The 57,671-nt window shown below is 44.5% G+C and carries 51 protein-coding genes (1 of these 51 running past the window's edge); 28 read left to right on the plus strand and 23 right to left on the minus strand.

Annotated elements, in window-relative coordinates; all coding sequences use genetic code 11:
* Nucleotides 1-126: 126 nt before the first annotated feature.
* The 6 genes from L1271_RS21260 to L1271_RS21285 form a co-directional block, all read right to left on the minus strand.
* Nucleotides 127-1,080, minus strand: coding sequence for a tyrosine-type recombinase/integrase (locus L1271_RS21260; RefSeq protein WP_235368741.1), 954 nt, complete (start codon nucleotides 1,078-1,080; stop codon nucleotides 127-129).
* A 160-nt stretch (nucleotides 1,081-1,240) separates the two neighbouring features.
* Nucleotides 1,241-1,759: an ester cyclase gene (locus tag L1271_RS21265; protein ID WP_235368742.1), complete on the minus strand. Its 519-nt coding sequence runs from the start codon at nucleotides 1,757-1,759 to the stop codon at nucleotides 1,241-1,243.
* A 3-nt stretch (nucleotides 1,760-1,762) separates the two neighbouring features.
* Nucleotides 1,763-2,710, minus strand: coding sequence for a polysaccharide deacetylase family protein (locus tag L1271_RS21270; protein ID WP_235368743.1), 948 nt, complete (start codon nucleotides 2,708-2,710; stop codon nucleotides 1,763-1,765).
* Between the two features lie 2 nt (nucleotides 2,711-2,712).
* Nucleotides 2,713-3,264, minus strand: a complete 552-nt coding sequence (locus tag L1271_RS21275) for a YbhB/YbcL family Raf kinase inhibitor-like protein (protein WP_039491078.1) — start codon at nucleotides 3,262-3,264, stop codon at nucleotides 2,713-2,715.
* Nucleotides 3,261-4,382 carry an alkene reductase gene (locus L1271_RS21280; RefSeq protein ID WP_235368744.1) on the minus strand — a complete coding sequence of 374 codons (1,122 nt, stop codon included), beginning with the start codon at nucleotides 4,380-4,382 and terminating at the stop codon, nucleotides 3,261-3,263. Before L1271_RS21280 ends, L1271_RS21275 begins: the two co-directional genes overlap by 4 nt.
* Before the next feature lie 13 nt (nucleotides 4,383-4,395).
* On the minus strand, nucleotides 4,396-4,815 hold the full coding sequence (locus L1271_RS21285; protein ID WP_211868286.1) for a VOC family protein: 420 nt from the start codon (nucleotides 4,813-4,815) through the stop codon (nucleotides 4,396-4,398).
* A gap of 112 nt (nucleotides 4,816-4,927) precedes the next feature.
* Here L1271_RS21285 and L1271_RS21290 point away from each other — a divergent pair, with 112 nt between their 5' ends.
* Both L1271_RS21290 and L1271_RS21295 read left to right on the plus strand, forming a co-directional pair.
* Nucleotides 4,928-5,854, plus strand: a complete 927-nt coding sequence (locus tag L1271_RS21290) for a LysR family transcriptional regulator (protein ID WP_235368745.1) — start codon at nucleotides 4,928-4,930, stop codon at nucleotides 5,852-5,854.
* 96 nt (nucleotides 5,855-5,950) lie between these two features.
* Nucleotides 5,951-6,568, plus strand: coding sequence for an HAD family hydrolase (locus tag L1271_RS21295; protein WP_102056387.1), 618 nt, complete (start codon nucleotides 5,951-5,953; stop codon nucleotides 6,566-6,568).
* Nucleotides 6,569-6,614: 46 nt separating this feature from the next.
* On the opposite strand, the gene L1271_RS21300 is transcribed toward L1271_RS21295, so the two are convergent.
* Together L1271_RS21300 and L1271_RS21305 are read right to left on the minus strand one after the other, a co-directional pair.
* Entirely contained in the window at nucleotides 6,615-6,827 is a 213-nt protein-coding gene (locus tag L1271_RS21300) for a hypothetical protein (RefSeq protein WP_010604115.1), read from the minus strand.
* 32 nt (nucleotides 6,828-6,859) lie between these two features.
* Nucleotides 6,860-7,042 (minus strand): hypothetical protein, encoded by a 183-nt coding sequence (locus L1271_RS21305; protein ID WP_010604114.1) that lies wholly within the window; start codon nucleotides 7,040-7,042, stop codon nucleotides 6,860-6,862.
* Between the two features lie 312 nt (nucleotides 7,043-7,354).
* Here L1271_RS21305 and ggt point away from each other — a divergent pair, with 312 nt between their 5' ends.
* Complete coding sequence (gene ggt / locus L1271_RS21310) at nucleotides 7,355-9,097, plus strand: gamma-glutamyltransferase (RefSeq protein WP_235368747.1); 1,743 nt, start codon at nucleotides 7,355-7,357, stop codon at nucleotides 9,095-9,097.
* A gap of 226 nt (nucleotides 9,098-9,323) precedes the next feature.
* Here the strand turns inward: ggt and L1271_RS21315 are convergent, their stop codons facing one another.
* Entirely contained in the window at nucleotides 9,324-9,797 is a 474-nt protein-coding gene (locus L1271_RS21315; RefSeq protein WP_174168474.1) for a hypothetical protein, read from the minus strand.
* Nucleotides 9,798-9,803: 6 nt separating this feature from the next.
* Nucleotides 9,804-10,958 (minus strand): PepSY-associated TM helix domain-containing protein, encoded by a 1,155-nt coding sequence (locus tag L1271_RS21320; RefSeq protein WP_235368748.1) that lies wholly within the window; start codon nucleotides 10,956-10,958, stop codon nucleotides 9,804-9,806.
* A gap of 318 nt (nucleotides 10,959-11,276) precedes the next feature.
* Here L1271_RS21320 and L1271_RS21325 point away from each other — a divergent pair, with 318 nt between their 5' ends.
* The 4 genes from L1271_RS21325 to L1271_RS21340 all read left to right on the plus strand — a co-directional run bounded on the left by L1271_RS21325 (nucleotide 11,277) and on the right by L1271_RS21340 (nucleotide 14,634).
* Nucleotides 11,277-13,412: a TonB-dependent siderophore receptor gene (locus tag L1271_RS21325; protein WP_268831092.1), complete on the plus strand. Its 2,136-nt coding sequence runs from the start codon at nucleotides 11,277-11,279 to the stop codon at nucleotides 13,410-13,412.
* Nucleotides 13,413-13,521: 109 nt separating this feature from the next.
* The gene (locus tag L1271_RS21330) at nucleotides 13,522-13,674 is read left to right on the plus strand and encodes a hypothetical protein (protein ID WP_235368750.1); all 153 of its coding nucleotides are present in this window, start codon (nucleotides 13,522-13,524) and stop codon (nucleotides 13,672-13,674) included.
* On the plus strand, nucleotides 13,667-14,083 hold the full coding sequence (locus L1271_RS21335; RefSeq protein WP_235368752.1) for a hypothetical protein: 417 nt from the start codon (nucleotides 13,667-13,669) through the stop codon (nucleotides 14,081-14,083). Before L1271_RS21330 ends, L1271_RS21335 begins: the two co-directional genes overlap by 8 nt.
* A gap of 14 nt (nucleotides 14,084-14,097) precedes the next feature.
* The gene (locus tag L1271_RS21340) at nucleotides 14,098-14,634 is read left to right on the plus strand and encodes a hypothetical protein (RefSeq protein ID WP_235368753.1); all 537 of its coding nucleotides are present in this window, start codon (nucleotides 14,098-14,100) and stop codon (nucleotides 14,632-14,634) included.
* 30 nt (nucleotides 14,635-14,664) lie between these two features.
* On the opposite strand, the gene L1271_RS21345 is transcribed toward L1271_RS21340, so the two are convergent.
* Nucleotides 14,665-15,243, minus strand: a complete 579-nt coding sequence (locus L1271_RS21345; protein ID WP_235368754.1) for a TetR/AcrR family transcriptional regulator — start codon at nucleotides 15,241-15,243, stop codon at nucleotides 14,665-14,667.
* Between the two features lie 108 nt (nucleotides 15,244-15,351).
* On the opposite strand from L1271_RS21345, the gene L1271_RS21350 reads away from it, so the two are divergent.
* The gene (locus tag L1271_RS21350) at nucleotides 15,352-16,551 is read left to right on the plus strand and encodes an MFS transporter (RefSeq protein WP_235368755.1); all 1,200 of its coding nucleotides are present in this window, start codon (nucleotides 15,352-15,354) and stop codon (nucleotides 16,549-16,551) included.
* A 17-nt stretch (nucleotides 16,552-16,568) separates the two neighbouring features.
* On the opposite strand, the gene L1271_RS21355 is transcribed toward L1271_RS21350, so the two are convergent.
* The 3 genes from L1271_RS21355 to L1271_RS21365 all read right to left on the minus strand — a co-directional run bounded on the left by L1271_RS21355 (nucleotide 16,569) and on the right by L1271_RS21365 (nucleotide 21,743).
* Nucleotides 16,569-18,014 carry a metallophosphoesterase gene (locus L1271_RS21355; RefSeq protein WP_235368756.1) on the minus strand — a complete coding sequence of 482 codons (1,446 nt, stop codon included), beginning with the start codon at nucleotides 18,012-18,014 and terminating at the stop codon, nucleotides 16,569-16,571.
* Nucleotides 18,015-18,103: 89 nt separating this feature from the next.
* A complete protein-coding gene (locus tag L1271_RS21360) occupies nucleotides 18,104-20,092 on the minus strand; it encodes a hypothetical protein (protein ID WP_235368757.1) in 1,989 nt (662 codons plus the stop codon).
* A 49-nt stretch (nucleotides 20,093-20,141) separates the two neighbouring features.
* On the minus strand, nucleotides 20,142-21,743 hold the full coding sequence (locus L1271_RS21365; protein ID WP_235368758.1) for a hypothetical protein: 1,602 nt from the start codon (nucleotides 21,741-21,743) through the stop codon (nucleotides 20,142-20,144).
* A gap of 368 nt (nucleotides 21,744-22,111) precedes the next feature.
* Here L1271_RS21365 and L1271_RS21370 point away from each other — a divergent pair, with 368 nt between their 5' ends.
* Nucleotides 22,112-22,585: a hypothetical protein gene (locus L1271_RS21370; RefSeq protein ID WP_235368759.1), complete on the plus strand. Its 474-nt coding sequence runs from the start codon at nucleotides 22,112-22,114 to the stop codon at nucleotides 22,583-22,585.
* 31 nt (nucleotides 22,586-22,616) lie between these two features.
* Here L1271_RS21370 and L1271_RS21375 read toward each other — a convergent pair whose 3' ends face one another.
* Entirely contained in the window at nucleotides 22,617-24,233 is a 1,617-nt protein-coding gene (locus L1271_RS21375; protein ID WP_235368760.1) for a tetratricopeptide repeat protein, read from the minus strand.
* Nucleotides 24,234-24,546: 313 nt separating this feature from the next.
* Here L1271_RS21375 and L1271_RS24890 point away from each other — a divergent pair, with 313 nt between their 5' ends.
* Complete coding sequence (locus tag L1271_RS24890; protein WP_235368761.1) at nucleotides 24,547-25,215, plus strand: Ig-like domain-containing protein; 669 nt, start codon at nucleotides 24,547-24,549, stop codon at nucleotides 25,213-25,215.
* A 45-nt stretch (nucleotides 25,216-25,260) separates the two neighbouring features.
* On the opposite strand, the gene L1271_RS21385 is transcribed toward L1271_RS24890, so the two are convergent.
* Nucleotides 25,261-26,151, minus strand: coding sequence for a DMT family transporter (locus tag L1271_RS21385; protein ID WP_227387285.1), 891 nt, complete (start codon nucleotides 26,149-26,151; stop codon nucleotides 25,261-25,263).
* A 177-nt stretch (nucleotides 26,152-26,328) separates the two neighbouring features.
* Between L1271_RS21385 and L1271_RS21390 the strand changes: the two genes are divergently transcribed.
* The 17 genes from L1271_RS21390 (at nucleotide 26,329) to L1271_RS21470 (ending at nucleotide 49,366) form a co-directional block, all read left to right on the plus strand.
* A complete protein-coding gene (locus L1271_RS21390; protein WP_102056401.1) occupies nucleotides 26,329-27,276 on the plus strand; it encodes a homoserine O-succinyltransferase in 948 nt (315 codons plus the stop codon).
* Nucleotides 27,266-28,345 carry a homocysteine S-methyltransferase family protein gene (locus tag L1271_RS21395; protein WP_010604097.1) on the plus strand — a complete coding sequence of 360 codons (1,080 nt, stop codon included), beginning with the start codon at nucleotides 27,266-27,268 and terminating at the stop codon, nucleotides 28,343-28,345. Before L1271_RS21390 ends, L1271_RS21395 begins: the two co-directional genes overlap by 11 nt.
* A 9-nt stretch (nucleotides 28,346-28,354) precedes the next feature.
* The gene (gene metH, locus L1271_RS21400; protein ID WP_235368762.1) at nucleotides 28,355-30,982 is read left to right on the plus strand and encodes a methionine synthase; all 2,628 of its coding nucleotides are present in this window, start codon (nucleotides 28,355-28,357) and stop codon (nucleotides 30,980-30,982) included.
* Nucleotides 30,983-31,192: 210 nt separating this feature from the next.
* Nucleotides 31,193-32,077, plus strand: coding sequence for a hypothetical protein (locus L1271_RS21405; RefSeq protein WP_235368763.1), 885 nt, complete (start codon nucleotides 31,193-31,195; stop codon nucleotides 32,075-32,077).
* Nucleotides 32,077-33,945 carry a GGDEF domain-containing protein gene (locus L1271_RS21410; RefSeq protein ID WP_235368764.1) on the plus strand — a complete coding sequence of 623 codons (1,869 nt, stop codon included), beginning with the start codon at nucleotides 32,077-32,079 and terminating at the stop codon, nucleotides 33,943-33,945. Before L1271_RS21405 ends, L1271_RS21410 begins: the two co-directional genes overlap by 1 nt.
* Before the next feature lie 76 nt (nucleotides 33,946-34,021).
* Nucleotides 34,022-36,532 carry an ATP-dependent helicase HrpB gene (gene hrpB / locus L1271_RS21415; RefSeq protein WP_235368765.1) on the plus strand — a complete coding sequence of 837 codons (2,511 nt, stop codon included), beginning with the start codon at nucleotides 34,022-34,024 and terminating at the stop codon, nucleotides 36,530-36,532.
* 76 nt (nucleotides 36,533-36,608) lie between these two features.
* The gene (locus L1271_RS21420; protein ID WP_102056407.1) at nucleotides 36,609-37,412 is read left to right on the plus strand and encodes an MBL fold metallo-hydrolase; all 804 of its coding nucleotides are present in this window, start codon (nucleotides 36,609-36,611) and stop codon (nucleotides 37,410-37,412) included.
* 64 nt (nucleotides 37,413-37,476) lie between these two features.
* Nucleotides 37,477-38,577, plus strand: coding sequence for a hypothetical protein (locus L1271_RS21425; protein ID WP_102056408.1), 1,101 nt, complete (start codon nucleotides 37,477-37,479; stop codon nucleotides 38,575-38,577).
* A gap of 318 nt (nucleotides 38,578-38,895) precedes the next feature.
* Nucleotides 38,896-39,123 (plus strand): DUF1496 domain-containing protein, encoded by a 228-nt coding sequence (locus L1271_RS21430; protein WP_010604090.1) that lies wholly within the window; start codon nucleotides 38,896-38,898, stop codon nucleotides 39,121-39,123.
* Nucleotides 39,124-39,447: 324 nt separating this feature from the next.
* Nucleotides 39,448-40,641 (plus strand): efflux RND transporter periplasmic adaptor subunit, encoded by a 1,194-nt coding sequence (locus L1271_RS21435; RefSeq protein ID WP_010604089.1) that lies wholly within the window; start codon nucleotides 39,448-39,450, stop codon nucleotides 40,639-40,641.
* An 11-nt stretch (nucleotides 40,642-40,652) separates the two neighbouring features.
* Nucleotides 40,653-41,378: an ABC transporter ATP-binding protein gene (locus L1271_RS21440; protein WP_235368766.1), complete on the plus strand. Its 726-nt coding sequence runs from the start codon at nucleotides 40,653-40,655 to the stop codon at nucleotides 41,376-41,378.
* Nucleotides 41,378-43,804 (plus strand): ABC transporter permease, encoded by a 2,427-nt coding sequence (locus L1271_RS21445; RefSeq protein ID WP_235368767.1) that lies wholly within the window; start codon nucleotides 41,378-41,380, stop codon nucleotides 43,802-43,804. Before L1271_RS21440 ends, L1271_RS21445 begins: the two co-directional genes overlap by 1 nt.
* Before the next feature lie 40 nt (nucleotides 43,805-43,844).
* Entirely contained in the window at nucleotides 43,845-45,179 is a 1,335-nt protein-coding gene (locus tag L1271_RS21450; protein WP_235368768.1) for a sigma-54-dependent transcriptional regulator, read from the plus strand.
* Nucleotides 45,172-46,440, plus strand: a complete 1,269-nt coding sequence (locus L1271_RS21455; protein WP_235368769.1) for a sensor histidine kinase — start codon at nucleotides 45,172-45,174, stop codon at nucleotides 46,438-46,440. Before L1271_RS21450 ends, L1271_RS21455 begins: the two co-directional genes overlap by 8 nt.
* A 111-nt stretch (nucleotides 46,441-46,551) precedes the next feature.
* The gene (locus tag L1271_RS21460; protein ID WP_010604084.1) at nucleotides 46,552-47,925 is read left to right on the plus strand and encodes an MATE family efflux transporter; all 1,374 of its coding nucleotides are present in this window, start codon (nucleotides 46,552-46,554) and stop codon (nucleotides 47,923-47,925) included.
* A complete protein-coding gene (locus tag L1271_RS21465; RefSeq protein ID WP_010604083.1) occupies nucleotides 47,909-48,883 on the plus strand; it encodes an AraC family transcriptional regulator in 975 nt (324 codons plus the stop codon). The genes L1271_RS21460 and L1271_RS21465 overlap by 17 nt, the downstream gene beginning before the upstream one ends.
* A gap of 66 nt (nucleotides 48,884-48,949) precedes the next feature.
* The gene (locus tag L1271_RS21470; protein ID WP_235368770.1) at nucleotides 48,950-49,366 is read left to right on the plus strand and encodes a GNAT family N-acetyltransferase; all 417 of its coding nucleotides are present in this window, start codon (nucleotides 48,950-48,952) and stop codon (nucleotides 49,364-49,366) included.
* A gap of 8 nt (nucleotides 49,367-49,374) precedes the next feature.
* Here L1271_RS21470 and L1271_RS21475 read toward each other — a convergent pair whose 3' ends face one another.
* Nucleotides 49,375-49,827 carry a HugZ family pyridoxamine 5'-phosphate oxidase gene (locus L1271_RS21475; protein WP_235368771.1) on the minus strand — a complete coding sequence of 151 codons (453 nt, stop codon included), beginning with the start codon at nucleotides 49,825-49,827 and terminating at the stop codon, nucleotides 49,375-49,377.
* A gap of 197 nt (nucleotides 49,828-50,024) precedes the next feature.
* On the opposite strand from L1271_RS21475, the gene L1271_RS21480 reads away from it, so the two are divergent.
* Nucleotides 50,025-52,049 carry a methyl-accepting chemotaxis protein gene (locus tag L1271_RS21480; RefSeq protein ID WP_235368773.1) on the plus strand — a complete coding sequence of 675 codons (2,025 nt, stop codon included), beginning with the start codon at nucleotides 50,025-50,027 and terminating at the stop codon, nucleotides 52,047-52,049.
* A 15-nt stretch (nucleotides 52,050-52,064) separates the two neighbouring features.
* Here L1271_RS21480 and L1271_RS21485 read toward each other — a convergent pair whose 3' ends face one another.
* The 6 genes from L1271_RS21485 to L1271_RS21510 all read right to left on the minus strand — a co-directional run.
* Entirely contained in the window at nucleotides 52,065-52,454 is a 390-nt protein-coding gene (locus tag L1271_RS21485) for a YbaN family protein (protein ID WP_010604079.1), read from the minus strand.
* Nucleotides 52,451-53,041 carry a biliverdin-producing heme oxygenase gene (locus tag L1271_RS21490; protein ID WP_102056415.1) on the minus strand — a complete coding sequence of 197 codons (591 nt, stop codon included), beginning with the start codon at nucleotides 53,039-53,041 and terminating at the stop codon, nucleotides 52,451-52,453. Before L1271_RS21490 ends, L1271_RS21485 begins: the two co-directional genes overlap by 4 nt.
* Nucleotides 53,042-53,108: 67 nt before the next feature.
* Entirely contained in the window at nucleotides 53,109-55,838 is a 2,730-nt protein-coding gene (locus tag L1271_RS21495; protein ID WP_235368774.1) for a TonB-dependent receptor, read from the minus strand.
* Nucleotides 55,839-55,922: 84 nt separating this feature from the next.
* Nucleotides 55,923-56,888, minus strand: coding sequence for a FecR family protein (locus L1271_RS21500; protein ID WP_010604076.1), 966 nt, complete (start codon nucleotides 56,886-56,888; stop codon nucleotides 55,923-55,925).
* Between the two features lie 10 nt (nucleotides 56,889-56,898).
* Nucleotides 56,899-57,369 carry a sigma-70 family RNA polymerase sigma factor gene (locus L1271_RS21505; protein ID WP_010604075.1) on the minus strand — a complete coding sequence of 157 codons (471 nt, stop codon included), beginning with the start codon at nucleotides 57,367-57,369 and terminating at the stop codon, nucleotides 56,899-56,901.
* 208 nt (nucleotides 57,370-57,577) lie between these two features.
* Nucleotides 57,578-57,671 carry the 3' portion of an iron-containing alcohol dehydrogenase gene (locus tag L1271_RS21510; protein ID WP_010604074.1) on the minus strand. The gene runs 1,109 nt beyond the window's last position, so only the last 94 of its 1,203 coding nucleotides appear in the window; its start codon lies off the right edge, out of view; the stop codon is at nucleotides 57,578-57,580.

A 57,671-nucleotide genomic window follows, 5' to 3' on the forward strand; every position in this document is an offset into this window, starting at 1 on the left:
AAACTTTTCTTGTGGGCCAGGTTCCAAATTTGTCACTATCGCGATTGTTATGTTGTGCTTATTTTTTTCTATCCAATGGTTAGCTTCAAGCGCTACTTTACAATTCATAATTCCTAGTTATCCTTACTAACTAGCAATTCGTTTCCTTACATTGGCTTTAGTGATCTTCTTTTGCAGAGCGTTGTCGGTAACATGGGTATAAATTTCCGTGGTTGAGATACTACTGTGTCCGAGCAACCGTTGAACGAAGCGAATGTCGAGGCCTGATTCAAGTAGTTCGCATGCCGCGCTGTGCCTTAGCATGTGTGGAGTGACTTTAAGTTGGGTGTATGCTTGTTGACTAAGTTTTTTGATTAGTTTGCGTAAAAATTGCGTTGAGGCGGGTTCCCCACGGCTATTAATCAGTAAATGATCGCAATGTGGTGCGCAAATAGCGCGGCTTTCAATATAGTTCTTGAGTAATTTGGCTATTTCTTGGTCTGTGAGATACACAAACCGTTCTCTGGCTCCCTTACCTAAGATTTTAATCTTCTTTTCGTTGATATAGATGTCAGTTAAACAAATTCCAGCAAGCTCAGATACTCGGATCCCTGTGCTAATCATAAGTTCTAACGCGATGAGTGAAGTAAATTCATTTAGCATGCGCTTTTGACTGACGCTATATGTGTTTGATGATTCTACCCATAAGCTTTTACAGTTTTTTCTGGCTTGTTTGAGCAAGCGTTTCAAGTCTGAGTGTGGTACGTTTCTTGGCAATCTTTTAGGTAGCTTGATGTCTAGCTGAAATTTATGAAAAGGATTAAGCTCGATGAATTCCTCTCGCTCAAGCCACTGGAACATAGCCCTTACACACGCCATTTTGCGCTTTATTGATGTGTTTGATAGCTCTGCATCAACCAGAAATTGATGGAACTGTGATAAGTCTACTTTGCTAATATCTTTAATGCTTTTATTTTCATCAAGTGCCTGCATAAACTGCTTTAGGTCAATTTGATATGCTTTCAAGGTGTGATCTGAGAGTTTACGTTTATCTTTACACAGGGAAATGAACTGTTGAGAAAGTTGGTTTATTGATTGCACTGCGATAAATCTACTTTTGCTAATACCTAATTTAGTGACCGTATTAGAACAGATTGTTGATAAAAACTGTATATAATCAATTGATTTAAAGGAATGTAGAATACAAGCGTGTTGTTAAATAGGCTCCAAGTCGGAGCCTCGGTATTATGACAATAATTGTTTATTCGCTAATCTGCATTTGTTCAAAGAGCGTATGGTAGTCTTCTAGATGCCAATTTTTAGTGATTTTCTCACCATCAACGTAGTAAACATCGACAGCTCGGAAATCAATGGCTTGACCTGCTCCTTGGTGCTCACCAAATTGGCCGCTGAAGTGTCCAAAGAAACGTAGTCGTACCGTGACAAATGAACCACTGACTAGTAAGTGTTCGACTTCTGCTTTCAGGTCTGGCACTGCGCGACGAAATCCTGATGAGGCTTCTAGCACGCCTTTCAAGCCTTGCTTTCTACCTCTTGGTAATGTCATATCAGTAAATGCGTTACTTAGTGCCTGTCTCGCAAACTTAGTGTCTCCACTGTGCCAAAAAGCAGCGTATTGCAATGCGGCATTCGCGGATATTTGACATTGTGCTGAGTCACAAATTTGCGCAACCTTTGCTACGGGTAACTCCTCATTGGGTGCCGCTAATGCTAGTGTCGCACTGACACTTAGCGCTAAAATTAAAGCATGTTTAATCATTACCTAGCACCTCAAAAACACACGTTCTGGGTTGGTTGGTACGTCTTGTTGCTTTAGAGTCCATTTGGCTATGTCTATCTTGCGCATAAACTTAACCTTTGGGTGCGATTTAGCGTAACGGATAAAGTCGTCAAGTGCTTTTACGCGAGCCGGGCTGCCTGCGAGCCTGTCGTGTGCACTGATAGACATCATCCGGCGCTGGGATTTTCCTTCTTCATAAAGCACATCAAACTCGTCCTTTAACTCTTGCAAATAGGCTTTTGCTGTCATTGCGGAACTGCCGCCATAGCGCACGATATCGTTATTTCTAAAGGTATAAGGCACCACCACGAAGGGTTTGCCATTGACCGGGGTAAACGAAGGCTCATCCCGAGATAGGTCATCTATATGATAGATAAATCCAAGGGACTGCAAAATAGTTAGAGTTTGCTCAGAATGGCGCATCCAAAATGCATTAAAGCCTTTTGGTCTTTGCCCGGTGATTTTTTCAAGCACATCTGCACTGTGAATATAAGATGCACGTTCTTCTTCGGGTGTCATCGAGTACTGTGGTGTCCAGTTTTGTCCATGACCTGAAATTTCATGCCCTTTTTCTGCCACCATTTTGGCAAGTTTAGGATTAAGCTCTGCAGCTTTTCCTACCATGTGGGACGTCACTTTGATGTTGTGCTTATCCCAAAGCTTAAGCAATCGTGGGATCCCTTCATTCATGCCATACTGATACCAAGTAGGAGCGACAGTGTCGGGGTAGCCCGCTTCTTGCTGAGGAAATGGCCCAGGATCGCTTGGGTCTTGCGCGGTTGCTTCAAACTGCATGGAGATAGAGATCACCAATTGAGCATCATCAGGCCAGTAATGGCCAGACTCTATTTCAGCGCCGTGGGCTGTGCCTGCAAGCAGGGCGGTTGCGGTTAGTAGCGCTCGAATACTTGTGGTCAACGTGGTACGCATGGTTATTCTCCTGCGGCTCTTGGGCCGGCATACACAGAAAGTGTTGCCTGCGCTAAGCTATGCTGGTGGATAAAAAATCCAGTAAGTGGTGCCGTTGCACCAGCTGGCACGGGGAGTGTATCTACATCTAGCGCATGCACGGTAAAGGTGTATTTATGTTTGCGGCCAATAGGCGGGCACGGGCCAAAGTATCCTGGCTTTCCTAAATCCGTATTACCTTCAATGGCTTGGCTTGGTAAAGTTTCTGCAAGCCTAGTCGTGTCTTTGGGCAAGTTATACACTTGCCAGTGCCAAAATCCGCTGCCAGTTGGCGCGTCTTGATCGTAAAACGTCACCGCAAAGCTCTTGGTTTGTTTAGGTGCATTTGACCAAACTAAGGTTGGCCGTGTGCTGTTTCCCTCGCAGCCAAATTGATCCCAGTATTGAAATGGTCGAATAGATTTTTCGGCAACAAGATCTGGGCTTTCTAGTGTAAACTCAGGTGCTGAAATTGCATTGGTTGCACCGAGTAATGCCATGGAGGCTAGGGATAAATTCAGTAATAATGGCTTCATATTGCACCTTTTGCTCTTAATTGTTGAAAATCTGCATAGTCGGTGTAGCCCTGCTCGCTACCACCAAATAAAGGCGCATCAGGGTTGATTGGACTCAAAGGTAATTGATGAGTTAGACGGTATACGAGGTCTGGGTTGGAGATAAACTTGCGACCAAAAGCCACAAAGTCGACTAGGCCTTGTTCAATAAGGGCTTCGGCTTGCTCTGGTTCGTAATTTCCCGCCACAATAATGGCGCCGTGGAATTTTCTTCTTAGTGCTTGCCTAAAACTCTCCGTCACGACCGGCGCATCATCCCAGTCCGCTTCTGCTAAGTGCACATAGGCAATGCCTAAGCGGTTAAAGTGCTCCGCGGCGAGCAAGATAGTATCAATGGCTTGTTCGTCTTGCATGCCACGTTGGGTAATAAAAGGCGCTAATCGGATCCCTACTTTTTCAGGTCCAATTGCTTGGCTAATCGCAGTGATAACTTCAACCGCAAAGCGAATTCGGTTTTCCTTCGAGCCACCATATTGATCATGACGTTGATTAGAGCTGCGGCGTAAAAACTGGTCAATTAAGTAGCCATTACCAGCGTGGATCTCGACGCCATTAAACCCCGCCATCATGGCATTCTCAGCCGCATGGACATAATCTTCGACTATGCTCTGTATTTCTTGGGTTGCCAGTGCACGTGGTGTTGGGCAATCGACCATTTCACCCACTCCTTTTTCATTGACCACCCACACTTGTGCGTCGGGCGCCAATGCTGAGGGGGCGACGGGTTGGCCATCTTCATGAAAAGTGGAGTGAGACATACGACCGACATGCCAAAGCTGACAGAAAATACGGCCACCTTTTTGCTGGACTGCATAGGTGATTTCTTTCCATCCAGCAACCTGCGAAGCAGTATAAATTCCGGGAGTAAATGAATATCCTTTGCCCTGACAAGAGATTTGTGTGGCTTCACTAATGATAAGCCCTGCCGAAGCGCGTTGGGCGTAGTACTTTGCCATCAACTGGTTTGGGATATCTCCCGGTTGTGTTGTTCGAGAGCGGGTCATTGGTGCCATCAAAATGCGGTTTGGTAAGATTAAATTACCGAGTTTTTTCTGCGTAAATAATAATGGATCAGACATAGTATTCTCCTAATTATTGGACAAGTGAGTTGATGTGGCGTGGGAACAGCACTTCAATTTTTAGAGATTCAGGTGCAAAGATAAAAACTTGATGCTCATTGCTAATAGGGACATCTCGTTCCACGTAGCGAACGCCAAAATGCTCTAGTCGGGCGATTAAGCCGGGGTAATCGTCAGCACGAAATGCAATATGATCTATGTTGCTAGTACTCATGCTTGTGTTTTGCGCAGAACCAAGGTATTCAGCCTGTGCTTGGGTATGTGGTGATTGTTCAACCAGATGAATGAAAGGTTGCTGTTGGTCGCCATAGAACCACTTTCCTGGAAATGGAAAAGGTGGACGTAGGCCTTCTTTAAGCCTAAGCACCTGCTCAAAAAAGGTCGCCATTTTTGCCATGTCATGTGCTCTAAACAAAAAGTGATCTAACTGCATGGTGTGTTACCTCCATTGGTGTTAGCGATTTATGCGTTGAGAACAGTCTATTTGTTTATTAATATTTGATAATTGGCTTTTATATAAAATTACTTTTCATAAAAGGTGAATAATGAAAAGCAAAGCAGACGATATGGCGCTTTTTGTTCAAGTGGTGCGCTCTGATGGCTTAGCTGCGGCAGGGCGAGTATTAGGGCTTTCTCCAGCGAGCATGACCGCACGGATCAATGCACTTGAAGCGAACTATAAAACCCGTTTACTTACTCGAAACACCAGAAGTATCAAACTGACAGAAGCGGGAGAGCGGTTTTATCAGGGCTGTGTGCGAGTCATTGAGGAGGTCGCGGCGGCGGAGGCACTACTGCAAGATGCCGATCCCGATTTGAGAGGCACACTCAAAATTGCAGCAAGCTCAGACTTTGGCCGTCAGTACGTGGTTCCCGCCGTTGCGGAGTTTGCCACGCAGCATCCACAGGTGGTGGTTAACTTGAGCTTAGGGGAGGGCTTGGTCAAATTAGTTGAGTCTGGCACTGATATCGCCATTCGTTATGGTAATTTAAATGATAGCAGTTTGATATCTCGGCCTTTGTTAAACAACCGCAGAATGCTGGTGGCTGCCCCAAACTATCTCGAACGGTATGGTACACCAGATTGCTATCAAGCATTACAGCGTCATCGCTGCTTAGTACTGGAAAGAGCAGGACAGGCGCTAAACGATTGGTATTTTATCGACAGAGACACGCAAGCAACCATCATTGAAACCGTGCCTACCTGTTTAGTGAGTTCAGATGGAGAAGTATTGCGAAACTGGGCTATTCAAGGGCTTGGGATCACCATTAAGTCATGGCTGGATGTTCACAAAGATATTAAAGCGGGGCGATTGGTAGAGTTGTTGCCAACTCAAACATTGGGATTTAGTCCAACGGACTCAGATAAAGTCGCGCTGCAAGCTATTTATCCATCTAGGCAGTTTCAACCTCGCCAAGTCAAAGCGTTTCTCACCTTTTTTAGCGAGTATTTACAACAAATACATGATTGATTTTATTTCAATGAAGTCTAACGAATTAGCCGTGCGTAAGTGGTAAAGATATGCATAATAAACGCTCATATTTAAACTAACTAAAGAGGTTCAAGGATGGCAATTGGCAATATTAAACACGTAATTTTTGACGTCGGTAACGTATTTGTGAGGTGGTCACCAGAGGAGATAGTTCGGCTTACCTTTGGCAACCAATGCGACGTTGAGAGTCTAGCTAAGCAGCTGTTCCACAGTGAGATTTGGTTTGCGATTAATCGAGGCGAACTGACAGAAGCAGACACCAAGGACGCTTTTATACGAACCTGTCACTTAACCTCTGAGCAAGCTGACGAACTGTTCTTTTATATCAAAGAATCGCTGATCCCACTTTATGGCACGCTTTCACTGATGCAGCGCCTAAAGGCGGCTGGATATAGTGCTTATGCCCTGACCGATAATGTGCACGAGATTGTGAGCCACCTAAAAGCGCGTCATACTTTCTGGCAACACTTTGACGGAGAAATTATTTCTGCTGAGCTTGGATGCATGAAGCCCGGCAAAGCTATTTTTACTCACTTACTGGAGCGCTACCAACTAGCGGCAGATGACTGTGTTTTTCTTGATGATGTCTTAGCGAATGTTGAAGGTGCAAAGCAGGTCGGATTACATGGCATTCAGTTCTTTAATGCGGCGCAAGCTGAGCGCGAGTTACGTGAGCTAGGATTAGTGTTTTAAGCAGGTCGAGACTCCAAAATAGGCCCAAGTACGGGCCTAAAAAGAATTAATCGCACATATACTGTCTATTTGTGAAAGCACAGTCGTGATCACCGTAACAAGAGATAGCACCTGTACGACAATCGTGGCGGTTAGTTGGTACACAGTCCAAATCAGTCAAACGGTTTACACCACCACCAATTTGGGGGGTTGCTTGTGGTGCAATAGCTTGAGCATTGTTTAAGTTTTTAAGCGGCTTTTTATTCAGTTTAATTTTCATTTTTCATTTCCTTTGGGTGGTAAGAAAGCGTATTAACAGCGAAGAGAGCCACAGTTATAGCAAGAACCAAATGCTTTCGTGTTGCATAACTCGGTTATTTCTCTGTCACAACCCGCGGTTAAATAACCTCCCGCGATGTTTGGTGTTTGGGCTTTTTCCAAGCCTGCTGTATGGTTCAGTTGTTTTATCTTTCTTTTTGTTAGAGTTAATTTCATCTTATTTTCCTTATTGTGAAAGCTTGAATTGTCGTACAAAGTCGTACAAAAAATAAACTGCATTATTGACGGTACCCAATATAAATTATTTGTCAAATATGTTTTTTAAAAGTTAAATTTGTGTTTTTCTTAATTGCTTTATTTCAACCCTGTGTAACTTCAACGCTCGATGACAAGCTGCTTTTTAGCCTGAGTTCAGCAACTGTGGTGTAACGTAAATTTGCACTGTCAGTCGCCCAACGCATCGATATTGTTTGGTCTTTTTAATCATGCAACACTGCAACATGAGAATAATTAAAAAACGGGATGAAGATGCGTAAATTAACAGCCTTGGTGTGGACTTGCTCTGTTTCCTTGTGCGCGGGTGTTGTGTTTGGTAACACGGCGCTAGCTGACGAGTCACCAATATTTAGTTCTAAAGCCACAGCACAGCCAATATGGGCTGAGCATGGCATGGTATCTAGCCAAGAGGCACTTGCCAGTCAGGTTGGGGTGGAGATTTTAAAGCAAGGTGGTAATGCCGTTGATGCGGCTGTTGCAGTAGGTTTTAGTCTGGCCGTGACTTTGCCAAGGGCCGGAAATATCGGCGGTGGTGGCTTTATGCTAGTGCATCTGGCAAAAGAGAATAAAACCATTGCGATTGATTATCGCGAAATGGCGCCGAGCCGTGCGCACAAAGACATCTTTATTGATGAAAACGGCGAGGTAAACCCAAAGCTAAGCCTTCAGCACGGCCTTGCCGTGGGCGTTCCCGGAACTGTTATGGGGATGGAGTTAGCACTCGAAAAATACGGCACCATGACACTTAGCCAAGTTATTCAGCCTGCAATAAAATTGGCGCGTGATGGCATTAAAGTGACCTCTGATTTAGCTAACTCGCTTTCTCATAATTATATTAAAGAACGAATGCTCGATGTACCGGCGTCTAAGGCCGTGTTTTATAAAAAAGATGGTAGCAGCTATAAGCCAAATGAATGGCTGGTGCAGGCTGACTTGGCTCACTCTTTGGAACTTGTTGCCGAAAAAGGCAGTGCAGGCTTTTATCAGGGCGAGACAGCAAAGAAAATTGTTGCTGCGGTAGAAGCAGCAGGTGGCATTATGTCGCTGGATGATTTAAAAGGCTACAAAGCGGTAGAGCGTGAACCAGTAAAAGGTACATATCGCGGCTACGACATCGTTTCTATGCCGCCTCCTTCATCTGGTGGTGTGCATATCATAGAGATGCTCAACATGCTGGAGCAATACCCTATTGGTGAGCTTGGGCATAATAGCGCTGCTACCGTCCATTTAATGGCTGAGGTCATGAAGCGTGCGTATGCTGACCGCAGCGAATATTTGGGCGACCCTGACTTCTACGACGTACCCGTTAAAGCATTGGTGGATAAGCAATATGCAAAGCAGCGTAGTAAACAAATTAATGCAGACAAAGCGACGCCAAGCCGCGAGATTAAGCCCGGTAAATTATTACCTTATGAGAGTAACCAAACCACGCATTATTCTGTGGTAGATAAGTGGGGCAATGCGGTGAGTAACACTTACACGCTCAATTTTAGCTATGGCTCAGGTATTGTCGCGGCTGGCACTGGCATTCTACTTAACAACGAAATGGATGATTTCTCGGCAAAGCCAGGCACACCAAACGGTTTTGGCTTGGTTGGTGGAGAAGCTAACGCCGTTGAAGGCAAGAAGCGCCCGCTGAGCTCAATGACACCTACGATTGTAATGAAAGAAGGTAAACCCTTTTTGGTAACGGGTAGCCCTGGTGGCTCACGTATTATCACCACCACGCTACAAATCATTATGAATGTTATTGATCATGGCTTGAACATCGCTGAAGCAACCGTGGCTCCGCGTATTCACCACCAGTGGTTACCAGATGAAATTCGTATTGAACGTAGCTTAAATGTGGATACTCGACGTCTACTTGAAAACAAAGGACACACACTTTCAGAGCAGAATGCGATGGGCTCAACCCAGTCAATCATGCTTACCGATAAAGGTCTATTTGGCTCCTCAGATCCAAGGCGTGCAGATAGCGCAGCGGTGGGGTACTAATACCAATTGAATTAATTCTCTAATCAATTTGAAGGGTGAAATAGCATATTAGCTTCGTTAAAAATTTCTCATTTAGAACAACTAAATAGCAAAATTTTTGCCTTGCTACTAAAGCTATTTCCCCGCTTCAAGATAGATCATTTACTTAATACAACTGGTATAATATCCTGATTTCCATTGAGTCTTAAGTGCAATTTAAATCGAGTAGGGGCGAGATGCCCCTTTTCTATGCGCTTTCTTTGATTAAATACTCTGGCAGTGGCCAATTCATGACGATGACTTCGCCTTGCCAAGTTTCAATCGTCAGCCAAACCTTGTCGTCTTTTGATAATGTTTTCTTTGCTAAAGCATGTACGTGTTGACCGTGTTTTGTGCCGTGAAGGATCCCGAGCTCATGCTTCATAAGCTGTGCAAGTGGCATCGCGTTGGGGCCGATATTGAGATAGCCTTGGCGCACAGATTCAACGTCACCTTTATTGAACAGTAGTAAGAAGTCTTTGACGTATAAGTTATCGTGGATGTATGGCGGCTTGTCGTCAAAAGGCATTGGTGTAATGCTGTACTCTCCAAGTGTTTGCTCCGCCAATGGAGCGGGAAACTCTGGATGTAATGATTGATAATAAAACCAAGCTGGCAACACCAGCAATAGGGCATTTAACCAATATTTATTGTGTTGTATAAAGCGTTTGACTGCATTCATGGCGATTTACCCTTGCTGTGCTTTTAGTTGTCTTGCATTGCTCCGTTCTTGGCTACGCGCGCGTTTGGTCCGAAGCTGATACATGATAAATCCGGTAACTGACATCCCGGATAAAATACAGCCAAAAATAAACCAGATGACTTTTGTCCAGATCCCTCCAATGGTGCCGTAGTGCAGTGGATCTGTGATGTGCATAACCGTTTGTAAGCCTGTCATTGAATCAGGGTTTGCATGATGAACGACTGTATCATTCCAAGTGTTGTAGGCAATATTAATGCTGTAATCGTCATAGAGTACGTAGTCGTTTGCGCCACTGATTTTAAGCGTATCGCGGTTATGCTCAGGTAGCATGATGTAACTTGGGCGAAAGTCAGTGTACTGTTGTTGGATTTCAGCGAGCGCTAGATCAACACTGGTCTCTACTGCATTCGCGTTTATTGTCGAGTTGGGTATATCCGCAGCATTTAATGTTTCATGATGTTCTAGTTCAACACCAGCATGCCACAGCACCGCTTGCGTTAAATACCACAGTCCGGTGAGGCTCATTACGGTCATAAACCAAAGCGACCATACTCCACTGAGTTTATGGATGTCAGCGGCAAGGGTACGACCTTCTTGTGATTTACGCAGCTTAAACTGAAAAAACGCTAACCAAAACTTTTTGTATACCACCAGGCCTGTGATCAACGCGCCCAATAGGATCAGTGACATAAACGCCACTAAATAGTAACCAACACTGTAGCCATTTTGCCATGGAAATAGCAGCCAGCCATGTAGTGAACGCATAAAGTTAATAAACGTATTGCCGTCATTTATTTCCTGAACAGCCCCTGTGTACTGGTTTACATATGCAAGCGCATAGGGCTTGTCGACGTCGGTAAACATCACCACATAGGTCAAATAGGGCTCTCTCACATTGAGCCCCATGACATCTGCACTTGGGTACTCATCTTTAAACGTGCGTAACACTGAGCCCGCTGACATCTCACTTACCTGACTGGGGTTATATGCCCGAGAATCAGGGTTGGTAAGCCATGTAAGTTCATGGCTGAAAACGGAAATGGTACCTGTGATACAAATAAAGCAAAACAGTAGCCATATTGGCAGTGAAAACCAACCATGCAACTGAAACCAAAACTTGTTGCTTATTTTCTTTGCCATTGTGTGTTCCTAGTTCTTTGAATGACGGCGACAAATGAAAGCTGAGGGAGTATTTGCGCAAAAATGTAAATAAAGTATATCTTTTTAAAAGTGTAAATGGCAATTATATTCATTTGGATGTGCGTTAAATAGCATGTTTTATTCGTTTAGCGGTTTATCTTTCTTGTTTCTTTTATAGGAAAGTTGTTTTAAATTAGTTAGTTACTTATTTTGGGAACGTTCCTTAAATCGGGTTCGAAACTGGTTGTAATTTACCTTAATGTTATTGCTAATGGTTATCATCTGCATTATGATCGTTTCGATTTTTACAATATTAGGATGAACCCAGTGAACACTCTGCCTCTCAAAACGCTCTCATTTGCTGTTATGGCAGCGCTCGGCACGTCAGCATTACAGGTGCAAGCAGCACAGCAAGATAAAGAAGAAATTGAAAAAATAGTTGTGACGGGAAAATACACCGTCAATGAAGTGATAGACACCGCAACTGGCTTAGGGTTATCACTTCTTGAGACGCCGCAATCTGTTAGTGTTATTACCGCTGCACGGATCAAAGAGCAAAAACTCGATACATTAACCGATACTGTGTTAAATGCGATTGGGGTGTCAGCGAAAGAAGTTGATAATGTTCGTAATACGTTGCAGTCACGTGGCTTTGACATTACCAATTATCAAATTGACGGCGTTCCTTTGTCATGGAGTTTGGCAGGTGATTCAGGTGAAACCATCGCGGATGTTGCGATATATGAGCGCGTGGAGTTTGTGCGTGGTGCGACGGGGTTATTAACCGGCGCGGGCGATCCTTCAGCTTCTATTAACCTAGTACGCAAACATGCAAATAGCACCGACCTCACAGGTTTTGCTAGTGTCTCTTTGGGAAGCTGGAACAATAAAGAAGTGATGGTGGACGTTGCCAATGGATTAACTAACGATGGCAGTGTGCGTGGACGAGTGGTCGCGAAGTATGAAGAAGGTGACTCGTATCTAGATCTCTTCTCTGACGAAAGTACCGTGCTTTATGGGGTACTAGAAGCGGATTTAAGCACGCATTCGACGATCCGCGTTGGTGCAAGCTATCAGCGTAACGACCCTACCAGTCCAACTTGGGGGGCATTACCTACTTTCTTTACCGATGGAAGTAAGACAGACTGGGAAGTCGAAAAAACCACAGCTGCAAATTGGACTGAGTGGCAAACTACTGGCACCAATGCTTTTGTGAACTTTAGCCACAACTTTGCAAATGGTTGGGAACTGGTCGCCAATTACAACAAGCTGAAATACGAGCAAGATACAGAGCTGCTGTATTTATTCGGCACATTGGATAAAACAACAGGTGAGGGCTTAGCTTCTTGGCCTTATAAAAGTACAGGTGAAAGTAACCAAGACAGCTTTGATATCCAGCTTAAAGGTTTTTATCAACTCGCCGGTCGTGAGCATGATTTCGTAACTGGCGCGCTCTACAGTGAGCAGAGTGCCGATACACTCACTTTCGCTGCGCTCGATAATGCCTTTTTGCCAGTTGGCAATTTTTACGAGTGGGACGGCAATTTCCCTGAGCCGACGTGGGGCACAGAAACCTCAGTTGCTCAAGATATGGATACCGAGCAAAAAGGGTTTTACGCCGCAACAAGGCTAAATCTTAGCGCTGAACTTAAAGTAATAGCGGGTGGTCGGTTGTCGAGCTGGCAGCGCGAAGGCGAAAGCTATGGCGTCATCACTGATTTTGGCGACAATGGCGTATTTATACCTTACGCTGGTGCCTTGTACGACTTGTCGACAACGCAGCGAGTGTATGCAAGTTACACAGAAATATTCCAGCCGCAAAATGCCCAAGACCGTAATGGTGATTTCCTTGATCCAATCAAAGGAAAATCATACGAAGTGGGGCTAAAAAGTACCTATCTAGACGACACGCTGCAAACAACATTGGCGATTTTCCAAATCGAACAAGATAACCTAGCTCAAGATGATGTTGGATACATAGTTCCTGGTTCGGTAAATACAGTCGCGCAATATGCTGCTGAAGGCACAACCAGTAAAGGCTTCGAATTTGAAGTGGTGGGTCAGTTAACTGACGGTTTTGATGTGCATTTGGGTTATTCACAATACAAAGCAGAAGATGCCAACGGCGTTGAAGTAAATACGGATAACCCAAGAAAGCAATTTAAGTTGTATACGACTTACCAATTTGTGAATGCTTTACCTGAGTTGACGATTGGTGGTGGCGTGAACTGGCAAGATGACACTTATTCAGTAACGGGCAACGATAGGCTAGAGCAAGATGCCTATGCATTGGTTAGCTTGATGGCAAACTACGCACTGGCAGACAATATGGCGCTACAGCTCAACGTAGAAAACCTCTTCGATGAAAAGTACTACAGCCAAATTGGCTTCTTTGATCAGTATCGCTATGGTGCGCCGAGAAATTACAGCTTAAGTTTTAGCTATGATTTTTAGCAGACTGTAAACTAACTAAGCGTGGCTAGTGAGCCACGCTTTTGTTCATTGTTTATTTATTGCAAGAACTGTACGCTTGGAGGCAATACAGTCAAAAAGGAATTTTGCAATGAATTTATCCCCTGCTTTTTTGGTCGCTGGCTTTATAGTAAATATGAGTACAGCGTCCGCCACACCGGACTATCAAAATGTGCTTAACCAGCTACCGCTGCCACCTAATGAACTTACCACTTTACTGCATGACCTAGCACTACATGGCTGAATTAATTAAGGGCTATAACCGATTACACAACAAACGGATAGAATGTGCCAACGTTGCGACTGTGTTGAAAAGGTCGCAATTGGACTCACTCAAAATGGATGTAGAGTACTACACCACTGTGCTTTTTTATGTTGATGGTTTGAACAAAAATCAGTGTGAATCTGCGGAGTTTGGCGCTTTTACAAGGACAGTCGCTATAAATTATGTGATGCATAAGAGCCCGAGGGAGCTTAAGCAGGTGAAAGCAATGAACGTGCTATCTTCTGGGCGTTACGCAAATTTTATTGAGTTTGAGGCTGAGTTTAACGCTTTACCTGAGACCGTTAAAACGGCCGCGCTAAAAGCGGATTTTCTTCGAGATAACTTTAATTTGTTTCAAAGCTTGGAGCAAGTTCACGGACACGAGTGATAAAAGGAATATTTGTGAAACCCCTGCTATTAGTTTTGATATTGTTTGCGTTTGCGCCGCAAACTAACGCTGAAACAATGTCAGTAGATCTTACGCCGACTATTGAATATCCAGTCGAACAACTTGAACCAGTTCAAAAGACGCTGCTTAGTGAGCTGTTAAATAGCGTAACACAACTGGGTGATAGAGAAGCGGCATGCGAAAGTGAGCGTGCTATTACAGAAGAGCAATTGCGCAGTCTTAATATTACCTCGCAGCAGCGAGGTATCGTTTTATCTTATTTTTATATTCACCAAAAAAGGGAATGTGAAGCCGAAGAATATGGCGAATTCGCCAGACTTGTTGCCGCGAATTTAGCGGTGCAAAAGCAGTCAGAAGTCTTAAGGTTCGTGAATACGCTAAACACGGTAAGCTCCAGCGTTTATTTCGATTATGTTGAAACGGAGCTGGAGTTTAACCAGCTACCAGAAAGTGTTCGCAATAAAACCTACCAAGCCGAGTTTTTACAGCATCCGTTTAGTCTTATGCATACGCTAGAGCAGTTCGAATGATTCGGCGCGTTGTTACTGATTAAGTAAAACCTAAGCTAACATAATACGGTTTAATAATTCGTATGCGGTACGTTTTGCATCATCTACGGCTTGATCGGGTACTTGATGATTTGCAATCCAAAGTGCGAGACTCGTTAATCCACCATTGATAAATTGAGCGCTGGTTTTATGCGCTTGAGGACTCTGTTGCGGTGCGATTGCACTTAGTAACTGTGTGATTGATGCCACACACCCTGAAGCTGCTTTTTCGAGTTGTTCAGGCTCTAATACCGACTGCGCATCACGTAATATGATACGCTGTATCTCGGGCTCCGTAGCCATATCCAAGTAAGTTTCTGCACGTTTCAAAAGCGCTTGCTGAGGTGAGGTTTCACTACGTTCAATATCACGGAGTCGGAGATCCATTTCACTATCTAATTGCTGTACTACCGCGTAAAACAACCCTTTTTTGTTGCCAAAGTGATGATACAGCGCTCCTCGAGTGAGTCCTACGTCCGCTGTTAGCTCTTCTAATGCCGTCCCTGCAAATCCTTTACTTGCAAAAAGCACTCTGGCTTGGGCCAATAGCTCGCTGCGGGTTTTCTCCATCATGCTGCTTCTTGTTGTCATTTTGCGATCCTTATTAAAAAACTACGCAATTTATAATTGACATACATTGTGTATGTCAATTATTTTCACATACACATTGTATGTGAAAATAACCTCAAGGAGAGATCAATGTATAATCCTTACTCTGAAATTTTTAAGATAAAAGGAACTAAGCATTTTAGCTGTGCTGGTTTTATTGCTCGTATGCCGCTTTCTATGATGGCGATTGGGTTAATCACCATGCTTTCGCAACTCTATGACTCATATTGGATTGCAGGTTCCATTGCTGCGCTATTTACCTTTACCATGGCATTTGCTGCGCCGCAGTTGTCGCGACTGATTGATAGGGTAGGGCAACGCAAGGTTGTGATCCCTGCGGCCTTGTTTAGTGCAGTATCTGCGCTGGCATTGTTGCTATTAAGTCACTTGCAAGCGCCACTTTGGAGCCTCTATGTTTTAGCCATGTGTGCGGGCATTATGCCAAGTGTTCCGGCTTTAGTTCGGGCCAGGTGGAGTGCGATACAATCAGATCAAGGCTTACTTAATACGGCATATTCTTTTGAGTCGGTACTGGATGAAATTACCTTTGTGATAGGACCTCCACTTGCGATTGCATTGAGCAGCTTGCTCTTTCCTCAAGCCGGTCCGTTGCTAGCGGTTATTTTGTTTGTGATAGGCAGTATTTGGTTAGTGTCGCAAAAGGACACTGAGCCAAAAATAGAACAAAGTGAAAATCAGACCCGAACTTCCGCACTGGCTAACTCCACGGTTAAGTTGCTTAGTTTGGTGTTATTGGCGCTCGGTGTAATAGTTGGTGCTATCGATGTATTAAGTATCGCTTTTGCTCAGTTGCAAGGGATGCCAATTGCGGCCAGCTTAGTATTGTCGATGTACGCGCTTGGTTCTTGTATCGCTGGGTTTGGATTTGGGGCCGTTAAGTGGCGTGTGTCTATGCCAGTACTGCTTGTACGTTTTGCGATATTTACATTGATCGCGAGCGTACTATTACTCAGTGTTAACCACGTTTATGGCTTGGCAGTAGTGATGTTTATTTCGGGACTCGCGTTTGCTCCAACCATGATCATTGCCATGGGGCTTGTTGAGCAAAGCGTACCAAAACGCTTACTCACTGAAGCCTTAACTTGGCTAATTACCGGGCTTGGTGTGGGGATTGCAGGTGGGGCTGCGTTGACCGGATGGGTCGTTGAACACTTTACTGTGGATCTTGGATTTGGGGTTGCAGTGGTCGCTGCTGCTACTGTGGTGCTACTCGCCTGGTATCAAAAACACGATGATACAAGGCGAGCAACTCAAGTTGTCAGTGATTAGGATGTATAAAGTCGCGCTTACTTCGCGCGACATACCGCTTGTTTATCTGTAGTTTTGCTGTTGCAGGTTAAAAAAACGGCACTACTTTCATCCAAAAACTCTCCTTGCCACGCGCCATCTTTGCCAAGCTTAATGGATAAAAAGCCGAACTTACCTTGTTCGTTAACGATTGCGTTTTGGCTATCAAGTGCATAATCAAATTCGCTAAAGGCATTGGTATCACTGAGGCTGACGCCGCTATTGCCGACAACGATTTGCGCAGGACGCGCGGTACTGGCAGCAAAGGTGGAAGACTGATATATATGCATATGTCCAGCGAGTGATAAAGTGACGTGTTCAGGCAACTTACCTTGTCTGGTGTTCTTCAGCGCGGTTTGCAACATCACGTTTAGTGTGTCTTTGGTTGTCGGGTCTTCAACGCCCCAGATGGGTCTGTGGCTCATAATCCACATGGGTTTGGCTTTGAGTAGTTCGCTTCTGACATTAAGTCGTTGATATTGCTGTTGGTAGACTTTTGTTAGGCCATTGTCTGCACTGGCATCACAGGCATTGGCGCTATCCATTACCCAAACACTGAGCGGTTTTAAGTTGATGGTATAGGAGTTTTGCACAATGATATGGGCACTTGCAGATTGCGGCGGTTGATTATAATCCCCTTGAGATGGACATTGCTGTTGCTCAACGGCATCAGGAAGATTGGCTCCCGGGCCAAAAAAGTAAAACCAGCCAATTCCTGCGCGGCTACAAAGTTCATGATTGCCTCGTGCAAAAATCCATGGTGCGGTTGCTGAAAGATCCGTTGTTGCGGCAAAAAAGTCGGCTTGCCAGTTGCTCCATGTATCTGGTCTTGGGCTATTTATCGCGTTTTGACTGTAGTAGGTATCGTTGAGACCGCAGCTAGTACCACCATATCCACCATCGCCTGCGTCATAAGCATAGGTATCACCGGAAATCGCACCTCCGGTACCTCGATAGTTGAAATCCCCCATATGGAGCAACAATTGTGGTTGTTGCTTTGCCCCTTGCTCTGCGAGGGTTTTAAACGGCTCGGCAGCAGTGTTGTTTTCGCAAACTGATGACTTACAGCCAGTGTCGCCAAAAACCGCAATTTTATTCGGATCGAATGTCACGGGCGCTAACGAGAATTGACTATCACTGACGGTATAAGCCGTGTTTGGGGAGATTTTCGCTTCGCATACAGAGACTGGAAAATGTGTTTGGTTCGGACGCATTGCTCGCAACTGCATCGGCATGGATTTTTTACCAAAGAGCAAGCTTGGGCATTGGTTGGCGTCGCTGAGCACGTCGTCAACAACGACGCGCGCGTAGATATTTGGGGCTTCTGTAGTAGAAGGCGCGAACATTGAGTAAGCGCCTAATACTTTGGTATTCGCTTGTTGGACTGCAAACGTGCTGCTACAAGCAATTAAATTGAGCGTCGCAATAGCGATGATGATGCGCATGACTTCATTCCTTTTTGAACAGTTGAATGAAGTTTAATGCATTGTTAACAATTTGCGAGTTTCGAATACGAATATCTTGCTTCTGCTGGTTATTGGTGGCTACAGCGGTAGAAGCCGGTGACTGTGTCTTGGCTAAAGCGTGTGCCGTTAACATAGGTGTCTTGGTTGATTTTACCAAACTGCGCTAGGTTAAATTGCAATCGTGCAAGCATTTCAGCACTCGAGGCCTGTTCAAAGGTTTCTGTTACCGGTGGATCGCCAACAAAGTTGGTATACCAAGGAAACCAAGAATTATCCTGCCCACTGACTGTTTGGTTCGGATAATAATTCCCTCCTTGCCAACGGTCGAAGGTAAGATCTTCGAGGCTAAATAGGCCAAAACCTGGCTGTGTCATACAAGCATCAGCCGCCTGATACTCAGGGTAACCTGAGCTGGCAGCAAAATGATTACAAACATTATGTGGCAAATTACTGCTATTCGCTGCTTGATATTCCACCTTTCTAAACATCACAGGATGTGCGGGGCTTCCTGATGGGTAGACGATATTTGCCGCGACAGGTGAACCCCAGCGATAATGGTACATGGCCACAGCCAATCCTAAATCTTCCTTACTGGTGGCAACATTATCTGGATGAGTCCACACTCCACCCGGATCGGTTGGCGTTGCCCCATTTTTAAAAATAATCCCATATTGATTGTTTTCTAATTGATTCATTAGATTTGGCGTTGTGTTGTCAACTACCGTCGTTGGGATCATTGTGCTTGCGGCATTGGGAGTATAGGTGAGTGTTGGGTTATTTAATGCCTTCCAGCATAGCAGGCCATAACCATAGCCACTGGCTATCATCGGGCAGCCGGACATTGCAGATGCCGATTGATTGCTTTCATACGCATGTGTTGTTGAACGTGCCGCAACTTCGCCGGAGCTAACTAATATTCCCCAAGCATTGCGAGTAATGCGAATATCAGCAAACTCGGTGTCAGGAATAAATACCGTTGTGGCCGAAATAACCTGTAGCCCTAAATCTAGTTCTAGTAGAGAGGTGGCAACGAGGGCGTCTTCATGAAGCTTTGGATACTGCGTCATAATCGTTTGCTGCGATGGTTTAATCACAGCGTCTCTTGGTGATAACCCTAATAAATATAAGCGATCATTATCAAGATAGCTTGCCAGTAAGCGTGATAGCTCAAGTTGCGCGATTGGACGCTTGGCTTGTATATTTGAGTTGTTATCCGTGAGGGTGAGGTCGGTATTTTGAAGCAGCAACCAGTGCTTATCACTTAGACCCACAACCTGAGTTTGGTTAAGTATGTGACGAGATACGCTATCAGCTTGGCGAGTAACAATTAAACTATCGTCATTCAACGAATAGCTAGACTGTGTGGTGTCATTGTGGTGATGACGCAGCGCCGGTGGCTGATATTGTCCGATTAAGGTGGTAAGTTCAATGCGAATGGCGTCGCGAGTACTTTGAATAAGCCAATTTCCGGTTTCATTTCGAACAAAAGTAGCCGGACTATATTGGCCAGATTTATCCACGCTAAATGCTTGCCAAGTGGTATTACAGGCTTTGGCGCAGGAGGGGAAACTTCGAGTAAGGGATGACTTATCATTTGCCAGAGATTCGTCATAGTTATCATTAAATACAAAGGGTAACTCAGCTTTACCCGACGCGAGTTGTAACGTGAACAGTAAGCGCCGTTGATTGCCGCTGGCATAGAGTCTGTTTTCTTTTAGATAACCGAGCTGGAGTTGAGAGTAACTCTCTAACTTTTTCATGTTTCCAGCTTCACCTTGATAGCTGGGCTCATACGTCTCGCTATTGAATGGTGCAGTTTGCTCTAATTGGGGAAATTGCAGCGTTTGTTTGCAGGCATCTTCTGCGCATGTTTGTAAGGTGATCCTTTGGTTCTGATACTGAAAAGAATACCAAGGTGAAAGGGCTTGATAACCTTGTTGTCCTGCGTGAAATAATAGCGGTAGGGTTGATGTATCGTAGTGCTCTGACTCTGCTGAGGCGTTAACACTCAAAGACAAAGCCCAGCAGGTAAGCGTGGTGGCGATGAACTTATTCATAATCTTTCCTTATTGGAGTAGGGCAGCGCATGGCCACCCTTAGCAAAACCTAGTGAATGATGCCTTGGCGTTGGCCTGCATTAACGGGTTTGTTGAGCTGCACAGAGAGCCAGTTTTCAACGTCACTACGTAACGACGCGTCGCTATCAGGACCGGATTGTGACGAATAGAACCATAACCCTGTTGGTGCTGGAGCATTGACATTGCTGCCGCAGGTAAAGTGATTTGCCGCATACATCACCGCGCCTGAGCTACCATATTCGTAATGACTGTCCGAATAACCACCGTAGCCTCTGGCTTGCACCCGACCTTTTGAATCAAGGGTAAAGTGATACACCTCATTGGGTTGCAACAAGAAAGGGCTGACATCGGACGAATCGAAGCGCGCGCGCATTGTGGTGGTAACACTGGCTTGATTACCCGAACGCGTGATCATGCCTGCCAAGTTGGTGATAAGCGCATCGGCCAATTGACCGTCAAGCAAGCTGCCAGGGTTGCCATTAACGATTGCAGAAGTAATGCCAAGTGCGGCTTTGACGACTCCTATGGTGGAGCTTAAATTCCATGTGGTGTTGTATCCCATGGCTGCGCCACCGGCTTTATTGAACAAGATGACTTCAGGTGCAGCTCCTGGCAAATCGACCGCAAACTTTGCGCCGTCAGTTGCATGTGAGTTGGTACCTTTTGACCAGATTTTTTTAGCTTGCCCGGTTACATGGTAGCGAGCTGAATAAGTGCCTCTGACTTCTAAATTGCCCGAACAGGCATTACTTTGATTACATGCAAATCCCCCGGTGTCTGCACACAACATTTTGACGTGGAACTCTGTCGAGTTATGGGCTGAGGTGTTGTCGAAACTGAGCGCTTTATTTTTTGACCAACGTTTACCCTTAGCGGAGTGAAAGGCGCCGTAGGCTGAGGTATTGACATAAGCATGGTGCTTAGAAAAACCACTACCATCGTTGGTCGATGTGCTCCAAGGCGTTTGGGTTGATGGGTAGTTAGTGACCACTTGGCCTGTGCTGGTTGAAGGGGTCACCATCTGACATGAACATTGTGACTTAGGTCCGAAGATGGGTTTTTTAGTCAGCAATTCTTTTAATTCGGCAAGAATACCTGACGGTAGCGTCCTATCGTATTCAAGTACCGAGAGCCCTTTACGTTTAGGAGCTGCGTATTCCTTATGCCAAGTGCTGTAAAGCTGCGGTGCATTTCGCTCTAAATGTTGGCTGAGTGTTGGCACTTTTTGCTGTTGTGTCCATTTTTCGAATACCGTCGGTTTAAATTGAATAAGATATCGAGTAAAGAAAAAGTTATCTTCAGGCGTTTGCTCGGTAAAAGCATTTTCCCATGCTGATAACACGTTTTGATCTAAAGCTTTTGCTTGGCTTAGCATCTCTCCATCTCGATAGTCGCGGATCAAGCTATCGACATAGCGGTCTAATTCATATTCTTCGTCGTTGTCGGAGATATATTCAAGCAAGGAAACACGGTCTTGAGACCAGTTTGAAATGGCTTGCCACGCTTCTGGGCTTACTTGAGAGGGGGCCATTTCTCCATATTCTTCTGCGGCTTGTAGCGAAATACTACCCAGTAACAACGTGCTGGTAACTAGGCTGACTAATTTTGGGGTGAAATTTCTCTGTTTCATTTTTCTATTCCTTCATCGTTGTGCTGAGTCAACATGCCTCATGCATTGTTAACTTGCCTTGTGATGTTGGAAACTTTTTCAGCGATTGAATAGGAGGTTGTAGGGCCAGTTAGGGTCAACTTGGGTAAAACCTTTGATATTAAACGGACGCATTGGGTTAGGTAAGTTTTGATATCAAGCTGTGGTAAATAAAAACTTAAATATCAAAGGTCTGCTTATATTTTTACCCGAATTTACCCAATTGCCCCGTAACTTTTGCTGCAATCAATATTCGCTTGAGGCAGGATTTTGCTATCGCCGTTATTGGAGTCTCAGCGTGAGTACATTCGCAATCGAGTAACGGTGTCATAACCAATAAGGAGACAGTTATGAGACGAGTAATAGTAGTATTGGGAGCAACTTTGATTGTGAGCTTTGTACAAGCCCATAGCCCAGAAATGATAGCGCAGCTCGAAGTTGCTGATGGGGCGAAATGTCCAAAGCGGCAAACGATTTTGCTAGGTAAAATGACATTAACTGCTGGAACCTTTAAATATTTACATAGTGAAGGAAGTAACGTTTGTACCAGTCCTAAGCAGAGTATTCCTGGTCGTATTATACCACGACTAGATTGTGGCCAGTTTGATGATTGGCGACTTGCTTATGATATGGGTAATAAAATGTGTCAATCTCTACATCATAATATGAAAGGCTTTAGTAATAGCCTAAAGCCTGATATGACAGTGTATCCACGCTTTGAAGGACCTTTTGAATTCAAAGGAGACCATCATCACCAAGAGTATGATGCCGGTATGGGCGTGACTTTAGCATGCTATTTATGTGAGACCGCGACGGATAACTAGAGAAGGGGCAAAAGCCCCTTTGTTGTATACATCAAGTAGCGTTGGAGCACGCTATGATTTGCTCCAGTTGTGCAACTTTTTGAGAAAGGGGCGCAGTATCGAAATTAGCGTCTTGGCATTGAGTGAGTACATATTGTGCCGTGGTAACAATATTTCGAATACGCGGCTTTTTGGGCAGCGTTTTGATATTAAGATAGCGTTCAAGAGTGCGCACTCGTAAGCGACCATCATCGATATTCACTTTCCACACTTTGCTTTCTTCCGCTAATTCGACACGAGTTTTGCCACTACTTTGCTCCCAAAGCGTCAAAGTGAGTGTCATTACCTCAACCATTAACTGTCTAGCGGCCTGTTCATCAATGCTCGTATGTTTACTGTGCACGCCATGAGTATCGGCGCGGGCGGTATTGCGAATAAAGCAGTAAGTAACCAAAACACCTGCTAAAAATGTGATAAACCCGACGAGTACATGAGACAACATGCTTGTCTCTGTTTGGCGCTTAGGCGCGGTCAAGACGTTAGCGCTTTGAAGGCGAAATTGATAAAGGTTTTCACTTTGTACACGACTAGTTTTAAGCATGTCATTATAACGCTGTGCGGTCTCTACCGCTTCTTTATAAGCGTGTGTTTGTAGTTGGGACTGCAATAAGGCAATGTAAAATAATTCGGTAAGCTGACTATTTTGCTGATTATGTGCTTCAAGCCCCTGTTTAAGTAACGTTTGTGCAGTTAGGTTATCGCCCTCAAGCTGCTTGAGTTTGGCTTCAATAAGCAGTGCTCGCTGATCCACTTTACCGTGTTGAATTAGTTGCCGAGTGCGTTTGAATGAAGCAAGTTGCTGTTGTGCCTGAGCGATATGATTTTGAGCAATGGCAATTTCGGCCAATAATAAATAGGCTCGAGACAATTGGGTATAGGCGCCACTTTGTGTCAAAGGTTGAAGTAAATCTTCAATGATTTCAGTTGCTTTGTTGTAGTCGCGCTTTTTGTAGAAGACTTCCGCTATGCTTAGCAAGGTGTGGTTCGCTTTGACCTGGTCGCCGGCTTGTTGGTGGAGCGCATGGGCTTGACGAAATGAGAGAATGGCATCATCCAACTGATTAATATCCCTCGACACATTCCCTAAATTATTAAGTGTGATCGCTTGTCTCTGCAGGTCATTTGTTGCTTTCGCTATTTGGTAGCTTTCTAAAAATAAAGTAAGGGCGGTATCTAGATCTCCGAGTGCCTGATAAGCATTAGCTAAATCGTTTGCCGATTTACCCAGGAGTTCGTTTTGTTGCAACTTAGCCGCAAGCGTTTGCGCTTCGTGGAAGCTCTCCAGCGCTTGAATATAATTGCGCTGGCGGTAACGATTAATACCACTTTGTCTTAACACCTGAAAGCGCTGAAGTGTGGTTAACTTCCATGCCATCAACTCATCCAGTATTTGATTGCTGAGCTTTATGTCACCCGCTCGACGATACAAGCTCACAAGCTCAAGATGTGCATCAAAAGCTTGAGCACCGTTGGGTTCAAGCGTTTCAAGATGTTGCTTACAAGACAAAATTTGGCTTGTGAGGTTAGCATTATTAGCACTTGGGCATTCTGAACCATGCGCCGGTAACACAACGAGCAGTAATGCGAAAAACAAAGCAAGCAAAGGCATAAATATTAGTCTAGATACATTGTTTTTACATATTAATATAGTGGTAACAAAAAGTCGTGTCTGCCTTTAATAAATCTTAGGTAGACTACTTTTTGTATTTTGTCGCTGCCTAGCTGCTGTCGCTTAACTTTGCCAGTACGATCAAGTCTCGATTTGTTAATATTGTTAGTTTAATGTGTTTTTGGTATGGTCTTGTTGCTAATTAAGGCCCAGCTGAAGAAGCTGGAAATCAATCCATAAGGAAATAAAAATGAAGTTAAATACAATGTGACTAAAGTCACTTAGCGTCGGTGTCGCGTTATTTGCACCATTAGTGAGTGCCGCTCCCCAGCTTGATAAAGCCATATTTGAGTACAATGCTGGATTAAACATCCAAGAGGAATTTAATATCTTTGCCGATGGCAACGTGACTGATCCAAATTATCCAAATAGTGAGCTACGTATTCAATTGGATAGTAGCAAAAGCTACGATCAAATTGGCTTTTATGACAAAGTTTACACTACATACGGTCAGGCGGTTGCATACAACACATTAGACAGACGTTGGGTTAAATTTAAGGGTAAGGTGCTTTATTTCTCAGGCGAAGACAACGGTAACCAAAAGATAGATACGATTTCTTTTCGCGTTGTTAATCCTGCTGGAGAAACATCGGAGTGGGGAGAGATCAGAGTTAGCTTAGACCAAGCGTTTGGTGGTAATTACGATGTGTATCCGAGTGATGACTTGGCACAAACCGTTGCTGGTCAACCTGTTGATGTGTACGTTAAAGATAACGATAGTGGCGTACCATATTATTATGGTGTTGAGATTTTTAGCTCACCAGCTAATGGTACAGTATCTGTTAACAGTGACTACTCCATTACTTACACACCAAAAGCTGGGTTCATTGGCCAGGATTCGTTCCAATATCGCATTAAGGGTAACAACCTTTATGATATTACAAGCGCGCCGGCGACAGTTTCTGTTTCGGTAGCAAATTAACCCCAAACTCAGGCCAATACGCACACATATTAAGTGTGATATTGGCTATCCCTTTAGCAATAAAAATACTCCAGCCAAAGCAATTAGGCCTCCAAACATCATAGACTTAGTAATAGCTTCTCTGCGCAGTAGTCCAATTGTCATCACCATGAGCGGTGCCGTTGCAAAGATGGTTTGTGCGATAGCGGGATCAGTATGATTAACGGAAATCAACTGTAGCCACAGTCCAATAAAGGTGCCAAAAAACACTGCAACGAATAACCAGTTTTTACCGTCGATTTGTTTAAGTGTGAGTGCTTTAAACAGGCTTTGTGATTTCAAATAAACAACAATAAAGGCCACAAATAGGGTGCCGGATCCCAAGCGGATAAGTGCCGCCCACAAACTACTAATGCTTTCGTTATTTAGCGCACCTTTGGAAAGCACCATACCTGCAGCTTGGCAAATGGCAGCCGTGAGTGCAAAGCAGACTCCCAAGAGATAATGTTTTTTGTCTAATACTGGCTGGCTTCTACTTGGCTTAATCGCCAGCATCACACCAACGGTTGTCACTGCAATGCCGAGCCAAGCGGATGCGCTGAGATAAACACCAAGGAGCACAATGTTTAAGATCCCCGCGATGGCAGGTGCAAGACTTTCAATAACCAAAGTGCGAGCAGGACCTATATTTCTAAGTGCGGCAAAGTAGGCACTGTCACCAATCGCTATGCCCAGTACCCCACTTGCTATCAGCCAGCCCCAGCTCGAGGGTAAGGTCGGGTACATTGCATCACCTGCGATGAGCAAACACAAGATCATCAAAGCTGAAGCGATGACGCCTTTGCTGACGTTCAACTCAAATGGACTAAGGTGATGGCTAAATCGTTTGTACAGTATGGTTGAGCCAGCCCATACCCCAGCCGCTGCAATCGCTGCTGCTTCGCCAATACCAATCATAAATCTCAAGTTTCTTGTGTTTATTAATATGGTGGCAAGTATACATAAATTGAAATAATCAGTGAGAGGTAAGGAATCAAATTATTACCACTAATGTTTAGACGTCCATACATCTAGAGGTTGAAATTTTCTAGTTTTTGTCCATAATAATGCCATTCGATTAGTCTGGAGCAGCGCATGCCAATCACCGTCACCGACGAACTCCCAGCCATTGCCCAATTGCGTCATGAAAATGTGTTCGTGATGCCACAAAGTCGTGCATCAACTCAAGAGATCCGCCCAATGCGGCTCGCGATATTAAACTTGATGCCGAATAAGGTGGAGACTGAGGTGCAATTTATCCGATTACTGGCAAATACCCCTTTGCAGGTGAATGTTGATTTGTTGCGACTAGACACCCACCGCAGCTCTGAAAACTCAGAACAACATCTAGATATGTTTTATCGCTATTTTTCGGATGTGAAAGATCAAAACTATGATGCTTTGATCGTCACTGGCGCGCCGCTGGCGCATCTTGAATATGACGATGTGGTGTATTGGCAGGAATTGCAAGCATTTTTTGATTGGGCTGAGCACCATGTTACTTCAACCCTGTTTTCCTGTTGGGCCGCACATGCTGGCTTGTATCACCATTATGGGTTAAAGCGAGCGCTCAAAAATGACAAACTTTGCGGCGTATTCAAACACCACTGTTACTTTGACCACGGGGCGCTCACTCGTGGTTTTGATGATGAGTTTTTGGTGCCACACTCACGCTACGGCCACATCGACATCGATAAAATTAATGCGTGTAAAGACCTAGTGGTATTAGCAGGCTCTGAAAAAGTGGGCGCTTACTTAATTAAAAATCACTCAGGCAGCCAAGTCTATATTACCGGTCACCCTGAATACGACGCCGATACGCTACAAAAAGAATACCATCGTGATTGTGAAAAAATGGCCAACGCACCGCAGCCTGAGAACTATTTTCCTGAGAATGACACCAGCAAACGTCCATCTAAGACATGGCAAAGCCATGCATTCTTGTTATTCTCAAATTGGTTAAACTACTATGTTTACCAAACCACACCTTATGATATTAACTTAGTTAGCCAAGATGTAAGGACTAACAATTATGCCGAATAATGTAGCCGTAAACGGTGAGCAAATAGCAGAGCAGCTTAAGCAAGCAATGCAGCAACGTATTCTGATCTTAGATGGTGCAATGGGAACCATGATCCAAAAGCACAAATTAGAAGAACAAGACTATCGTGGTGAGCGCTTTAAAGATTGGCATGTCCTTATCAAAGGCAACAACGATCTGCTAAGTTTGACGCAGCCTGAGATAATCAAACAGATCCATCGCGATTATCTAGCTGCTGGCGCAGATATCATTGAAACCAATACTTTTAACGCCACCACCATCTCGATGGAAGATTATGACATGGCAAGCCTAAGCCGCGAGATTAATCTTGAATCGGCGAAGCTTGCACGTGCGGTATGTGATGAATTTACCGCCAAAGATCCCAGCAAGCCTCGCTATGTGGCAGGTGTACTTGGCCCAACGTCAAAAACCTGTTCGATTTCTCCAGATGTAAACGACCCTGGTTTTCGCAATATCACTTTTGACAAGTTGGTTGCAGCCTATGTCGAATCAACGCTTGCCCTTATTGAAGGCGGTGCGCACCTTATTTTGATTGAAACGATTTTTGATACGCTCAACGCCAAAGCCGCGTCTTACGGTGTAGAAGAAGCGTTCGAGCAAGCGGGCGTCACTCTGCCTGTTATGATCTCGGGCACAATTACCGACGCTTCCGGTCGCACGCTTTCAGGGCAAACCACCGAGGCGTTTTATAACTCCATTCGTCATATTAAGCCAATCTCTATTGGCCTCAACTGCGCGCTAGGCCCAGATTTATTAAGACAGTATGTAGAAGAGCTGTCACGGGTTTGTGAGACCTTTACCTCTGTACATCCAAACGCAGGGCTTCCTAACGAGTTTGGTGAATACGACCTAGAAGCCGATGACATGGCAAAAGAGATTATCGATTGGGGCAATGAAGGGTTTATCAATATTGTTGGCGGCTGCTGTGGCACCACGCCCGAACATATTCGCGCCTTCGCGAGAGGCCTTGAGCAAACCCAGCCGCGTAGCTTGCCTAACATCGAAGTGCGGATGCGTTTGGCAGGTCTTGAAGCCTGTAACTTAAATTAGGAATTCACCATGACACAAACAGCAGTATTTACCAATGTCGGTGAACGTACCAATGTAACGGGATCGGCAAAATTTAAGCGCTTAATTTTAGAAGAAGATTACGAAACCGCGCTGGATGTTGCCAGAGAGCAGGTTGAAAGCGGCGCGCAAGTGATCGATATCAACATGGATGAAGCCATGTTGGACTCAAAAGCTGCGATGGTGAAGTTTCTTAATCTGATAGCGTCAGAGCCGGATATTTCTAAAGTCCCCATCATGGTCGACTCGTCTAAATGGGAAGTCATTGAAGCGGGTCTGAAATGTATTCAAGGTAAAGCCATTGTAAACTCAATCTCCTTAAAAGAGGGTGAGGCACCATTTATCCACCAAGCCAAAATCATCAAGCGCTTTGGTGCTGCTGTGGTGGTGATGGCATTTGATGAAGTTGGTCAAGCGGAAACCGCAGAACGAAAGTTTGAGATCTGTCAGCGCTCTTACAAAATCTTAGTTGACGAGCTTGGGTTTCCGCCAGAAGACATTATTTTTGATCCGAATATTTTCGCGGTCGCTACGGGTATCGAAGAGCACGATAACTACGCCGTAGAATTTATCGAGGGCACGCGCAGAATTAAACAAAACCTGCCGCACTGTAAAGTGTCAGGGGGCGTATCGAACGTCTCTTTCTCTTTTCGTGGTAACAACCCGGTGCGTGAAGCGATCCACTCTGTGTTTCTTTACCATGCGATTAAAGCGGGCATGGATATGGGGATCGTCAATGCGGGTCAGTTAGCCGTGTATGACGATATTCCAAAAGAGCTCCGTGATGCCGTTGAGGATGTGATCCTCAATACCGACGCCGGTGCTGGCGAACGATTGGTTGAGATCGCGCCTAAATACTCGGGCATGGCGCAAGCCGAAAAGCAGGAAGATTTAGAGTGGCGTTCTTGGCCGGTTGAAAAACGCTTGGAGCACGCCTTAGTTAAAGGGATCACCGAGTTTATTGACGAGGATACCGAGGCCTGTCGCCAACAGTTTGATAAGCCAATTCAAGTGATTGAAGGGCCACTGATGGATGGTATGAACGTGGTTGGCGACTTGTTTGGCGCGGGCAAAATGTTCCTGCCTCAAGTGGTGAAATCTGCTCGAGTGATGAAGCGCGCGGTTGCCTATCTTGACCCTTACATTGAGGCTGAAAAAGAAGAAGGCTCTAGTAACGGTAAAGTGATCATGGCCACGGTTAAGGGCGATGTACACGACATTGGCAAAAACATTGTGGGCGTGGTACTGCAATGTAACAACTACGAAGTCGTGGACTTGGGTGTGATGGTGCCAGCAGAGAAAATTCTGCAAACGGCCATTGACGAAAACGCTGATGTCATTGGTCTGTCTGGCCTTATTACGCCATCCCTTGATGAAATGGTGCATGTTGCGAAAGAAATGACGCGTCGCGGCTTTGATATTCCTCTACTCATTGGTGGTGCAACCACATCGAAAGCGCATACGGCGGTTAAAATTGAACCTCAGTACGACAAAGGTGTGATTTACGTCAATAACGCCAGTCGTGCGGTTGGTGTGGTATCTAGCCTGCTAAGTAAAACCCAAAAGCCAGAGTTTTTAGCGAAAACAGCGGACGAATACGTCAAAGTACGGGAGCAGCAGGCGCGCAAAAAGCCACGTTCAAAACCGGTTACCTTGGCGCGTGCTCGCGATAATGCGGTAAAATTTGATTGGCAAAGCTACACGCCACCGGTGCCAAATAAGTTGGGGATCACCGAGTTTAAAGACGTGAGTATTAAAACGCTACGTGATTATATCGACTGGACGCCATTTTTTATGACCTGGTCATTGGCCGGTAAATATCCACGTATTCTACAAGACGAAGTGGTTGGTGAAGAGGCGCAAAAACTGTTTCATGATGCCAATGCCATGTTAGATCAGTTAGAACAAGCGGGCACTTTACAGCCACTGGGTGTGATTGGATTGTTCCCTGCTAACCGCGTGGGTGATGATATTGAAATTTATACCGATGAGTCGCGCAGCGAAGTCTTGGTTACGTCATGTCAGCTGCGTCAGCAAACCGAAAAAACCGATTTCCCTAACTATTGTTTGTCGGATTATATTGCACCTAAAGGCACACCTGATTATTTCGGTGCATTTGCCGTCACTGGTGGTCTTGAAGAAGATGACTTAGCAGATGCATTTGATGCCAAGCAAGATGACTACAACAAGATCATGATTAAAGCGGTCGCAGATCGCTTAGCCGAGGCATTTGCTGAATATTTACATGAGCAAGTGCGTAAAGTGTACTGGGGATTTGCAGCGGATGAAGCGCTAAGTAACGAAGAACTTATCCGTGAAAACTATCAAGGGATCCGTCCTGCGCCAGGGTATCCAGCGTGCCCTGAACACACCGAGAAACAAAAAATTTGGCAGTTGTTAGATGTCGAAAACCGTATCGGTATGAAGCTGACTAGCTCATACGCCATGTGGCCGGGAGCGGCGGTGTCGGGTTGGTATTTCTCACATCCAGATTCTAAGTACTTTGCCGTTGCCAGTATTCAAAGAGATCAAGTAGAAGACTATGCTGCGCGTCAAGCGATGTCGCTAGAAGAAGCGGAGCGTTGGCTTGGTCCTAACTTAGGATATGAAACGGCATAATAGCTGAATTGGCATCCAGCTAAACCTAATCTGAGATTAAGTTTAGCTGGGCTTTTTATTGCTTTCATTTCTTGAGTTTTAACGTTTATTAGCGGGCTGATAAATTTCAAATCCAAATTCATTAGAATATGTTGTTTAGTAGTTAACAGAGCACGCTAAATTCAAGTATACTGAGTTGAATAACTGTTAATAATAAGGCTTTACTCAACAATGAAGATGAAGTGGCTGTTTTCACTCCTTTTTATTTCCAATCTCTGTTGGGGGAGCAATCAGCTGGTTGTTGACATTATCAGTAGTGAAAATTTCAGTCAGCGTTATGAGCACTTTCTTGCTGGTCGTGACGTCTTAGACGTTGATTCTTTTTTTCCAACCACCAAAGGTTCGCATATTGAAATCATCGAAATGGTGTTACTACAGCAGGCCTTGTTTCTTGGTGGTGAGACGCGCAAAGTTGTATTTAATCCAAAACCTTCGGTGAATATTTTAGAGTTTTCCGATCTGATCGCTGGGGAAAGTTTAATCCTTGCTCGCAGTGTTTGGCATGAAAATATCGTGGACTATCGCGGCTCATTATTTATCTCAGATCCGCTTGTTGAAGTAGGAGATTACGAAGCTGGGCTTTACGTCACCAAGCGTAATGTCGCACTGCAGCAAACGCCGCTTTCACAGCTTCGGCAGCTGAATGTGGTATCTAACCCGCAATGGGAAGTGGATTGGCGTGCCTTGATGAATACAGACTTACACATGGTGAGCTTTATTGGCCCGTGGGAAACCATGTTGGCAATGGTAGAAAGTGATGTCGTCGACACTATGTTGATTAATTTTAGCGTGAGTGATTCTTTAACTTTAAATTTTGAAGGTAAAGAATATGTCCCAATCGAAAATATTAAGGTTGTCTTGCCAGACTCTCGGCATTTTGTCGTCAGTAAAAATCATCCTGAAGGCATGCAAATATTTGCGGCACTCAATCGTGGGTTAAAAATACTTAAACGACGAGGCGTGATCAAACGGGCGTTGACAGAATCTGGTTTTATCAACAAAAAAGTGGCGAATTGGCAGGTGGCTAACGCTGAAATGCTGGTGGGAGGAGACTAATGCAGCCAGCTGTGGTATCGCTTTGCATATTGGTAAGTGCGCTAATTACATTTTGTGGTTTTGCTTACGAATCATCAGAACAAATACAGCGCAACTTAAATGCGCTACAAATGTCGGCTGAACAAGATTATGACTTGTCTTTATTACCGGACATCAGAGCACTTCGAGAGCAAGCGCGTGCGCAAGGTAATAAGCCGTTGCAAATCAAAGCATTACTGTTAGAGGGTAGTATAGTTCAACACTTTGGTGAGTTTGAGGATGGTCTCGACTTGCACCAACAAGCGTTGCAGTTGGCCGAAGCTGATAACAATACATTTTTAAAGGCAAACACCTATCTCGCCATTGCTCACCTTGATATTGACTTAGAGAGCTATGAGTTAGCGCAGCGCTATTTAGATAAAGCGTCAGTACTGGCTGAGCAAATTGATGATAATGCCCAGGTAAAAGCCGATATCAGTTTATGGCAGTCGCGCTTGAATATGGATAAGGGCGCTTATCGTTTAGCGCTTAAGTCTTCTTTCGTACCAGAGATTTCAGGCATTCGGCAGGAGACGCTTGCGCAGTTAAAGCTGACGCGTTCTTGGGCTCATTTACAGCTCGGGGAATATTTACCAGCCAAGCAAATTCTAGATGAATTAGACAATGCGGGTTATTTGGTTCAAAACCAAAGAATGCGGATTATGTCGGCAGTGCAGCGTGCCAGAGTGGCTTTACAAAGTGGCGATTTTGCAACTTCAATTGATTTAGCTCAGGCTGGGCTGAGAGATACACTCGGCACACGTTTTTTACTTTTTCAATCTCAGTTGCAGTGGATACTGGCCTCAGCCTATGCTCAGCTTGGAGACTATCAGCAAGCGCATCGTTATTTAAAACGCTATGCCGTTACCGAGCAGTCACTGAATTTGCAAAAGCGTAATAACAAACTACTTAAGCTAGAAGCGCAATATTCTCTTGCCCAACAAAAGCAGGCACTTAATGAGCTTGAGCGAGACAATGCCCAGCAGGCAAAGCAGATTATGGCGCATCAGCAACAGATAGAAAATGCAAGATTAAGCCAGCAGCGTTGGTTATTGATAGTCCTGCTTGTATTTACCTTAGCGCTGGTCTTTTATTGGCGTTGGCAAAATCGCCTTTACACCAAGCTGTTAGAAAGTCAGGTTGCGCAGCGTACTGAGGAACTCGCAGAGCGAAATAAGCGGTTACAAACCCTTAGTTTCACCGATAGCTTGACCGGTCTGAGTAATCGGCATCATTTTTTTAGCGTGATCGATGGCACCATTGAAGTGTACAGGCAAAAGTGGCAAATTCCGCAAACACAACAGAATGCCGATCTAATTTTTGTGATTATTGATATCGACCACTTTAAAAATATCAATGATAGTTTTGGCCATGCCGCAGGAGATATCGTGTTGCAAGACTTTGCTGAAATCCTCAAGCAATGCACACGAGAGTCAGATATATTAGTGCGCTGGGGTGGGGAAGAGTTTTTGTTGGTGATGCCGGATATGGACAGAGCGGCTGCGCACGAAGTGACAGAACGGATCCGTCGCCAAGTGGAGAGCTATCCATTTGTGGTGAACGATCAAACTATCAACTGTACTTGTTCAATTGGCTTTGCTCCATTCCCGTTTGACCCAACACAACCAGACAAGCTTAACTGGGAACATGTGTTAGAGTTAGCCGACGGTGGCTTATATCTTGCGAAAGAATCTCATCGTAATGCCTGGGTTGGCGTGCACACTGGAGACGAGGAAGTACAGAGTCCGGCAGAGCACATGGTGCAAAATCTACGCTCATATTTACAAGCAGGCAAACTAAAAACGTGGTCAAATCTATCCGATCTTATTTATGCTTGTAATACTCGTTAAGCGAATTCTGCTGTTTGGAGACATCCAGTTTAGGTGTATCATATTGAACAAGATAGAATAATAAAGCGCTATAGTTTTGCTGCCGATTGAAGCCTTCATCCCCGAGATTATTTCCACCTTAAACAATGATAACCGTCTGGTATTACAAGCCGAGCCCGGCGCAGGTAAATCGACCTTAGTGCCGCTGCGTTTACTGCAAGCTGATATTTTTTCCGGTAAAAAAATTATTATGCTTGAGCCACGTCGTGTGGCTGCAAAATCTATCGCGACCTATTTGGCCAAACAGCTGGGGGAATCGGTCGGTGAGCGAGTCGGTTATCAAATCCGAAACGAGCAACGTGTTTCATCCAACACCCGCTTGGAAATCGTCACCGAAGGCGTATTGACTCGCCGTCTTCAAGCGGATCCCGAACTCAGTGATGTTGCACTTATTATCTTCGATGAATTCCATGAGCGTTCTATTCATGCGGATCTAGCTTTAATGCTCGCGTTTGAAGTGCAACAAGCGTATCGCGACGACCTCAAATTACTGGTGATGTCTGCAACGATAGACACCGAGCTTTTATCGAATTATCTGGATGGTGCACCAAGGTTATCTTGCCCCGGTAAAACCTATCCTGTTGAAATTGAATATGTCGGTAAAGCGAGTCGTTACTTAGCGGAGCATGTATTAAGTGCGCTGCGTCACGCTTTCACTCTACAAAGCGATGGTGATGTATTGGTTTTTCTTCCCGGGCAGGCTGATATTCAGCGCTGCATTGAGGCGTGCCAAGAGCTTGACCAAAGTAATATTGAGCTTCTGCCTTTGTACGGCGGGTTACCCTTATCTGAGCAAGAGAAAGTACTCAGTAAAAGCGCCAGCGCATCAAGACGTATTATTTTTTCGACCAATATTGCTGAAACCAGTTTGACTATAACCGGGATCACTATGGTTATAGATTCTGGCCTTGAAAAACGCTTAACCTATGACGTTAGAAGCGGTCTCTCGCGGCTCGATACGGTGATGATCTCAAAGGCATCAGCAACACAACGTGCAGGGCGTGCGGGTCGTCTACAAGCGGGCCATTGTTTACGTCTTTGGCGCGAAAGCGAGCATAATAATTTAAGTGACTTTCAGCCAGAAGAAATAACCACCACTGACCTTTCTGACTTAGCGTTAGAGCTCAGCGCGTGGGGCGTGACACAATACAAGGACGCGAATTGGCTAACATCGCCACCGGTGCAACATTTTTCGGTGGCCTGTCAATTGAATCAGTCGCTTGGCTTGGTCGATGCGCATAATAAAGTGTTAACTGCTGGGCAGCGTGCACTACAACTAGGGGTTTCGCCTCGTCTTGCCAGCATGCTACTGCGATGTGAGACGCTAATTTCGCAACAACTTGCTTGTTTTTTGGCGGCAATATTGAGCGAGCGCGATATTGTAGTACAAGCTAACACAAGTGATGTATGTGAACGAGTATTGGCATTGGTAGAGTTTGTGCAAGACCGTACCCGTGCCGCCAAAGCATATCGCTTGCACAGAGCTGCCGCAGAGCAGGCCGTAAAATTGGCCAAATCATTTGCACACAGACTGGGAATTAGTCTCAAGAGTGAAGCAATCACCCTTGTAGATATTCAAACCTTAGCACCTACTTTATTGCTCCATGCCTTTCCTGACAGAGCTGCACAAAAACGTCCTTTAGGGGACAACCGCTACTTACTTGCGAATGGTCGGGGGGTGACATTACGTGACGGCGATCCGCTGCAAGGTCAGGCTTATTTGATTGTTTGTGATGTGGATGGCAAAAATAAGGATGGCTTGGTATTTCTAAGCTGCGCAATCGAAAAGAGCACATTACTTGAGCAGCTAGCGCCATATTTGAGTGAGGTGGTGCAGTATCAACTGGATAGTAAAAAAGAGGCGATTCAGGGCCGGCAACAAGTTAAATATCATGCTCTGGTATTAAAAGAGCAAAACCTGAGTCAGATCCCCAAAGAAGCGTTTGCCCAATGTGTGAAGGATATTCTCACATCGGAAGGACTTGGTTTGCTCAATTGGTCGGTAAAAAGTCACGCTTGGCTCGCTCGAGCTAAATGGTTAAGTGAACAATTGAATACCTTCCCACAGATATCTGAGTCAAGTTTGATAGCGCAGCTTGATACTTGGTTATTGCCCTATTTGACGGGCGTAAACACTATCAAACAACTGAAGCAACTGGATATTTTTAACCTGCTTCAAGCGACACTCACTTGGGAGCAGCAACAGCAACTCGAAGCGCAAGCACCTGAGTTTTATGTTACGCCAAGCGATAAGCGAGTCGCGATCCGCTACGATGAGCACCAAGGGCCAACCGTTTCTGTGGTGTTACAAGAAATGTTTGGTCAATTGACGTCGCCAACGCTCGCCAATGGTCAAGTCGCAGTGCGATTTGAGCTGTTATCTCCAGCGAAAAGGCCAATCCAAACCACCAGTGATTTAAGCAACTTTTGGCAAACTTCTTATTTTGAGGTGGCCAAAGAAATGCGTGGTCGATATCCAAAACACCGATGGCCAGATAAACCGCTTGAGGAAAAGCCCGGCCGCTCCATAAAAGCGAGAGGAAAGTAGGCTGGTGGAGCAACAGGCTTGTAAAGAAGTCATAATGGCTATAACGTGAACAGTCTAATGTAGAAAGGAGTGTGAAATGCGGTCTATTACGGGGTTCATCTTATTGGGCTTAATTGTTGCTCAGCCAACTTATAGCGGTGAGTTTGAAGTGCTTTATCAATCTGACACAGCAAAAGTCGTTAGAGATAAAAGTTATGGCACAAACATTGGGATCTTTGCAACGAAAAGGGGAGTGGTGATCATTGACCCCACAGCTGAAGATGCGGATTTGCCAAAGCTCAATGATTTGATACAGAATAGCTTTCAGACCGAGAAAAAATACCTGCTAAATACGCATAGTCATTCGGATCACACTGGTGGTAATGCTTTTTTCCAACAACAGGGTTTTACACTTATTGACAGCCCACAAGGGTTAAAGGAGCTTGGGGTGATAAAGCATACTCAAGCCGTTTCACATACCGCCAATGACAACATTCTCTATCACCCCACGAGCAATATTTTATTCACCGGGGACATTTACACCACAAACTGGCATCCAACATTTTATGCTGGGGGCTTAACGGGTTTTAATAAAGCGGTAGACTTACTTTTATCGATTGGCGATCAAAATACGTTGATTGTGCCAGGTCATGGCAAACCTACATCGAAAAGAGAACTCGAAGAACATAGAATTCAAACATTCGCTTTGGTTGAGCGGGTGAAGATTTTGAATCAGGCGGGTAAGTCGGTTGAGCAAATAAAGAACGATGAGGAGATTAAGCGCTTATTATCACAGTTTAATCTTGAAGGGCGACAACCCTTTCTTCCAGAGCGGGCGCTGAATACATTTGTAAAGCGGACATTATCTGTGGTAGCCAATTATCCAGAAAATCACAAGTAAGATCAGTTTTAGTTAAGCTTTGTTCATCAATACTAAACCTTTAGCATTCTAGGTGTGTATGTAGATGGTCTGGGCTAAAATAGGTAAATTTGTATTACTTACTATCTTGGTGGTATTAAGTTGGTCATCAGCTTTCAATCTCACCATGACGGAGTTCATTGATGGAGCGCTGCTACAATCTTCACTCGTCTATGCTTCAGCACGTACAGTAAATGGCGCTATTTCTTTGTTGCAATCTGCCGAGGTTGGGATTGGTGTTGCAAGCATTCAGCCTGCGCAGCTACTCGATCCTATCAATGATTTAGCTGAATACATTTCTGATGTGATGCAACTAGCCATTGGCTCTTTGTTTATACAACGAATTCTCTACACCATTTCTACTCATGTATTGTTTAGTGTCGCTTTTACTGTCACGGTAATTGGATATTTCGTGTGCTGCTATCTAGGGCTTTGGCAAACGGTTAGAACTAAAATATTAGCCACGATGCTATTGATCCGTTTTGTGGTTCCCTTTGTAATTCTATCGACAGGTCTCACTAGCCAACTCTTACTGGACCAAGAAATAAATAAACAAAGTGAAGTTGTGTCGAGCAGTGTTGATCTCTTCCAATCTCAAGCAACAAAGACCAGTGCGCAAAGTGCAAAAATAAAGGCCCAAATCACCGGTCAAAAGCAAAGCCATAGTGAACAAATAGCGTTATTGACAAAACAACAGATCCGTCTTCATGGTGAAGCTACCGAGCTACATGCTGAAATTACCGCGCTGGAAGGTGATATTGAAGCGGCTCAAGCAAACCGTAGTTTATCCGAGTGGCTAACATTTACCAAAAGTGAAGAGGCTAAGCCACTGATTGAAAAGCAACAACGATTGGCTAGTGATAAGGCTAAAATTGATACTCAAATTGCACTTATTAATAGAGAGAAAGATCAACATCAACAACAAATAGAAAGGCTCAATGAGCAGCTACACGGTAGTAATGAGGGGACGTTAAGTCGAGCAATTAAAGCCGTTTCTAGTGGTATTAACGATATGCTCGACGCTGCTGAGTCACTCTTTATCGACTTCTTAAACGTGGTATCGCTTTTGCTACTGAAGTTAGTATTGATGCCGCTGTTATTTTTCTATTTGGCGAGCAAAACCTTTAAAGCGATTTGGCGATTATAGTATTAGAGTCTAAGAATACCTCCACGTATATAGACATAAAATATAGTTCAATAGGGCCAGTGTTAATATGATTAGCATCATTCTTAAAGACTTCTATAGAGTTTTAGAATTCGGTGGTCGGTGTTAAATAATTGACATTGGAATTGAAATAGGTACGATTTAAAATTAGTCAGTTTTTATTGCTTTTAAGTTGTTTTAGGTAATTTCTGAGCAGGTTGAAATGTAATAAGGGCTTGGCTGTTGCGGTTGATATACCCGTCTTAACATGTAAATGAAACACCCCATAGGCTTTGTGGGCTGAATAAAAAGGAAATTAAAATGATAAAATATATTTTTTCAGTTTTGCTATTAGCACCTGTTTTTTCAATTGCTGCTGAAGCGAATAATGTTGAAGTAAATAACAAACAAGCAAAAACTTACGACTCAACAAAGTTTTGCTACTACGCAGATAAACAATTCTCTGAAGGCGCAAAACACTATATCGGCGATGTCGTGCAGCGTTGTGTTAGACGTGGGGACAATATCTTGGTCTGGAAGACACTCTAGTTTGCTGTAAACTTCGCGACCTATCATAGGTGTGTAGCTTACATCGGTTATACACCTCTAACTATGACCAAGTTAAAGCGTAACTAAGAGTTACTTTCTAGACTTCCAATTCATTATTTACTTCAAAAATTCCCAGAAAAGCTCTGCCACAGTCCCACTGTTGGGAAAGAAACACAAACAAAAAATAAAAAAGCACAATAAATCAATTGCTTAACTTTGGCATGGATGTCGCTTTTACGTATAAAAAATTAATACAGTGAAGCGATGGATATTAAAACGACTCTGACAAAACCACCTGTCAAGGCTTTTAGGTGGCGATTAATTGTGACTGTCACCCTAATTATACTCTTTGGTATGTTGTTCTTACCGGACAAGCACCAGCTAGATGTAGAAACACTCAAGTTTGCCTCTATTCAATCCGGGCCAATAGAATTTAGTGTTAAAGGCTATGGAAGGTTACGCTCAAAGATCAGTAGAGAGATCACGACCGCATTTGCAGCTCAAGTTGAAACCATACTGCATCTTCCAGGCAGTAGGGTAGAGCCAGACACCGTTATTTTACAGTTAACCAATCCTGAGTTAACTCAGCAACTCCACCGAGAAAGACTAGTACTCGCTAGGCAAAAAGCCAATGTTGAAGCGTTAAGGCTAAGCCAAGAAAGTGAGCGACTAGTATTGAAAGGACAAAATACCCTACTCAGCAGTGAGCTTGAAAATGCCAAATTGCGAGAACAGGCTGAGCGCCAATTAGTTACTCAAGGCATAGTTTCAAGCTTAGATCATCAGCGCTCAATCTTAACTGTTGCTCAGTTAAGCGAGCGAGTAAAGCTCGCTCAGCTGCAACTTAGCCAAACCAGTGCATTACACAAGCAAAGAATTGAGATTGAACTAGAACTATTAAAAGAATATGAGCTGAGCTATCAGGTCGCGCTTCAGGCGGTGGAGCAATTACAAGTCACTGCGGGGATCAGCGGCATGTTGCAGCAAGTACATGTTAGTCAAGGTCAAGCAATTACACGCGGGCAGGCGCTAGCTGTGGTGGGCAGTGAGCGAACTTTGGTAGCCGACTTACTGGTGCCAGAGCGAGAAGCAAGCGAGATTATCTTAGGTCAACGAGCAGTAGTAGACACCTTTGTTGGTCAGGTTGAGGCAAAGGTTAGCCGCATTGTGCCCATCGTACAAGACGGGCGTATTGCGATAGAGCTGGCATTGCTTGGGGAGCTGCCAAGCAATGCTCGCCCACTTTTGACTGTTGAAGGGCAAATTTTTACAGCAAAAAAGACCGCCGCACTTTCACTTATTAAGCCACCGCGTGCAACTCCACAATCTCAGAGTCAATTATTTGTTTTAGATAAACAAAACAACATGCTTATCAAAAAAAGTTTCAAGTTTGGTAAACTAGCCGGCAATGCCATAGAAGTACTCGAAGGCGGTGTATCCGGTGAGCAAGTGGTGGTGTCAGAAATGTCTGACTACCAGCACCTAGAAAAAATAACAATTAAATCACTCAATCGGTAAAGGAAGAACAAATGGACAAGACAATTTTGGCATTGCATCAAGTGAGCAAAGTGTTCTTTGGCGAGGATGTTGAAACTCACGCCATTAGCAACATTAACCTTGAAATTGAAATGGGCGATTATGTTGCGATAACTGGCCCGTCAGGATCGGGAAAATCCACTCTATTGAGCATTCTTGGACTATTAGATGACATCACGTCGGGCAGCTATCGCATCCAAGATATAGAAACCAGTACGCTAGACGCAGACACGCAAGCAGAGCTGCGTAATTTGCATATCGGTTTTGTCTTTCAGTCATTTAATCTACTGGATGGGTTAACGGTATTTGATAATGTGGCTTTACCGCTTCAGTATCGAGAGCCTGCGCTTGCGACTGACGAAATTGAGCGCCGTGTGATGGGCGCGCTTAAGCAAGTTGAAATGTCCCACCGAGCAAAACATAAACCAAACCAACTATCTGGTGGACAGCAGCAGCGAGTGGCTATTGCGCGTGCGCTTGCAGGCGAGCCAAGTATTTTATTAGTCGATGAACCAACTGGAAACCTCGACTCCAAAAATGGGGATGCGGTAATGGCCTTGTTGGGGGAGTTGAATAGGCAAGGCACAACCATTTGCATGGTGACGCACGATATTCGCTATGCAGGTTATGCCAAGCGGCAAATTCAGCTTTTAGATGGTGTACAGGTTTCATCAAGCGTTGCAAAACGTGATATTTGTACTGCTGCGGAGGTGGTGTAATGGGGTTTTTGCAACTTCGGCGTCAATTAGGGCTGGCAATCAAAAGTTTGCTTCAGGTGCCGAATTTTTGTATCACGCTAGTACTGACTTTGGCACTCGCGTTAAGCTGCTTTTTTGTCGCATTGAGTCTGTTTAGTGGCTTTTTTATTAAGCCGCTTGAGATTGAAAATGAATCGCGATTTGTGGTGGTAGAACAAAAAAACGTATACCAAGACAGGGCGTCTGAAGGGCTGCAAAGCTTTCAAAATATGCTGAACTGGTATCAAAGCCCCTCCATGTATGAAAAACGAGCTTTGATCAGTAGCTTTTCCGATGTGGTTGAAAATCTAGCTGGCAAGCCAAAGCTTACGCTGACTTTTGCAAGTTCGGATTATTTTAGTATGGTGAAAATGCCACTAGCACTGGGGCGATACCTAACGCCGACGAAAAGCATTAGCCAGAAAAATCCAGAGGTCATTATTTCTTATAAACTTTGGCAACAATACTTCAATGGTGATGACAATGTGCTTGGGGAGAGTTTACGGATTGTTGGCAGACTGTACACCATCGTCGGTGTTGCTGCACGTACGCATGGTGATCCTTACTTTTTAAGTGAAGGAAATGGGGCGCTGTGGCTTAGTTTCTCTGAAGATGAGCGATTTTTTGGTGATCAGCGCGGCGAGTATCACCCGTGGAGTAGCAGGCTAAACAACTTGAAGTTACTGGCGATATTACCAGTCAATAGTGATCAGGATATCCTCGCAGAGCAGCTATATCAAAATGTTCAACTGCACCAAAGCGAATGGAAATCGGCTGACGAAGCGTTACTTGATATTGAACCTATAGTACGTTCGTACCGTGACGTAGAACTGGCGGGACATGACAAGCTTGCCATTATAGTGTTGTTGAGTGTGTCATGCTTGGTACTCATTGCAATTTTTAATGTGAGTAATTTGTTTATCTCTCGAGCTCACACCATCCAGCAGCAACTGGCCTTACAAGCTATGCTCGGTGCGAAGCGTAAGCTGTTGTTTCGTGGAATTTTGCTAGAAGCGCTGTTATTGGTGTCAGGCGCTGTGCTGGTGGGGTTATTTATTGCGGCGTGGGAGCTGAGGTTGGTTAAATCGCTCACCAGTGGTTATTTGCCGCTGATTGATACCTTAACCTTAGATACCACTGTACTGCTCAGTGCTATCCTAACCGTACTGTTATTGGCTTTATTGTTTGCGTTTGTAACTTCACGCATGATTGATTTTAGCCAGCTTAAGCAAAGCATGCAGTCGTCAGGTAAAGGCAGCGTAAAAGCGGTACGCATAGCGACGACAAAAACACTGGTTGCGGTACAGCTGTTTTTTACCACTGTGTTGGTGCTTGGGGCGACCTTAGTGTTGTGTAAAAGCGCCGATACCTTGCTTAGACCGCTCGGAACAAAGTTGGACAATATGTATAGCGTGATGCTACATATTCCCGCAGATCCCACTCCATTTCCCGCGCGTTACGCCAATATTGAAAGATTCAAACTCGCGCTGACTAACATTTCGGGCGTGTTAGGCGTAGCCCATGGAGAAAGTCCATTACAAAGCGATGTCCCTGTGGTTGCTATGCAAGATATGGCGGGTGAATGGACACCGAGCATGGTTAGAGGTAACGTTGGGCCGGATTATTTTGCATTAACTGGGCTTGAGCTCGTTGCCGGGCGCACTTTTAGCGAAGCTGCAATTCGAGGCGAAAAGGAAGAGGCTATTGTTTCTTGGGCTGCGGCACAGGCGTTAAAACCAGATGGGGATGTGATTGGTGAAACGTATTTTATTTTTAACCCAGATGTACCTGCTGAAATCGTAGGTATTTCAAAAAACTTCAATTACCCTAAACGTCATCATGAACTTCAAGGTAAAACCGTTTGGCTACCCGCGCTGCCTTTGGGTTATCCATTTATGATAGAAATGGAACCGGGAGCATCACTTACTCGCGCTCAGATCCAAAATGCCATCAGCGCCGTGAATGGTCAGGCGGGAATATGGCGTTTTTTAAACTTAACAAAGACATATCAGAGCATTACCTATTTGGAGCGCTTGACTTTACTGCTAAGCTTTGCGCTTTGTGGTTTTTGTTTGTTGTTATCTGGGGTGGGCATTTACGGTGTGCTTAACTATAGCTTTCAACAAAGACGCTACGAGTTTGGGATGCGAATGGCACTTGGTGCCAAACGACACCGCTTATATCGGTTGTTATTGTCAGATACCATCGCGCCGATGCTAGTGGCGATGTTGGCTGCCATTATGGTTGTTGCGGGATTTTATATAAGTGTTTCGTCAGATTGGTTGTTGGCAAAATCCAGCTGGTTGTTTGTAGTGATTGTTACCATGTTGGCTTTTGCGTTAGTCACGGCGATTTACCCAATGAGACAGTTAATAAACTCGACACCAATGCGAGCATTAAAACATTAAAGTTTGGGCGTAAGCCCAAACAGAATATAAGTAGGAAGTGATGACGCCAGTTTTAATCATCGACGACAACCCTGACGTGCGAATGTCAGCCACCATAGTGCTACAAAGTCATGGTTTTATGAGCCTTGAAGCCGCACACCCTGATGAAGCTAAAGCTATTTTATCGCAGCAGCCCGTTGCGCTTATTTTGCTTGATATGAACTTCAATAGAGATACAACCTCAGGAAAAGAAGGGCTGCAATTTCTTAGTTGGCTGAGACAAGCGCAAATGAGTGTGCCTGTGGTTGTTATTACTGCGTGGGCCAAGGTTGAACTTGCGGTCCAAGCAATGCAGTTGGGCGCATGTGACCTCATTGAAAAACCTTGGCAAAACCAGCGACTGCTGAACACCATCAGACGCTACACCAAAAGTGATAAAGCGCTATCGTCATCACATGAACCACACACGGACAATAACGCAACCACTCAGTTGTTTCAGCAAGCTCAGCGCGTTGCAAAAACCAATGCTAACGTACTTATTTTGGGAGAAAATGGCTGCGGAAAAAGTCAGTTGGCTAAATATATTCATGATAATAGCGGTCGCTCTGAGCACGCTTTTGTGAGCGTGAATATGGCCGCTATTCCAACGGAATTATTTGAAAGTGAGTTATTTGGCCATTGCAAAGGCGCATTTACCGATGCAAAAGCAAACCGCACTGGACGGTTTGAAATGGCTGAAAATGGCACTTTGTTTTTAGATGAAATCGGCAGTTTGCCGTTGTCACTTCAGGGCAAGCTATTACGCGTGCTCGAAACGGGTGAATATGAAGTCGTGGGAGATTCTGAAACGCGCCGCAGTAACGCGCGGATTGTTTCTGCCACTAATACGGATTTGTCAGAAGCGATTAACGCCGGGCAGTTTCGTCAGGACTTACTCTATCGCTTAAATACGGTGGTGCTAAGGGTGCCACCACTCAGAGCGAGATTAGCAGAGCTTCCAAGCTTAGCAGCCCATTTTTTAACAAAGCACACCCAGCGCCATGGTAATGATACTGGACGGGAGCGCTCGCTAACTGCTGCGGCGCTAGACAAATTATTGAGTTACAGTTGGCCTGGGAATATTCGTGAGCTATCTCATGTCATTGAACGGGCCGTGATCTTAGGACTTCAGCCTGAGGTAACCGCGGATGATATCGAGCTTGAGGAAGGTGTACTAGAGCAAGAGCTCCCACTTTTGAGCCTGGAAGAAGCCGAAAAACGCATGATTGCAAGAGCGATCCGCCATTTCGATGGTAATGTAGTGGCCGCTGGAGAATTTTTAGGTTTGAGTAAATCTGCAATTTATCGACGCCTAGAAAAGTACGATATTAGCCCAAAGGCAGAGCTTGATGGCTAAGCTGGCATCACTTGAGCACAAGTTACTTGTTGGCTTTGCGATACCTATAATCACACTTGCTATGCTCGCGCTTGGGTTGATCTGCTATTTTGAGCTTACGTTGTTAAGTGCAATCACTTTGTTGCTCGGTGTGATGATCCCCTCTGTATTAGCACTGCGTTACGGCTATCAATCAGTAATGCAGGTGCTTGAAAGTTTGGCGGTCCAGTTGGACGGTGTAACCAATGAAGAGTTTGGTGTATGGCAGTTAGCGCAATACCGCAAGGGTCGGGTTGAATTGCTCAAGGCTGAGCTCAAAGAAGCTGCCAAGCGATTACAGCAAAAGCGTCAAGAATATGGTCAGAATGAAGCTTTTGTATTTAATTTTATGAGCGAACTCACCCTGCCAATTGTGGTACTTGATGCGCATCATCATGTGTATTTTGCCAATCATGCCATGAATACAGTGTATCCAGAACAGGTGTTACATGGTGCACATGCTAAAGCTCTGGCGCTTCAGTATGTGGATGAACAATGGCAGCATACGCAGCACATCTCTCGATTTAGCATTGCGGCTCATAAACTATATCGGGGGCAGCGAGCCTATCAATTATTGGTGTTTTTCTCGGTGGAGCAAGCGCTGCGAGATAATGAAAAGCAGGTATGGCAAAAGCTACTATCGGTACTCAATCATGAAGTGCGAAACGCCTTAACTCCAGTGTACTCAATGGCGCAATCCCTGCAACAAGATGGCAATATCATTTCACCTGAGATGCAGCAAACTATGCTCGGTGTAATAGAAAGTCGTGCAGCTCATTTACAGCAATTTGTTGCAAACTACGCACAAGTAGCGCAGCTTCCACCCGTTGATATGCAAAACATTGAGGTGGAGTTGCTGGTATCGCGCTGGCAAGCTTTATTTCCCAGTGTTGAGATAAAGGCGCTTAATAAGGGCTTGGTTTATTGTGATGAAGCTCAGCTAACGCAGGCTATGATCAACCTTGTCAATAATGCTGAGCAAGCAAATCAATCTGCGGGGAATGATGGCATAACACTAACCATAGATAGACCAAAAAATTGGCGCTTTACCCTAGAAGATAACGGCGCTGGTATCGCCAATCCAGATAACCTTTTTGTACCATTTTATTCTACTAAACCAAAGGGATCGGGTATCGGCTTGGTATTGAGCAGGGAGCTTATTCGTAATCAGCAAGGGGAGTTGCATTTAGCGAATTTACCGGACAATAAAGGGGCTCAAGCTGTGGTTACTTTGCATTTCTAGTAAATTTAGAACAACTTCGCAATATTTGAATATTTATCTTTGTTTGGAATTTGTAACCTCAGGTTAAGTAGTTTTACCTTGCCATATTATGGCAACTGAGGAGTAGTTTACATGAAAGATAAAAATCAATTAGGGCTCGTGCAGCTCGCCGAGATGCCCATATTAGTGCTGTTTATTCGAACCTGTATTCCCATTTGTATCGGTTTACTCGTTGTGGGTTTATATGCCTTGGTTGACGGCTGGTTTATTAGTCGCTACGTGTCAGAGATGGCATTTGGTGCCGTGGCTATGGTTTACCCGCTGCAGGTGTTAATGATAGCGCTAACCGCTATGGTATCTGCAGGTATGGCGGCCACAATGACAAGATTAATCGGAGCAAAGCAAGTAGGTAAAGCCGCAGAGGTTATCGGTCATGGACTGATAATTGGCGGTATAGTTAGCGTGGTATTCTTGGTACTTGGTTGGCTTTATCCACTTGAGCTCTTATCACTTTTGCAAGTGGAAGCGGTTTTTGTAAAGGATGCGCTTAGCTACATACAGCCGTTATATCTTTGTGCCATTACCGGAGTTTTATTACCTATCGTGGCTGATATGTTCCGTGGTCAGGGTAAACCGCAGTTGATGATGCTGTTGTTATTAGTCTCGGCTGTGCTCAATATACTGCTTGATTATCTATTTATCGCGCAATTTGGTTTGGGGGTTGCAGGTGCGGCATATGCGACAATCGCAGCGCAATTGGGGGCATTGATTATTGCGCTTCAGCTAAAAAGAAAGCGTACTGACTTGCTTGCGGTTAAGGTGTGTTGGAAACCTCGTGCTTGGCTACCGATCCTCGCAATCGGGATGCCTATCTTGATCACGCAATTTTGCCTTGGCGTGCAAACTGCGGTGGTTAACTGGCAGCTGTTGTCTTTTGCAAACGAAAATTGGGTAGTCGCCCACGGCATGCTGGGACGTATCATTAATTTTGCAATTCTACCCGCGATTGCAATGTTGATCGCATTTCAAACTATCGTCGGCTATAACTTAGCGGCAGGACATAGTGGGCGAGTAAGAGCGTGTACGCGAGTTGCTTTTTTGGGTATGACAGGATTTGCACTGCTATTGACGCTAGGGTTGATGGGATTGCCGAGGCTATGGCTGAGCCTGTTTACCGAAGCGAGTGAATTTCTCGAAATAGGAGAGCGCGTTTTTCGCTCAGCCCTTTGGGGGATGCCGCTATTTGGCGTGGTAATTTTAGCATCTGGATTTTATCAAGCAAAAGGTGATGCCAAACGCGCTTGTTTTTACAGCGCCTTGAAGGTGATGTTTATTCTAGTTCCATTAATCGTTATTGCACCGCACTACTTTGGCTTAAATGGTGTATTTATGGCACTTGTAGGGGCTGATTTTATAGCCGCAGGGTTAACATTTATACTGTGTTGGCGGCACTATCAACAGGCTAAGAGCCAATCGGGAGAGATACAGCTTGCATCAATCAACTGAGCAAAAGTTAAGCGCTGAAGAGATATATTTAGGGCGGTTACAACCTGTCATTGAGTGGGTGCATAGTAATCCAGAGTCGCCGCTTTCGTTACAGCAAGCGGCGAGCCTGAGCCATTTTTCTAAGTTTCATTTCCAGCGCATTTTTGCAGCTGTGATTGGTGAATCTTTGAGCCAGTACACTAATCGCGTGAGGTTGGAGCGCGCGGCCAATATGTTGTTGCTAGCCGAAGAGTACAATGTGACAGATATTGCGCTACAGTTTGGTTTTTCTGGTAGCGCAAACTTTTCGCGAGCGTTTAAAGAGCACTTTGGTGTGACTCCTTCAAGTGTGCGAAAAACAGAACAACTACGTAAATTGGTGACAAAAAATAACATTGAGCCGGCCCTTAACACGACACAACTTACCCGAATACACGCATTAAGAGCTGAGCGACACAGTGTTATCCAGCCGGTTAAACTACACTCCATTTCACAGCTACCCTTATGTACATTACGCGCGTCACAAGGCTACCAATTGCAAGGAATTAGCGCCTGTTGGCAGCAGCTTGCAGCGTGGGCTAGTGCACATGGACTGGATTATAGCCAAGTACAAAAGTTTGGTTTTGGTCATGATAACCCCGTTTTTACGCCACTAGATAAAGCGCGTTACGATGGCGCAATTGTGATTAACGACGAGTTAAAATCTGCGGTGACTCGGCCATATCAACTCAATGTGCTCAGCGCGGGAATATACGCAATTTTTGATTACCGTGGAGCAATTAAAGACTTGTTGAGTTTCCAATTAGATATTTTCGCAAAGTGGCTGCCACAAAGCGGATACGAGCCAGAAGATGCGCCCTTAATTGAACATTATCCTGAAGTAATTTCACAAGAAAATGGAGGCTCGCCAAGTGAAAAGGTGATTGCGCTGGAAATTTGGTTAAAGGTCAAGCCGCTAAAATTTACTAAATCAATCTAAAAACTTCACAATTCGCCCACAAACTTTAAGCATGATCAACCGTACACCAAGCGGGAGATTAAAAAAGTGGTTGAACTAGAGTTAATTCGAGTTGATAAATACAGCGAGCAGACTTTTACACATTTGCTAGAAGCGAGCCATTATCAAAAGCAAGTGGGCTCGTTTGAACTGTGTAGCGCAACCAATATCGCTTATCTTTTTTATGCAGATGGTAAGTTGGTTGGCTTTACCGTAATAGGTATTTCAAACCGCCGAGAGTTTGAAGTCTGTGCGCTTTATATTACTCCTGCCGAGCGCAGAAAGCGTTACGCCACCGAGTTTATGGCACACATTTGGTCAGTATACAAAGGTCGTTGGAAAGTGCGTATGCAAGATAAGCTTGAAAGCTCGTGCGGTTTTTGGCGCAAAACCTTGGCTGAGATGACCAATCAACCGCAATCGCATAGACGAGAAAACGAGTTTGAACACGCTTTTGCAGTGTAGCACCTACGTTAGTACCATTCCTGTTTTTCTAGCCAAAATGCACGGCCAAAACCGCCTACATATCGAACCCTAGCCACTTCAATTCGCCATAGGTGAAAGTCACCGAGCATGGCATATTGCTGAGCTTTTTCGTGCTTTATTACGAATTGTGCAATCAGGCTTTCGCTATCCGCTCTTGGTAGTTTGTGTGCATGCCCAAGAATAGTAACTCGCGCATTTTCAACGTCTTCAACCGCACCATCACCGAGCACCATAAACGAAAGTGCCGGGTGCTTGGCTAAATTCTTGGTGTGCTGGGCGATATCACTAATAAAGAAGTAAAAGTGATTATCTTCAAGAAAAACATATTGAGCGATAGAAGAAAAAGGAAAGCGCTTTTGGTTGTTAGAGAAGGTAGATAAAAATGCGCTCTTATGGTTTTGGCATAAGGCCTTTGCTTCGTTGATTGCGGTTTCTCTCATCTTGTTATGCTCTTAAATAATAAAAGACCTAACCGCAATGATCGCTAAAACTAAAAATAAAATCAAAAACTAAGTAAGCAAAACCGCAAATTGAAGCTACCTTTTTAAAAGGTATGTTGGTAATTTTTAGAGTATTTACTTGGTTTTTTATCCCATTTGTAACATAGTTTGTTTACTCAAAATAGAGCAATGACATTATGCTAAGTAAACTAACAATAAAACAAAAAATTACTTTAGGCTTTAGTGCATTAGGTGTGCTGCTGTTACTTGCATGCGTGCTTGCCTATTTAGCATTGGCGCAAATAAAGTCCGCTAATCAAAATATGGGGCAAATTACTTTGCCTATTCAGCGCAGTGCCGACGCCTTGCAACTTGAGCAGCTTAAGCTCAGCAAGTTGGTTTCTCAAGCTTATACCCTCGAAAGCGAGCAAGATATCAATCGGGCTCGACAGCAATTTACCACACAGCAGCAACTGTATGTTGAGCGCCAGCGGCACTTAACGTCATTGACGCAAGCCATGCCTGAATTTGTCACACCATTAAAGCAAACTCTGGCGCTGGGTGAGCAGCTCAGTCGTGCCGCAGAACAAATGTTGCAGGCTAAGGCTGATGTTGTACAAGCGCAGCAACGGATCCAATCACAATATCAAGCACTTAAACAGGATAAAGAACAGGCCAGCAATGCCATGCTGGATCTTGAGTTAATCGAGACAGACAAAACACGGCAGTTGGAAGAAATGGTCGGGACTGGCGTTCGTATTGATGACATGTTGTTTACACTGGAAAACAACAGTCAGCGGATCAGCGGTTTAACGCTAGAGCAAGTAGATCAGCACCAGCAAGATATGTTGTTTTTGTTAGATAATATTGAAAATAACCTAACGTTTTTGAAGCGCCAAGCCTATGGCATGGATGCAGATGATTTGTTAAATCAGTTTAGTGAGGGCATGACTAAGCTCAGGGAAAAGCTGGGTGAGCCCGGTCATCTTTATGTCGCGGTACAAGAGAAACTGCGTCAGCAACAGCAAGCTGCAATGTTATATAAGCAATCAGAGCAGCATGCGTTTGCCATTTTAACCGAGCTTGAGAAAATGCAGCAAAGCGCTAATGCGGCGTTTAATCGTTCTCAAAATAATGCTGAAACCCTTATCGAGCGAGCGCAAAATACCGCCATTTTATTGGTGATTGTCTTTATTGCTTTAGGTGCGTTTATCTCGGTTTCAACTAGCCGGGCAATGCTTGGGCCGTTGGCTGCGGTGAATAAAATGCTCAAATACCTTGCTGCTGGAGACTTTTCGAAGCAAATGAGTAAGCGCAGTGATGATGAATTTGGTCAGTTAATTGATAATATTAATCAGGTGAAAGACAATCTCCGTGCTTTGCTAGAGTCAATCAATAATCAGGTTCATGAGTTAGAAGGACTATCGGAATCATCATTAAGCGAAAGTAAACAAATAGCCAATAATGCGACTGAGCAAATGCGCCGCATGGATAATGCCAATCGCTTAGCACAAAGTATTTCAGCTAGTGCTTTGGCGGTTTCCGAACGCTCGTCAGATAGCCTCGCGAGCATCCATACCGCTAACCAGCATAAAACTGAGGTCAGTAAATACACACAAGACAATAAACAACATATTCTATCGCTCAGCACGCGCATGAGTGAAGCGGTAGAGAGCATGACCAAATTGACCACACATAGCGAGAATATCGGCAGTATCTTGGATACCATTGTTTCTATTGCTGAGCAAACCAATCTGTTGGCGCTAAACGCAGCAATAGAGGCGGCTCGAGCTGGTGAGCAGGGAAGAGGGTTTGCGGTGGTCGCCGATGAGGTTAGAACGCTTGCGTCTAGGACGCAAGAGTCGACTAATGAAATTAACCAAATGATCGCAGCTCTGAGACAGGATACACATAGCGCCTCTGAGGCCATTAACTCCGGCCAACGTGATGTTGCCTCATGTGTTAAACAAAGTGAGGCGCTTGCCAGTGCCATGGATGAAATTGCCAACGCTATTTTACAGGTTACGCAGCTGAGTGAAGAAGTCAGCCAAGCCGCTGATCACCAAGCGACGGATTGTCAGCAAATTGAGCAGGTGATGCTAGATGCACAAAGTACCGCAAATGAGAATGCTCAGGCGATGCAAAGCTTGGCTAAAGGCAGCGAGTCGCTCAGTAGCTTCTCGCATCGTCTAGCAACACTGGTTGAGCGTTTTAAATTATAAGAATGTAAACTGGTATTACACACGCTTTGATGGTCTGGAATAAATATAAGACATTACTGCGATCTTTATACTGCCAACTACACAGGCCAACCAGGCTGCTGGTGAGAGCAAAATAAGTAAAGCATAGCTCGCTGTCATGCCCACTGTTGCCATGACTTTGGCCTTGAGCGGAATAACCCTGTATTGCTTCCATTGCGTTAATGAAGCGCCAAATCTTGGGTGATTTAGCAGCCACAAGGCAAGCCTAGGAGAGGCTTTTGAAAAGCACGCCAAAGCCAGAATAAAAAACACAGTGGTTGGCATGACGGGCAAAACAATACCAATAACACCGAGGGCTACAAATAGATATCCGCATAGCAGTAGGGCTATTTTTTTATAGTTGGCTAAGGCGGCTTTAAACATCATGAATAAACGTGTGCCTGGAATGCTTGGAAACGGGTGAATGCCTGACGAGCACCTTCAATTAGCGCCTGTTCTTGCTGTTCGCTCAATTCAATTGCGTCTATGATTTGCACAAGCTCTCGCCAAGCGCTGCCGCGACCGGCTCCTGGGCCTGCTAAATATCGAGCGCCGTGCTGCGCATCAAAATTGAGCTTGGCCCCAACTTGTTTACCCAGCATGGCTGCACCGACCTTTGAGCCCTCAACCACATATAGCCAGCCGAGCGCTCTGGCGACGTCGGTATTATTGGTTACTTCTGGCATTAAGTAGGGAGTAGGGATGGTGGTTTCAAGGTCGATAAAGTCTTGCTCAAGCAAACCTAAGCGGCGGCGCGTGGCCAAATCAGGAATAAGCGCTAATAATTCTGGGTGTTCATAAAGAGCGCTCACATCTTTTAAAAAATAAAACTGTAGTCGTAAGAAATCGAGATAGCTTTGTGTATTGGCGAATGGGTCTTGCGCCATAATGGATTTGTCTACATTGTCGTGGGTATCTGCAGTTGCATGTTTTAAGTTTTGCGCTCGAGAAAGTGCAGAGGTAACGGTAGTCATTGATGCTCCAAGGTGATGTAAAAATATAGCGCTGTCTTTAAGCAAAAGTACAGCGCCTAAGTGTTGATTAAAGTTTGAGTTCTAAGCCAATCGAAATGGTTTGGCCAGGTTCTGGCATCGCGACGATTGAGCCGCTTGAAACTTTATACTGATCGGTCAAGTTGGTGATCGCTAGGTTGCCTTTGATGCTGTCGCTAAAGATATAATCAAGATAAAAGTCGAGCTGATAGCCTGCTGGAATATACTCAAGCGCAGTTACTCCAGTCCCTGCCAAAAAGCCGCCCGGGTGATGTTTCTCAGCGTGTTTTTTGTAAGTAAAACCCGTATCAATTGTGTCGTTAAAGAGTGTCATACCAAGCGTTGCGATATAGCTTTTTTCAGGAGGCACACGAAGTGGTGTTAAACTCCCCGCAAAGCCGGTCGTATTACAAGTATCGACACCTGCAGCCTCGGCCATTAAGCGTGAGCACATTTTGACGTCGGTGTACTTTGTGTAAGATAACCTGCTGTAAAATAAGTCGCTTTGGTAATGAAGGCCAAATTCCGTGCCGGGGAGTTCAAACTTATCATAGTTGGTAAAGGTGAACTTTTGATCCCATGAAGGTGCGTCGGGTTTAGGCAAGAAGCCTGTTGCCAACATACTTTCAATATTGGTGTAGAAGTACTCCGCCGAGATAATTAGCTTATCCCCGTGGCTGAGTAAGTTGCTAAAGTCACTCTCAAAGCCAATATCATACGATTTCGTTTTTTCAGGGGTGATCGGGTAGTCACTAGAGTAGGAAAACACCTCATTAGAAACTGTTGTTTCGTACAGGTTTGGCATTCGATATGCGTTGCTATATTTGGCTTTAATAACTGTATTATCAAGCAGTTGATAATTTGCTTGTACAGTCACATCCGCTTTGGCATCAAATGTAAGTTTTTCGCCTGTTTGATAGTCCTCGTTGACCGAGTCATGAAGGTTTACGTTCAGTGCAAACTCTACAGGCGCAAGATCGATATTGGCATTGGCGAATAATGCACGTTTTGTTTGTTTGCCATGTCGTGAAGTGGCTTTTAAATTGAAGTCAGCAGGGTACCAGTCTCGATTAAAATTATCTTTCCAGTCTTTATGAGGGCTTAATTTTTCAACCTGCCAGGATAGGCCGTACGTCAAAGTAATCGGTGTATTTGCCAACGATAATGCAGAGGTATTGAACGCACTTATCCCATGACGCTTATTGTTATAACGGTGAAAATATTGCCCCGCATTTGCTCCTAGGTTACTGCCAAGCGCATTATATTGCTGTAACCTTGCGCTGGTACGCCAAACGTTAACACTGAGGTCGACTAATGAGTTATTACTCGGTAAAAAACGGTATAACGCACTGGCACTGTTTACCAGAGCAGAGCCTGGAGCCCACTGCGGCATGGTTTCTACGCCTTCTGGAATTTCTTCGGACATCCATTGTTCTTGGCCATTTTCATCGATCACCTTCCAAAACTTGGTGTCACCGGCTCGTTGTTTGTACCAGTAGGTGGCCAGCATTTCTCCCGCTTCTTGCTTATGGTAACGTGTATTCACCTCTAATGATTGTTCGTCCGTAAACGCATAAGTTAGTTTGGCAAGATATGAGTCGCTTTCAAAGCTTGTATTGACGACTTCGCCATTTTGGTTAACTGGAGGTGGGATCTGGTCGACTACTGTTACTTCGTCATATTGCCCCTCATGATCAGTTGAAGGCACCCAACGTACATACTCCACGGTTTCAACAAAGTCGTCAAAGCTATTTTTACCAGCGAAGTAGTTACCAACCTTTTTCTTACTATAAGCGAGTACTGCTTGTAAGTTATCCTGTTGATAAGCGGTTGCTAGCGTAAACCCACCGCCTGCAAAGTCGAGTGTGTCATTGTGGTTGCTGATTTCATAATAACTTTGCAGGCCGAAGCTCTCTGGTACTTCAGGTGTTTTATTGTTGTTATGCGTATTTACCTTAACTAAAGCGCCAAAATGCTTACCGTCTTGGAGAATATCTTGTGTGCCCAATGTTCGGATATTGACTGTTCCGCCGATTGCACCTGAGCCGAAAGGTGATGCTTTGGCCGATGCGCCTTTTTCGACATTAACCGAGCTTATCAAGTTTGAATCGATATAGGTTCTGTCAGACGAGCCCATATAGCCGCGGTTTGTGTGCGTTGATTGCAAACTACCGTCGATGAAAATCGGCACTCGACCTTCGCCTTGCACGCCGCGAATACCAATATCAAGTGCGCCAGCTTCGTTTCGAATATTGTTTGCCTCTATACCAGAAAACGTTGAGAAAATATCCGAGTTAGATAAACCCTTGGTTCGAGCAATCTGTTCACGATTAAGATTGAGTTTATCGCCTTTGACCGTGATAACTTCAATATTATCTTGCGGATTTGGTGTTTGGCTGTGCTTTGCCTTTTCCTGAGTATTATTGGTTTTGCTTTTTACAGGCGCTGACCCGTTAATCGCCGCTTTAATAACGATGTTGTTGTCGATAATGCTCGCTGTTAGCTGGCTACCTTTTAGTGTGCGTTCTAGTGCCTCGGTTAAACTTACCTCTCCTTTAAGTGCTGGGGCTTGCAGGCCATTTAATAGTTTCGCATCGGCAATTAGATTCATACTCGCAGCTTCAGCTACCTGCGTTAAGGTATGGCTAATAGGTTGCTGCGTAAGATTAAATTGATATAAAGCAACATGACTCTGCGCGGTTGCAGGCAGGCTCAGGCTAAGCCCGAGTGCAAATGCTAAGGGAGTGAGTCTTGTGTTTAAAACAGAGCGAGTTCTCATTGTTATGCGTCCAAATAAATTACCTAAGATGAAAACGAATGAGAATGAGAACTCCTCAATAAAAATTTGAATATTTTTATCTCATCATCGAGAATTAACTATAACTATATGATTGTTATACTCTTTAACTTCTACAGGGAGAACATGTGGAAGTAAGTTTAAAAAGCTTTCGAGCTCTGATGCTACAAAAGTACCCGAAATAACCAATTGCTCAGTTGATTGAGCGCTTAAGGTGTAACTTATCGCATGATGTCGTTTAAATTCCTCAAGTGCTTCGTTAAGTGGTGTATTGTCGAACACGAGTCGTCCTTGCTTAAACGCATCAACGAGATTGAGGTTTGGATCAAACTCAGCCTTGACAATGCCGTCACTGTCCACGACCGCCATTTGACCTTTTGTCAGCGTTATTTGCTGATTTTGGCTTTGCACGTTTACACGGCCATGATCCACCACAATGCGAACGCTATTGGGTTTTTTATCAACAGAAAAGCGGGTACCTAATACGGTAATTTTTGTGCTACCGGCGCTGATAACAAATGGACGGCTTTTGTCACTGGCAACGTCAAACAATACGCGTCCACTGAGTAGTTTATTACTACGCCGATTGCCATCAAAATCAATAGCGAGGGAAGTTTTGGCATCTAAGGTCAGTCGAGATTGGTCGGGCAGTGAGATATTGCGTAATTCGCCTCGTGCTGACTGATAGCTGGCGTGAAAGGTGTCTTTGTTTACTTGAAAGAACCACGTTTGATAGCCAAAGAAACTCAACGCAAAAAGTGCAAAGCATGCAGCAATGGCGAAGTACCGCTGAGTTGTCTTTGATTTAAGCTTCGAGTGTGTAATTGGATTCTCTAATTGTGCAATGTCTTGATCTGAAAATTGCGATAACAGTCGCTCAATCTGTTTACTTTCTTGATAGGCTGTTTGGTGCGCACGGTTCTCACCAAGCCAACGATTGAGCGCTTGCTGCTGCGTTTTACTGAGCCCTTGCCTTTCGAGTTCCAGCCAGTGGTTTACTTGCTGCTGTATTGATACATTATGACGGTCCATTGCGATTCTCTTATTGTTTTTGTAATGCGTTACGGCAAGCGAGCATGGCAGTTGCCAAGTGTTTTTCGACCATGCTGACAGATATCCCCATTTGCTCTGCTATTTGTGGCTGGCTTAAGTTTTTAAATTTATAGAGCACAAATGCTTGCTTAGTTTTTAGGGGTAAGGAGTCGATACTTCGATTAAGTAATGCCAGTTGTTGTTGACTTGCAAGCTTAGCCTCAGGCTCATAATAACTTGGCGCGACTAATTCGAAGTCGTCGGGCTCAGCAACGGTTTGATTTTTGCGATACTGATCAATCACAATGTTTTTTGCGGCTTTAAAAAACAGCGCGCGCTCTTGCGTGTTATCCTGCTTTGGATTGCTGCTTTTATAACTTAGTATTCGGGTATACGCCTCTTGGACTATATTTTGAGCCTTATCTTTGCACCCCACTGAACGAGCGATATAACTTAATACTTCTGAGTAATAACGTTCCAAAATACACCAGTTTGCTTTTCAAAAGTCGCGCATACTAGCATTAAAAATTGTTATTGAGAATTGTTTTTGTTTGCGTTTGTCGACTTTTAACTGTTCGTTAATAGGTTTTATGTTTTTAGTGCTTTTACTTGATGGTTTTTTATAAAGCTTTGAAAAGTTTGGGTTTATTTTAAATTTCTTTGAGTCCAAACACTAAACGAAGTGCTTATTAAGGCGTAGGAGCGATACCTTTTATAATGCGTTGGCAGGCGCAGGGATCCATAAAATGGGGCACCGGATAATCTGGATGTGCTTCTTTTAGC

Origin of the sequence: Pseudoalteromonas sp. OF5H-5, assembly GCF_021530695.1 — a bacterium.
In the GTDB taxonomy this organism is placed as follows: domain Bacteria; phylum Pseudomonadota; class Gammaproteobacteria; order Enterobacterales; family Alteromonadaceae; genus Pseudoalteromonas.

Coding starts and splice junctions, on each gene's coding strand:
- L1271_RS21265 (WP_235368742.1), bottom strand. CDS start 1,759: ATGATTAAACATGCTTTAATTTTAGCGCTAAGTGTCAGTGCGACACTA.
- L1271_RS21270 (WP_235368743.1), bottom strand. CDS start 2,710: ATGCGTACCACGTTGACCACAAGTATTCGAGCGCTACTAACCGCAACC.
- L1271_RS21275 (WP_039491078.1), bottom strand. CDS start 3,264: ATGAAGCCATTATTACTGAATTTATCCCTAGCCTCCATGGCATTACTC.
- L1271_RS21280 (WP_235368744.1), bottom strand. CDS start 4,382: ATGTCTGATCCATTATTATTTACGCAGAAAAAACTCGGTAATTTAATC.
- L1271_RS21285 (WP_211868286.1), bottom strand. CDS start 4,815: ATGCAGTTAGATCACTTTTTGTTTAGAGCACATGACATGGCAAAAATG.
- L1271_RS21290 (WP_235368745.1), top strand. CDS start 4,928: ATGAAAAGCAAAGCAGACGATATGGCGCTTTTTGTTCAAGTGGTGCGC.
- L1271_RS21295 (WP_102056387.1), top strand. CDS start 5,951: ATGGCAATTGGCAATATTAAACACGTAATTTTTGACGTCGGTAACGTA.
- L1271_RS21300 (WP_010604115.1), bottom strand. CDS start 6,827: ATGAAAATTAAACTGAATAAAAAGCCGCTTAAAAACTTAAACAATGCT.
- L1271_RS21305 (WP_010604114.1), bottom strand. CDS start 7,042: ATGAAATTAACTCTAACAAAAAGAAAGATAAAACAACTGAACCATACA.
- ggt (WP_235368747.1), top strand. CDS start 7,355: ATGCGTAAATTAACAGCCTTGGTGTGGACTTGCTCTGTTTCCTTGTGC.
- L1271_RS21315 (WP_174168474.1), bottom strand. CDS start 9,797: ATGAATGCAGTCAAACGCTTTATACAACACAATAAATATTGGTTAAAT.
- L1271_RS21320 (WP_235368748.1), bottom strand. CDS start 10,958: ATGGCAAAGAAAATAAGCAACAAGTTTTGGTTTCAGTTGCATGGTTGG.
- L1271_RS21325 (WP_268831092.1), top strand. CDS start 11,277: ATGAACCCAGTGAACACTCTGCCTCTCAAAACGCTCTCATTTGCTGTT.
- L1271_RS21330 (WP_235368750.1), top strand. CDS start 13,522: ATGAATTTATCCCCTGCTTTTTTGGTCGCTGGCTTTATAGTAAATATG.
- L1271_RS21335 (WP_235368752.1), top strand. CDS start 13,667: ATGGCTGAATTAATTAAGGGCTATAACCGATTACACAACAAACGGATA.
- L1271_RS21345 (WP_235368754.1), bottom strand. CDS start 15,243: ATGACAACAAGAAGCAGCATGATGGAGAAAACCCGCAGCGAGCTATTG.
- L1271_RS21350 (WP_235368755.1), top strand. CDS start 15,352: ATGTATAATCCTTACTCTGAAATTTTTAAGATAAAAGGAACTAAGCAT.
- L1271_RS21355 (WP_235368756.1), bottom strand. CDS start 18,014: ATGCGCATCATCATCGCTATTGCGACGCTCAATTTAATTGCTTGTAGC.
- L1271_RS21360 (WP_235368757.1), bottom strand. CDS start 20,092: ATGAATAAGTTCATCGCCACCACGCTTACCTGCTGGGCTTTGTCTTTG.
- L1271_RS21365 (WP_235368758.1), bottom strand. CDS start 21,743: ATGAAACAGAGAAATTTCACCCCAAAATTAGTCAGCCTAGTTACCAGC.
- L1271_RS21370 (WP_235368759.1), top strand. CDS start 22,112: ATGAGACGAGTAATAGTAGTATTGGGAGCAACTTTGATTGTGAGCTTT.
- L1271_RS21375 (WP_235368760.1), bottom strand. CDS start 24,233: ATGCCTTTGCTTGCTTTGTTTTTCGCATTACTGCTCGTTGTGTTACCG.
- L1271_RS21385 (WP_227387285.1), bottom strand. CDS start 26,151: ATGATTGGTATTGGCGAAGCAGCAGCGATTGCAGCGGCTGGGGTATGG.
- L1271_RS21390 (WP_102056401.1), top strand. CDS start 26,329: ATGCCAATCACCGTCACCGACGAACTCCCAGCCATTGCCCAATTGCGT.
- L1271_RS21395 (WP_010604097.1), top strand. CDS start 27,266: ATGCCGAATAATGTAGCCGTAAACGGTGAGCAAATAGCAGAGCAGCTT.
- metH (WP_235368762.1), top strand. CDS start 28,355: ATGACACAAACAGCAGTATTTACCAATGTCGGTGAACGTACCAATGTA.
- L1271_RS21405 (WP_235368763.1), top strand. CDS start 31,193: ATGAAGATGAAGTGGCTGTTTTCACTCCTTTTTATTTCCAATCTCTGT.
- L1271_RS21410 (WP_235368764.1), top strand. CDS start 32,077: ATGCAGCCAGCTGTGGTATCGCTTTGCATATTGGTAAGTGCGCTAATT.
- L1271_RS21420 (WP_102056407.1), top strand. CDS start 36,609: ATGCGGTCTATTACGGGGTTCATCTTATTGGGCTTAATTGTTGCTCAG.
- L1271_RS21425 (WP_102056408.1), top strand. CDS start 37,477: ATGGTCTGGGCTAAAATAGGTAAATTTGTATTACTTACTATCTTGGTG.
- L1271_RS21430 (WP_010604090.1), top strand. CDS start 38,896: ATGATAAAATATATTTTTTCAGTTTTGCTATTAGCACCTGTTTTTTCA.
- L1271_RS21440 (WP_235368766.1), top strand. CDS start 40,653: ATGGACAAGACAATTTTGGCATTGCATCAAGTGAGCAAAGTGTTCTTT.
- L1271_RS21445 (WP_235368767.1), top strand. CDS start 41,378: ATGGGGTTTTTGCAACTTCGGCGTCAATTAGGGCTGGCAATCAAAAGT.
- L1271_RS21450 (WP_235368768.1), top strand. CDS start 43,845: ATGACGCCAGTTTTAATCATCGACGACAACCCTGACGTGCGAATGTCA.
- L1271_RS21455 (WP_235368769.1), top strand. CDS start 45,172: ATGGCTAAGCTGGCATCACTTGAGCACAAGTTACTTGTTGGCTTTGCG.
- L1271_RS21460 (WP_010604084.1), top strand. CDS start 46,552: ATGAAAGATAAAAATCAATTAGGGCTCGTGCAGCTCGCCGAGATGCCC.
- L1271_RS21475 (WP_235368771.1), bottom strand. CDS start 49,827: ATGAGAGAAACCGCAATCAACGAAGCAAAGGCCTTATGCCAAAACCAT.
- L1271_RS21480 (WP_235368773.1), top strand. CDS start 50,025: ATGCTAAGTAAACTAACAATAAAACAAAAAATTACTTTAGGCTTTAGT.
- L1271_RS21485 (WP_010604079.1), bottom strand. CDS start 52,454: ATGATGTTTAAAGCCGCCTTAGCCAACTATAAAAAAATAGCCCTACTG.
- L1271_RS21490 (WP_102056415.1), bottom strand. CDS start 53,041: ATGACTACCGTTACCTCTGCACTTTCTCGAGCGCAAAACTTAAAACAT.
- L1271_RS21495 (WP_235368774.1), bottom strand. CDS start 55,838: ATGAGAACTCGCTCTGTTTTAAACACAAGACTCACTCCCTTAGCATTT.
- L1271_RS21500 (WP_010604076.1), bottom strand. CDS start 56,888: ATGGACCGTCATAATGTATCAATACAGCAGCAAGTAAACCACTGGCTG.